Origin of the sequence: Streptomyces sp. NPDC050564 (genome assembly GCF_044457265.1) — a bacterium.
Classification (GTDB): Bacteria; Actinomycetota; Actinomycetes; order Streptomycetales; family Streptomycetaceae; genus Streptomyces.
Genome location: NZ_JBITGS010000013.1, coordinates 55,582 through 112,686 on the forward strand (window position 1 = coordinate 55,582; position 57,105 = coordinate 112,686).

Below are 57,105 nucleotides of genomic sequence, written 5' to 3' on the forward strand. Positions count from 1 at the left end.
GCACGGTGCCACCTCCGCGACGCCCGACCTGCCCGCCGCGACAATCTGGGGGCTGCTGCGCTCCGCACAGGCGGAGTACCCCGGGCGCCTCACGCTCGTGGACGTGGACGGCCGACCCGATTCCCTACGGCTACTGCCTGCGGCCGTCGCCACAGATGAACCCCAACTCTCCATCCATGAGGGCCTGTTGAGTGTGCCCCGGCTGGCGCCCACGTCCGGGCCGGTGGCCGTCGGTTCCCTCGGCCGAGGAACCGTCCTGATCACCGGCGGCACCGGATCCCTGGGCGCACTGCTGGCCCGGCATCTGGTCACCCGTCACGGGGTCCGGCGCCTCGTGCTCATCGGTCGGCGTGGACCTCAGGCGCCGAGCGCGCAAGCGATGCGGGCCGAGCTGGAGCAAGCGGGCGCGCAGGTGGAGCTGGTGGCCTGCGACACCGCCGAGCGGAGCCAACTGGCCGCCGTCATCAAAGAATTCGGGCCCGACCTCAGCGCCGTGGTGCACACGGCCGGCGTCCTGGACGACGGCGTACTGGAGGCGATGACGCCCGATCGGCTGGTGACGGTGCTGCGACCGAAGGCTGACGCGGCATGGCATCTGCACGAGCTGACGAAGGAACTGCCCCTGTCGCACTTCGTGCTGTTCTCGTCGGCCGCCGGTCTGCTCGGCAACCCCGGCCAGGCCAATTACGCGGCGGCGAACTCCTTCCTGGACGCGCTCGCCCACCACCGCACCGCACTCGGGCTGCCCGCGCTGTCGCTGGCCTGGGGGCCGTGGGCGGACGAGGACGGGATGGCGGCCCGCACCGGCCGAGTCCACGGTGGCGCGGTGCGGGCGGTCTCCCCCGAGCAGGCTCTGGCGCTCTTCGACACCGCGCTGGGCAGCGGCGAGCCGGTCCTTGCCCCGCTGCCGCTGGACCGCTCGCCGGGGGCACTGGCCGCCGGGGCACCGGTGCCGCCACCATTGCGTGGGCTGCTGCGTCCCACCCGGCCGACGGCCTCGCCCGGGGCGTCGGCCGAGGGCGACGAGCCGGACGGCACCGCCGGGGTCTGGCGGGACCGGCTGGCGTCCCTGCCGGTGCCCGAGCGGGCGCCCGCCCTGCTGGAGCTGATCCGCTCCGAGGTCGCCGCGATCCTCGGCCACACCGACGCGAGCGCCGTCGACCGCGGCTTCCCCGAACTGGGCCTCGACTCACTGATGAGCGTGCTGCTGCGCAACCGGCTGAGCCTGTTGGCGGGCATACCGCTGGCGGCCACCGTCGCGTACGACTGGCCGAGCGCGGAGGCGCTCGCGGATCACGTGTACGGGGAGTTGAGCGAGGAGTTGTCCGAAGGGGTGGCTTCCGCGCCCAGGGAGAGTGATCGGGATCGGGTGCGCGCGCATCCAGTGCGGACCGGCGCGCCCGCTCAAGCGCAGTCCGTCGGCACCACTCCGTCGGAGACTGCCCGCACTACTCCGGCGGAGACCGTCCCCACCACTCCGTCAGAGACTGTCCGCACCACTCCGGCGGAGACCTTCCTGCCCGCTCAGGCCGAGACCGTCCTGCCCGCTCAAGCGCCGACCGTCCCGTCCACGTCGGCCTTGACCGCCAGTCCGGCGTCCTCGGCGCATGTGGCGTCCACTCAGGCCCGGAGTACTGCGGCCGCGTCCGCGCAAACCACCGGTCCGGCGGCCTCCACGACCGCCCCCTCCACACCAGCACCAACCGACCCGACCACCCCCACCCGGACCGCCAGTCCTGCGCCCTCGGCCAACGTCCTGGCTGCTCCCCTGCACTTCGCCCAGCCCGCTCCGGTGCGGTCTCCGTCGCCGGGCTCATCAAGTCCGCGCGGCCCCCGCGCAGGCCAGTCCCTGCCGGCCCTGTACCGCCGGGTCTGCGAGACGGGCGACGTCGTCTCGGCGATGCACTTGCTGGTGACGGCATCGCTCGGCGCGCCCTCCTTCGGCCCCGAAGACAGCGACCGGCACGCGGTGTCACCGTTGCGGCTGGCCACCGGCGCACGCGGCCCGGCGCTCGTCTGTGTGCCGGGCTTCGCCACGCACCTCGGCCGGCCCTGGCACGTGGGGCTCGCCCCCTGCTTCCACGGCGAGCGGGACGTCTTCGAGCTGCGGCACCCCGGGGTCGACCACGGGGACGCCGTGCCGCGGGATCTGGAGACGCTGACCGGGCTGCATGCCACGACAGTGCGGCGCCACCTCGGCGACCGTCCGTACGTCGTCGTGGGCCACTCCATGGGCGGTTCGGCCGCGCACGCAGTGACCACTCGTTTGGCGGCCGAGGGCGCTCCCCCGGCCGGGCTCGTCCTCGTGGACGCCTACCGCATCACCCCGGCCCGGGAGGCCGAACCGTCGCTGCTGGCCCTGCCCGCCCGGATCCCGCTGGCGGTGGGCGAGCGGTTCGACACCGCGGTGGACGACCTGACGCTGCTGTCGCTGGGCACGTACACCCGGATGTTCCGCGGCTGGCAGCCGGAACCGACCGAGGTTCCCACCCTGCTGGTGCGCGCCACGCAACCGCTGCCGCACATGCCGGAGCACTGGCCGTCGTGGTCGTCCTGGCCTGGACTCCATGACACGGTGGACGTGCCCGGCAGTCATCTGAGCGTGCTCGACGAACACGCCCAGACGACGGGCGAGGCAATCCGCGCATGGATCGAAGCGCTCGGCCGCCCGAAGGCCGACTGACGGCGGCCGACACACAGCAGACACGGCAGACCACGGCCACTGTGGGCAGGTCGCAAGGCGAGGGCCACGCGATGCAGCCGACCGTTCCCCTCCACCCCCACCAACCCGGTCACGCCATCGGGTGATGCGGAAAAGCGGGCGTCCGACTCCCCGGGGCAAAATGGGAGATGTGGGCGTCCGGCGTGTGTCAGTGGACCGCCTCGTGGAGCAGTCGTCGGGCCGCGGGCTGGTGGCGATTCCGCTCGCGCTGATCGTTGTGATCACCGTGGTGGACATCCGCTCCCCGACCGATGTCCACCTGGGGCCGTTGCTGGTCATCGCACCCGCGCTCACGGCCTCCTTCGCCGGGCCGCGGCTGACCGCTGCGGTGGGGGCTCTGGCGGTGGCTGCCCAGGTGTTCATCGCGATGCTCCACGGCGGGCTGATGACAACCAACCACATCGCGCAGATCATCGCTCTGTGTGTGCTCTCCTCACTGGTGGTTTTCGTCTGCCATGTGCAGGAGCGACGTGCTCGGGAGCTGAGCCGCGCGAGATCCGTCGCCGAGACGGCGCAGCGGGTCCTGCTGCGGCCGCCACCGCGCCGGATCGGACCTTTGCGCGTGGCCTGGCTGTATCTCGCCGCCGAGGACGAGACCCAGATCGGAGGCGACCTGTTCGCGATCGCCCGCGCCGCAGACGCCTCCACCCGGGTGATCATCGGAGACGTCCGCGGCAAGGGCCTGGCCTCCATCGGTGAGGCATCGGTGGTGCTGGGCGCCTTCCGAGAGGGTGCCCATAGGTACGCCACGTTGCGCGAGCTCACGGCGGCCCTGGAGGTCAGCGTGTGCCGCGATCTGGAGGACGTGGCCGACACCAAGGAGGACCCCGGCGAACACTTCATCACCGCGCTCGTCATCGACATCCCCGACGACGGCTCACAAGCCGAGTTGGTCAACTGCGGCCATCCACCGCCCCTGCTGCTGCACAATCACCAGGTCACCGCCCTGCAGGCCCGACACCCCATGCCCCCGCTGGGCATGTGCGCACTGCCCGCCGCCAGCCACCGCCCGGACTCGTTCACCTTCGAAACCGGCGACATCCTCCTGCTCTACACCGATGGTGTCATCGAAGCCCGCTCACCGGCAGGTGCCTTCTACCCTCTCGCCGAGCGGGTCGCCTCCTTCCCCACCTCCAGCCCCGACACGCTGCTGCACCACATCCACGACGACCTGCTCGCCCACGTCGGCGACCGACCCGCCGACGACGCCGCCCTCCTGATCATCGAGCGCACGGCCTCCCACCACCTCCATTTCACCCGCACCGTCGACGGCCACCACCGGCTCCACAGGAGACCCTCGCAGCCCACAGAACACTGATCCCCTACTCACCTCCCCACCCACAGAACGCGCACAGGGGAAGGTCCTCCGGTTACCGGAGGACCTTCCCCTGTGCGACCTTCGACCGGTCTATTCGACGGTGGCCCAGTTGAGCGTGCGCTCCACCGCCTTCTTCCAGCCGGCGTAGCCCTCCGCGCGCTGGTCCTCCGACCACTCGGGCTCCCAGCGCTTGGACTCCTGCCAGTGGGTGCGCAGTTCGTCGGTGTCCTGCCAGAAGCCGGTGGCCAGGCCCGCCGCGTAGGCGGCGCCGAGCGCGGTGGTCTCGGCCACGACCGGACGGCTGACCGGAACGCCGAGGACGTCGGCCTGAATCTGCATGCACAGGTCGTTCGCGGTCACGCCACCGTCGACCTTGAGCACGTCGAGGTGGACGCCGGAGTCCTGTTCCATGGCCTCGACGACGTCACGACTCTGATAGCAGATGGCTTCCAGGGTCGCCCGGGCCAGGTGGCCGTTGTCGTTGTACCGGGCGAGGCCGACGATCGCGCCGCGGGCGTCGGAGCGCCAGTACGGCGCGAACAGGCCGGAGAACGCGGGGACGAAGTACACGCCGCCGTTGTCCTCGACGGTGCGGGCCAGGGTCTCGCTGTCGGCCGCGTTCTTGATGATCTTCATCTGGTCGCGCAGCCACTGCACCGCGGAGCCGGTGACCGCGATGGAACCCTCCAGGGCGTAGATCGCCGGACTGTCACCGAACTGGTAGGCCACGGTGGTGAGCAGGCCGTTCTGCGAACGGACCAGCTCCGTGCCGGTGTTGAGCACCAGGAAGTTGCCGGTGCCGTAGGTGTTCTTGGCTTCGCCGGGCGCGTAGCAGACCTGTCCGACCGTGGCCGCCTGCTGGTCGCCGAGCACCCCGGCGATGGGGATGGCGGCCTGCAGTGGCCGGGTGGTGCGCGTCACCCCGTACGCCTCCGGGTGGGACGAGGGGTTGATGGTGGGCAGCATCCGCCGTGGGATGTTGAAGAAGCCCAGCAACTCGTCGTCCCAGTCGAGGGTTTCCAGGTCCATCAGCATGGTGCGGCTGGCGTTGGTCACATCGGTGGCGTGGATGCCGCCGTGCGGGCCGCCGGTCAGGTTCCACAGGACCCAGCAGTCCGTGTTGCCGAAGAGGGCGTGTCCCTGCTCCGCCGCCTCGCGGACGCCGTCGACGTTCTCCAGAATCCACTGGATCTTGCCGCCGGAGAAGTACGTCGCCGGCGGCAGCCCCGCCTTGCGGCGGATGACGTCGCCCTGGCCCGAGCGTTCCAGGGCCGCGGCGATGGAGTCGGTGCGCGTGTCCTGCCAGACGATGGCGTTGTAGTAGGGACGACCGTTGCGCGGATCCCAGACAACGGTGGTCTCACGCTGATTGGTGATGCCGATCGCCGCCAGGTCTTCCGGCGACAGGTTCCCGTGCCGCAGAGCGTTCTGCATCACGGAGTTGGTGCGCTCCCAGATCTCTACCGGGTCGTGCTCGACCCACCCGGAGCGCGGAAGGATCTGGGCATGCTCCAGCTGGTGCTTCGCCACCTCGTTGCCGGCGTGATCGAAGATCATGAAACGAGTGCTGGTGGTCCCCTGGTCCACCGCGCCCACGAAGTCCGCCATGGCGTGTCGCCTCTCTGGTGGGGGTCAGTCCTCGGGGGTGGGGACACGTCCGGGGGGCTCAGGCTCGGCCGTGGGCAGGAACCGACCGATGAAGATCTTGTACACGCCGGCGCCGAGCACACCGCCGATCAGCGGACCGACGATCGGCACCCAGTAATAGAGGTTCCCGTACTGATCTCGCCATGCTCCGCCGTACCCCGTGATGAAACTGGCCAGCCGGGGACCGAAGTCACGTGCCGGGTTGATCGCGTAGCCCGCAAGGGTGCCCCATGCCATGCCGATCCCCACAACGACCAGGCCGATGATGAACGGGGCCATGTTGGCGCCGGGAGGCGTGTTGAGCAGGTCCGTGATCGCCAGGATCAGGAGCAGCAGAATCGCCGTGCCGATGACCTGGTCGCGAAACGCGCCCCACTCGTGGACCGGCAGGTTCGTATTGCCGTTGGCGGGGAGCGTCGAGAACACGAACTGCGTCTTGAGGGTGTGTCCGGGGTCTGCCTTCGCCAGCGCCTCGGTGTAGTTCCAGCGCACGATGAGAGCCGCCACGAAGGCGCCGGCCGTCTGGGCCAGCACGTACGGCACGACCTTTTTCCAGGGGAACCCCTTGAACGTGGCCAGGGCGACGGTCACCGCGGGATTGAGATGCGCACCGCTCAGCCGGGCTGCGACGTAGACGCCCATGGTGACACCGATGCCCCACGCCCAGGCGATGCTGTCGTGGTTACCGAGGCCACCGGGTGGCGTTGTGAGCGCTCCACCTGCGACTACTTGGGCCACCACGCCCACGCCGAAGAGGATGAGAATCATGGTGCCGAGGAATTCGGCCGACACCTCGCCGATCAGCCCCAGCCTTTTGAGTCGCTCAGCCATGGAAGCCCGCTTTCCCGCCGGCTCAGGACCGGCCGTTGAGTGCCCGAGTCCTCCGGACATCAGCATAGGACGATCTAGAAACAACCGCACAAGAAACGAAATATCACTCTTTAGTGCGGTTGTATTCGACTAGAGCGGTTGCAGTCGACGAGCCGCAGGCGGAGGTCCCCCCGCCCGTGCGTACCTCGCATGCCGCCACAGCGTCGTTCCCGACTGGCCGGCCCGGCAGCGCCGCGGGCGTCAGACATCGGTGGGCAGGCCACTCACTTCCGCGATGCCGCGCAGCTCCTCATCCTGGCGGTGCCGTTCACCGATGAAATCGGCGATCTCCTGGCACCGGGCGGGATCGGCCGCGGTACCGGAATCCGTGACGACCCTGACGGGCCCGGTCTCCTCGGTCTCGATTTCGACGATCTGGTTGTCCATGCGCCCCGTGACGGCGACCGCGACGACGAGCGACGCCTCGTCGCGTACCTCCTGCGAGACGCTGTCCGCCTCCGCGCCTTCCAGACTCAGCTCGATCGGCCCCGCGCGCTGCTCCTGGATCGCTTGGAGTACGGGGTCGACCATGCGGCGCAGCAACGCGAAGTCCGCAGGGGCCATACGGAGGCGGAGCCGGTCGAGGTACAGGTCCACGGGCCGGCCTTCCGGCGAAAGCTCTGATTCGCTCATGGGATTCGACTTCCCCGATGTGGGCGACGTGATCGCATCTCTATCCAGAATGATGGGATTCCTTGCCCGCCGCCGCTCAGGGATCCCGGTAGGACTACGGGGGCGGACGCCGAAGGATCAAGGAGACGGACCCCGGCCCGGTAATCCATGGGAACCAATCCGCCAGGGCCCGCCAAGGACTAGGGGACAAACTCTCCCATAATCACCTGAGAGCGGAGATCCGTGATCTCTGCTGACCTCGACTCCAGACCCTCGAGCCGCACTGACCATACTGGGACACGCACGCCGCCGCCCTCAGATGCAAAGTGATCCATGTCGAAGTCCCGCACAGTCCGCACGACGGCCCCCGAAACCCTCTGGCTGACCGGCGGCCGCCACGCCGGGCCGGCCCCGCAAGAGGCCCTGCGGGAGCACCTGCGCAAGCTCAAGGCCGACGAGACGATCCACGACTTCCTGGAGACGGAGAACTCCACGGAAGCCGACGGCCACGTCTTCGAGGCCCGGTGGCTCGTCGACGATGCCGTCACGGTGCGGGCCCGGCTCGCCACCGACGGGCGCGACCACGTGGACGCAGAGCGGCGCTGGACTCTGGCGGCCGAGGCGGAGCGACCCTGGGACCCCGCATGGCCCTCCCCCGTGACCATGTTCTGGCCCGAGGAGAGCGAGATCCCCTGGGCCCACGACATCGTCGGCGGCCTCCGTCTGCAGGACATCAACCCGCTGCCACAGGACGACAAGGCCCTGCGGCGGCTGCTCAAGGACGCCGCGCGAAACAGCTGGAGCATCAACGTCGTCGTCCACGAGGCGATGACTCCCGACCAACGCGGTCGCCTGCCGCTGGCGCGCCTGCTACCGCCCGGGCTGCGGCACCGCGTCGTGGAACACCGGGCCGCGCCTGAGCAACTCCAGGCCGTCAACTGGGCGCTGTACGACCTGGGCGTCCGCGTACCCCGGGGCGGCGCCGTGATTCTGCCCGGCACTCCTGCCCGCCCGGGGTACGAGGAGCAGGACTTCACCGTGCGCAGCGTGTTCCTCGACGGCTCGGAGCCGAGGGAACTCCTGGACAAGGTCGAACGATACGCCGCGCTGCCCTGGCCTCTGCCGGAAGCAGCGGAAGCAGCGGAAGCAGCGTTCACCGCTCTCCGGCAGAACTGGCATCTGCTGACCCTCGAGGAAGAACTCGCCCACGCACGCGCGCTCGTGAGTGCCTACGCCGAAGCACTCGACGCCATGACCGAGTCGCGCGACCGGTACCGCGAGGCGGCCGACCTCGCCCACGCCGCGTTGGCCGAGATCAAGGAATTCCAGGGCACGGATTCCCCCGCACGCGAGGAGTCCCCTCAGCACGACGGGCACTCGCTGCACCCACTGACGAAGACGTTTCAGCGGGTCGCGGACAGCCTGAGACCACGGTCGAAGTGATCCCGAGGCTCAGCCGATTGGGCACATGGCACTCGGCCGGGGCAGGAACTGGTCGGCGCGGTCGCCACCCACGCAGGCCGGCCTCGGAACCGTGATGCTGCCGGGCCGGCCCCGCCCGGGTTCGGGCGGGGCCGGCCTTTGGCATCAGGTCGTCCTCGGGGCTACCCGGACGCCGTCCCGTGAGATGCCCTGGACGGTGCCGGAGCGTAGCCGGTGGGGCGGGTCGTGAAGACTCCCCGGCCCTGGGTCCGGCTGCGCAACCGCGTCGCGTAGCCGAACAGTTCGGCCAGCGGCACGGTGGCCGTGATCACCGTCGTGCCCGCTCGCGCGAGCGAGCCGGAGACCCGGCCGCGCCGTGCCGCCAGGTCGCCGAGCACTGCGCCCACGGCGTCGTCGGGCACCGTGACGGTGACTTCGACGACCGGTTCCAGGAGCCCCATCGCACCGGCGCGCAGTGCCGCTCGGAGCCCCAGTCGGCCAGCCGTGCGGAACGCCATCTCCGAAGAGTCCTTCGGATGGGTCGCCCCATCGGTCAGCGTGACGCGCAGCCCGGTCACCGGGTGACCGCCGAGCGGTCCCTCGGCGAGCGCGTCCCGGCAACCGGCCTCCACCGCGCGGACGTACTCCTGCGGTACCCGGCCACCGACAACGCTCGAGCGGAACTCGAAGCCCATCGCGCTCCCCTCGACGCCGCTCGGGTCGGCCTCCAGCGGCTCCACATCGAGAACGACATGGGCGAACTGACCGGCGCCCCCGTCCTGCTTGACGTGCCGGTACACCAGCCCCGACACCCCTCGCGTCACCGTCTCCCGGTAGGCCACCCTCGGCCGACCGACGGCGACCTCCAGCCCCTGGGCACGACGGATCTTCTCGACCGCCACTTCCAAGTGCAGCTCGCCCATGCCCGACAGCACGGTCTGACCGGTCTCGGGATCCGTCCGGACCGTCAGCGAAGGATCCTCCTCTCGCAGACGTGCCAATGCCGACACCAGGCGGTCGGTATCGATGCTGCGGCGGGCCTCGACGGCCACGGAGACGACCGGATCGGCGACGACCGGCGGTTCGAGCAGCAAGGGAGCCTCGGGTGCGCACAGGGTCGCCCCGGCACGAGCGGACTTCGGGCCCACCAGCGCGACGATGTCACCGGCCACCGCCCGGTCCAGCTCCGCGTACCGGTCGGCCTGGACCCGCAGAATCCGGCTGATGCGCTCCGTGCGCCGCGCGCCCACGTCCCACACCGCCTCTCCCTTGTCGATCGTTCCCGAGTACACCCGTACATACGTCAGCCGCCCGGTGGCGGTCGCGTTCACCTTGAACACCAGACCGGCGAACGGTGCCTCTGCGTCGGCGAGCCGTTCCTGCGCCGCGCCGCTCCCGGTGCCGCGCACGGCGGGTACGTCGAGCGGCGAGGGCAGGTAGGCCACGACAGCCTCCAGCAGCGGCTCGATCCCGCGGTTGCGGTAGGCCGAGCCGCACAGCACCACCACGCCCTCACCGGTACGGGTCAGGTCGCGCAGCGCGGAGGTCAGCGTCGCCGCGGAGACCGCGGAGCGGGCGCAGAACTCCTCCAGCGCGACCGGGTGGAGTTCCGCCACCGCCTCCTCCAGCAGCCCGCGCCGCCGGTGCGCTTCTTCCCGCAAGGCTTCCGGCACCGGGCCCTCCTCGACCGTGTCGCTGCCGTCCACCCAGACCAACGACCGCATACGCAGCAGATCCACCACCCCGGTGAAGCCGTCCTCGGTGCCGATCGGCAACTGGACGACCAGCGGGGCCGGGTGCAGCCGCTCCCGGATCGACTCGACCGCGGTGTCGAGGTCGGCACCGGCGCGGTCCAGCTTGTTGACGAAGGCGATCCTCGGCACCCCGTGCCGGTCGGCCCGCCGCCACACCGACTCGCTCTGCGGCTCTACGCCGGCCACCGCGTCGAACACCGCGATCGCACCGTCGAGGACCCGCAGCGAGCGCTCCACCTCGTCGGAGAAGTCGACATGGCCCGGCGTGTCGATCAGGTTGATCCGGTGGCCGTCCCAGGCGCAGCTCACAGCCGCGGCGAAAATGGTGATCCCACGATCGCGCTCCTGGGAGTCGAAGTCGGTGACGGTGGTGCCGTCGTGGACCTCACCACGCTTGTGCGTGGTCCCGCTGAGGTACAGGATCCGCTCGGTGACGGTGGTCTTGCCGGCGTCGACGTGGGCGAGGATGCCCAGGTTGCGGACGGCGGTCAGCGAACTGGTGAGGTGACGGTGCAGGTCGGTACGCACGGCCCATGGCCTTTCGGGTGATACGGAACGGGCAGCGCAATTCCCGGACGAAAGACCTGTGTTCAGGCAGCGGGGCGGCCTCTTGAGCAGCGCACGGCATCGCGACGCGCGCATACGGCCGAGTCGATGCCGAGCAGGCAGAGGTCAGGATTTCGTCACGGGCATCCGGTTCCGGCCGCGCAGCCGGCACCGGGCGTACGAAGACACGAGGATCACCTCGTAGCGCGACGGGGGAACGACGACAGCGGTGCGGTAACGCACGGCCCGGCTCCCCTCACTCGTGATGGCGCGCGCTGCGATGTCGTTGCGCCGCGCGGTTCGTGCCGAGTGTAGGGAATCCCGCGCGGGCGGGGCATCGCATTTTCCTCCCGGGCCCCGGCTGCGGCGTCGTTCCTCCTTGCCCACGCGGACACGCCCCAGCAAGCAGTGATCCCACGGCAGTTGAAGCAGCAGTACGCGGGTGACGTGAGGCAACCCGTCGGGCTCGGCTGCCGTCCTCGTGGGACGGGGAGTGCTCCGGGATGACTCCGGGGCGCACGGGGAGCATGCCGACCGAAGGAGAAGAACCTTGATCCGAGTCCGGCGAATAGGGATCGCCGCGGCTGCGTTGTTAGCAGTGGTCGCAGGATCGCCAGGATTAGCCCATGCCCGACCGGTGACAGCCGGACCGGCGCCGTCCGCACCGGTCGCGGATTCCGGCGGAGAACTTCCGGCGGGCTGGCGGATCACCGGAGAGGGGGCCGCGAGACAACTCCTCTGGCGTGCGGACGATCCGGTGCCCGTGAGCGACTCCGGCGTCGAGTTCTACGCCGGCGACCGTTTCCTGGGCCGGCCGGTCGGCGGGCACGACGGCCGTACGTTCCGACTCGCGCTGCACGGCGCCCGGCTCGGGGAGTTGTCCGACCTTCGGGCCCTGACCGGTCAACGCCGTCTCGACGCGGCAGCAGCCGACGAGGACCGGCCGAACCGACGCCCCGGGGTCACGGCCCAGCCGCCAACTCCGCTTCCGGCCAACGCGGTTGACCCCGGAAAGCCGGGCTCGTATCGGACCATCAGCGGCGAGTACACGCTCAACTCGGTGCGACTGCCCGGGTTCTCCGCACCCGTGGAGATGCGCGCGGTCGTGGTCGCGCCCACCAACGCCTCGGGCCACCGCCCGCTGGCGCTGTTCCTGCACGGCCGTCACGCCACCTGCTTCACGGGCCACGGCGACGACGTGACCGGCGAGTGGCCCTGCGCCACGGGTTCAAAATCGATACCCAGTTACCGAGGCTATCTGCGCGACCAGAAACTGCTGGCCTCGCAGGGATATGTGACCGTGTCCATCTCCGCCAACGGCATCAACGGCCAGGACTACGCCGCGGAGGACGGCGGCGCACAGGCTCGGTCGTCGTTGGTGCGGCAGCACCTGGCCCGCTGGGCGGACTGGGCAGCGCACCCCGCCTCGGCGCCCCGGATCGTACGGGCCTCGGCTCCGGCCGACCTCTCGCGCGTCCTGCTCGTCGGCCACTCACGAGGCGGCGAAGGTGTGAACCGGGCCGCCATGGACAGCCTGTACGCCCCGCCCGCCGACCAGGACGGCTACCGAGGCCCGGTCCGCTGGCACATCCGCGGCACCGTCCTCATCGGCCCGACCGTCTTCGGGCAGAACCCGACTCCCGACGTACCGTCGATGACGATCCTGCCCGGCTGCGACGGCGACGTGTCCGATCTGCAGGGCGAGATGTACGTGGACGGCACACGCGGTGTCAGCCGCGGCGCCGCCCTGCACAGCGCCGTGTACGTGATCGGCGCCAACCACAACTTCTTCAACAGCGAGTGGACTCCGGGGCAGGCCCAGGCGCCGGCGGAGGACGACTTCTGGGCCGGGGACCAGCCGGACCGGGTGTGCTCGCCGGGCACCGCGACCCGGCTCACGGCCCACCAGCAACAGGCCGCCGGTGCGACGTACATCGCCGCCGCGGCGCGGCTGTTCGTCGCGGGCGACGACCGGGTACGCCCGCTGCTGGACGGCTCGAACCGGCGCGCGCCCTCGGCCGACCCCGCGCGGGTGCTCACCCACGCGGTCGGCGCACACCGGACGCCGGCGTTCCTGCCGGACGACTCGGTCGCCGTGGACGGCGGCCGGCTGTGCGCGGAGGTGGACACCGACGCGGCCGCGGCCTGCCTGAGCTCCGACGCGCGAGGCGTCTCGCCGCACTTCGCCCAGTGGGAGACCTCGAAGGAGCCGGGCCGGCGCGCCGTCGCGCTGCGCTGGACGGCTCCCGGCTCCGCGGCGCGCGTACGGCCGACGCGGGCCGTCTCCGTCGACGGCGCCGAGGCCCTGGCACTGCGCATCATCGTGCCGCCGAACAGCAAGAACACGCAGCTCGACGTGACCCTCGCCGACGCTTCCGGCCGCCGGGCCACCCTGGGGCGCGTCCACCTCGACGGTCTGCCCGGAACCGACCGCACCGCCTCCTTCTGGGGTCAGGAGGTCCGCGTCCCGCTGGCCGCCGCCGCCCGCGCCGGACTCGACCTGCACCGAGTGGCGACCCTGGAACTGACCCCACGCAGCCGTTCCGGACAGGCCTGGCTGATGGACGCCTGGGGCTGGCGCCCCGGCATGGCGCCGGTCCGACCCGCCGTGCTGCCCCGTGTCGACATCGGCCGGCTGACGGTCAAGGAGGGCGACTCCGGCGTCCGGACCTACCACGTGCCGGTGCGGGTCTCCGGGCACGGCAGCGGCACCGTCCGCCTCTTCGTCGCCGATCCGGCAACGGACCAGGCCACAGTGCGTGAGGTGACGGTGCGGCCCGGGAGTCAGAGCATCGACGTGCCGGTCAAGGTGCGAGGCAATACCCGTTTCGGATACGACATCTCGCACGACGTCTTCGTGAAGGCGGTCCACGGCGCGGTGGTCGGCGCCCATCGTGGCGGCGTCACGGTGCGGAACGACGATCCGATGCCCACCATCGAGGTGACGCCGGTCGCCGACCAGGTCACCGAAGGCCAGAGCCTGACCTGGCGGGTGTCCCTCTCCGCCGTGGCAGACACGGACATCGAGGCCTACTTCAGCGTCCTGCCGGTCACCGGCGGCGCCGAACTGTCCACCACGGATGTCGACCCCCAGTGGCTGCTGGAGAACTCCGGCGAGTCGCCGCAGCCGTCGCGGCCTCTTTCCACGGTGCGGGGACTCTCCCTCTACGCCACCGTCCCCGCCGGCCGGTCGAACGCCCAGGTGACCATCCCCACCGTCACGGACGCCCTGACCGAGCCGGAGGAGGCGGTGCGTCTCCAGGAGACCGTCTACGACGAATCGGGTGAGCCGCACGACGGTCCGGTCATCACCGGAAAGGTCCGCGACGCTTCGTAACTCCGCCCGCCCCTGCGCCGACCGGTCCCGTGTGAAGGACCCGGTCGGCGCCCTACCGGGCAATGTCGTCGATCGAGGAGCAGCCGCTGGGTGTCGTACCGTCGTCGTTGACTACGCTCAGCACGGACCTGCCTTCCCGGCCGGCGCTGCGAACACCGCTCCTGCTCGGTGACCTGTCGATCAGTCACCCGGGAACGGGAGCGTCGGGGACTGATCGCCGGGCGGCCCGAGTCGGCATGCGGTGGCCGTGCGGTTGCTGTTTGCTGTTTGCTGTTTGATGGGATGGATCGCGCACTTCTTCCGAAGGACGATTCATGGTGGACAGGCACCAACCAGGTTCAGGAACTCCTGGGGCCGCTCGATCTTGCGAACGGTCCGCCCGGCGTAGCGGATCCCGAACTCCAGCGCGTCGCGCTGCCCGGGCGTCAGCAACTCCCCCACACTCCTTGCCAGTTCCTCGTCATCGCGTAGCGTCCGGCGGCACGCGGCTCATGAGGCGACGGTATCGCCACCGGATCACACCGCCGTACGGTCGCCGCCCGGCCGCCGGAAGACCATCCCGGTTCGACGCCCGCTGATCGCCTGCGACAATTCAACCAGCGCTGCTGTTCGGCCGAACGTGCCGCGGACGACGGAGGAGCCTGTGCCACTGCCCTCGAACCCCTTGCGGAAGCTGGGATTCCTGACCATCGGGCTGTTCGACCAGAACAACCCCGGCCGCGGCCATGAATCGACACTCGAGATCATCGAATTGGGTGAACGGCTGGGGTTCGACAGCGCGTGGGTGCGCCACCGTCATCTCCAGTACGGCATCTCGTCGCCGGTCGCCGTCCTGGCGGCGGCCTCCCAGCGCACCAGCCGTATCGAACTGGGCACCGCGGTCATCCCGGTCGGATGGGAGAACCCGCTGCGGCTCGCCGAAGACCTGGCCACCGTCGACGTGCTGTCCTCGGGCCGCCTCAATCCGGGTGTCAGCGTCGGCCCGCCGATGCACTACGAGCAGGTCAAGCACGCCCTGTATCCCGACACCGCCGACGCCGAGGACTTCGGATACGACCGCGTGGCACGGCTGCTGGACTTCGTACGCGGCAAAGCGGCCACCGATTTCAGCGGGATCGAGGGCTTCGAGGTGTTCTCCGACCGCGTCCAGCCGCACTCCCCCGGACTGGGCCGCCGTATGTGGTACGGAGGCGGAAGCCTGCGGTCCGCGCAGTGGGCCGGAGAGCACGGCATGAACTTCCTGACCAGCAGCGTCGTGAAGGCGGAGCAGTCCGAGGACTTCGCCGATGTCCAGCTCTCCCACGTACGGACCTTCCGTGCCCACCATCCCGACGGCGAGCGCGCCCGTGTCTCCCAGGGACTCGTCGTGATCCCCACGGACAGCGCCACGCCCGAGCAACGGGCGAAGTACGAGGAGTACGCCCGCAATCGGCTGCCGCGTACCGCCACGCCTCAGGGCCCGGGGCGCCTGATGTTCGCGCCCGATCTCGTCGGAACCTCGGACCTGATCGCCGAACAGCTCTACTCCCACGTGGCGTTCCGGGAAATCGACGAGGTCGCGTTCGCGTTGCCCTTCACCTTCGACCACGCAGACTACGTCCAGATCCTCACCGACATCGCCACCCGGCTCGGCCCGGCACTCGGCTGGCTACCGGCCGCCTGATCGCCCGTGTCGCTCAAGGCCGCCAGCGGGGCGCTTCATCGTCGGGCGTGTCCGGGCTCGCGAAATGGAAGGGGACCAGGAGATGCGCGGCCAGAGCCCTGCCCGCTCTGTCGGCCGCGGCCGCTGACGGGTGGAGCGGGCCGGGACCCTCGTCACCCAAGTACCTGACAGCCGTGCTCCGGTAGATGGTCGCCAGCGGTTGTTCCCCCGCGGAGTCAGCGGTGACGGCCACGAGGGCGACGAACCAGTCGTGGACGGTGTCGCCGTCCCACAGGGCCTCGATCGCCACGACGCGGCCGGGGGCGCCGGCAGCACGGGCGGCCAGGGAGTCCACATCGAGCGGGCTGTCGGGGGTGCGGGCGATCCTGTCGCCGTGGTGGAGGTACCGGTCGTGGACGACGCGTTGGGCGTCGATCAGCCCCAGACCGCGGGAGCGGCCGGCTTCGAAGACGACGCGGACCGCCTGAAGATGGGCGTCCTGGAGGACATAACCGTCGGCCTGTTCCCGGATGCCGGCCGGCAGCAGTTCCCACCACTCGCCCGTGGTGATGTCAGTCATCCGCAGTGCCCTGTCTCGTGTCGCCGTGCGGCGGCGTCGTGCCGCGTCGGTTGTGGAAGGTGCGCCGCAGGTCGTCGACCCAGGCGTCCGGGGTTTCCCAGGGAATGAAGTGGCCGCCGCTGTCGTGGGCGGTGAGGTTGACGTGGTTGTACCAGTCGGCGCGGTCACTGGCGAGCCAGTTCTGCAGTCGCTGTTCGGTGTTGGTGACGCCGGGTGGGTTCTCGTAGCCGACGAAGGTGATGCCGGTGGGTGCCTCGACAACCGGGCGTCGGTCGTGCGAGGGGGTCCAGGGATAGCGGTTGGCGTTGGCGTAGTAGCGCATCGAGGTTCCGATGGCGTTGTTCACCCAGAAGATCGTCGCGTGGGTGAGGAGGTCGTCCTTGGAGAAGACGCTCTCCACGTCGCCGTGATGGTCGCTCCACTTCGCCCAGCGTTCCAGGATCCAGGCGAGCAGCCCGACCGGTGAGTCGGAGAGCCCGTGGGCGAGGGTGCTCGGGGCGAGGACGTGGGCGGCCAGGTGGACGGCGAAGCGCCGCTCGAAGGCGACCAGTTGCCGGTGTACGGGCTCGGGCAGGCCCTCGGGAATCGGTTGCCCACCGCTGAGGTCCCAGGCCCGGTCGCCGTTGAACAGGGTGAGCTTCAGGCCGGAGCCGATGTGGATGCCGTGCAGTTCGTCGGCGTACTTGTGACCGAGCTGGCCCGTGACGAGGGCGCCGACATCGCACCCGCCGGCGGCGTACTTCTCGTAGCCGAGCGTGCCGGTCATCAGGGTGTGCCAGAGGTCGGCGACCTTCCAGAAGTTCATGTCGGGGTGGTCCGGCAGCGGGGTGGAGAAGCCGAAGCCGGGCAGGGACGGGACGATGACTTCGAAGGCGTCGGCCGGGTCGCCGCCGAACGCGACAGGGTCGGCGAGCGGGTCGACGACCTTGGACCAGTGCCAGAACGTCCACGGCCAGCCGTGCGTGAGGATGAGCGGCGTGGGGTCGGGGCCGACGCCCGGCCTGCGCATGAAGTGGACCGGAACGCCCTGGACGGTCACCTTGTAGTGCTCGTAGGCGTTGATCGCGGCTTCGGCCTTGCGCCAGTCGTAGTGATGGAGCCAGTGGTCGGCGAGCTCCTGGAGGTAGCGACGGCTGACGCCGTAGTGCCAGTCGTCGTTACCTGCGTCGTCGGGCCATCGCGTGAGCCGCAGCCGCACCTTGAGGTCGTCGAGCACCGCGTCGGGGACGTGGAGGGGCGCCGGTTCCAGCGGGAAGCGCGCTGTGGCTGCCATGCGGTTCCTTCCGAGACAGGGAGAAGCGGCGGCGCCGGCGATCAGCGCTCGGTGTCCCTGAGCGCGGCCATGCGTGCCAGCGCGGGCAGGGCGGCGCCGATCGCGTGGCGTTCCTCGGGGGTCAGGGCTTCGAGCAGCTGCGAGAACCGCCGGACGCGGTCCTGCTGCCGGCTCCTCCCCGTCGGAGACGGCGTGGCGGTCAGTCCTTGAGACGATCGATCTGGCGGATCTTGTTGGTCGCGTCCAGGGCGGCGACCTTGTAGGACTCGGCGAGCGTCGGGTAGTTGAACACGGCGTCGACCAGGTAGTCGACCGTGCCGCCGCAGCCGATGACGGACTGGCCGATGTGGATGAGTTCGGTGGCACCGGTGCCGAAGCAGTGGACGCCGAGCAGCTTGCGGTCCTCAGGGGAGACCAGCAGCTTGAGCATGCCGTGCGAGTCGCCGATGATCTGGCCCCTGGCCAGTTCGCGGTAGCGGGAGATGCCGACCTCGAACGGCACGCAGTCTTCGGTGAGTTGGTCTTCGGTCCGCCCGATGAAGCTGATCTCCGGGATGGTGTAGATGCCGATCGGCTGCAGGTCGTGCATCCGGTTCACCGGCTCGCCGCAGGCGTGGTACGCCGCCGTACGCCCCTGCTCCATCGACGTCGCCGCCAGTGCGGGGAAGCCGATGACGTCGCCGACGGCGTAGATGTGCGGCACCTCGGTGCGGTAGTGCTCGTCGACCGTGATACGTCCACGCCGGTCGGCGGACAGGCCCGCCTTGTCCAGGTCGAGTTCGTCGGTGAGACCCTGTCGGCCCGCCGAGTACATCACGGCGTCCGCGGGGATCTTCTTGCCGCTCTCCAGGATGGTGAGGGTGCCTCGGGGGTGCCGTTCGACCGCGGCCACGGTCTCCCCGAACCGGAAGGTGACGGCCAGATCCCGCAGGTGGTACTTCAGCGACTCGATCACTTCGACGTCACAGAAGTCGAGCATCCCGGGCCGCTTCTCGACCACCGTGATCTTGCTGCCGAGAGCGGCGAACATGGAGGCGTACTCCATGCCGATCACACCGGCCCCGACGATGACCATGGAACGCGGCACCTGCTCCAGGTTCAGTACGTTGTCCGAGTCCATGATCGTCCGTCCGTCGAACTCGACGGTCGTGGGCCTGGCCGGCCGGGTGCCGGTGGCGATGACGATGTGCTCGGCGCTCAACTGCCGTTCGTCGCCGTTCACTTCGCGCAGGGCGATGGTGTGAGCATCCACGAAGCGACCGGTGCCCGCGAAGAGAGAGACGTGATTGCGCGACAACTGACTGCGGATGACATCGACCTCACGGCTGACCACGTGCTCGGTGCGCGCGGTCAGATCGGCGACGGTGATGTCGTCCTTGAGGCGGTAACTCTGGCCGTACAGATCCCGTTGGGTGAGACCGGTGAGATACAGGACCGCCTCACGCAGGGTCTTGGAAGGGATGGTGCCGGTGTGGATGGAGACCCCACCGACCATGTCGGGGCGGTCGATGACGGCGACCCGACGGCCGAGCTTGGCCGCAGCAATGGCGGCTTTCTGGCCGCCCGGGCCGGATCCGATGACGAGCATGTCGAAGTCGGGCACCCTCCGGAGTCTGTCAGCCCGAGGCCTTCCCTCGAAAGGGTGAACCGGGGATCTTTCGCGATGCGTGGAAGCAGCTCCCGTTCCAAGACGTCGGCCCGGGGGTCTCGTTGAGGGGCATCGATCGAGCCGCGGTGTCCGACCCTGGTCGCCTGCCGTACGGGGTGGCGGTGGCATCATCGGGTGGGAGCGGCGTATCGCACGTACTCGTGGCGGGGAGCGGCGTATCGCACGCGGTCGCCAGGTTCGATGCGAACTCGGCGACAGCCAACGGTCGTTCGCCGAGCGCGGTCAGATCTCCCGGAGGCTTTGATGCAGATTGCTTCGTTGCCGTACGTCGATGAGCACGCGACGGTCATCGCGGCGGGGGCCGACGATGTCTGGCGCACTCTGGGCGAAACGCTCGATCGATCCTTCTCACGCCCTGGCGCCGCCGGCTACGCGAGGCTGGTGGGTTCCGCCCCCTGCGCGGCGTCCGGGCCGAGGCCGCTCGCCGAGGGCTCGACGATTCCCGGTTTTCGGGTGGTGGCCGCGGTCCCGGGGCGAGAGCTGGTCCTCAAGGGGAGCCATCGTTTCTCGTCCTACGCCCTGATCTTCCGCCTCGAACAGGTCGGTCCGGGCCGATCTCGGTTGCGGGCGGAGACCCGGGCCGCCTTTCCCGGCCTGGCCGGCGGCCTCTATCGACGTCTCGTGATCGGGACGGGCGGGCATCTGGTGGGCATGCGGCGCCTGCTCTCAGCGATTCGCCGGCTGTCCGAGTGATGCCCGGGCGACGGTCGCGGGCCTCGGCTGAGGCATCGGAACGGCCCTTGGCTGCAGGATCCGAAGCAACGGTTCCTGAAACGGAATCCGAGCGGTGGGCGAGCTGCCCGGGAATCGTGTACGGCTGTCGCCCGTGTGGGCTACATTCGGGAATCCTCGACACCGGCGGCTCTGGGTGAAGCCACGTTGAGGAGAATTCCGGAGCGGCGAATGCACCAGTCCGAACTTTCTCCACCGGCCACCGCACTGATGCAGGGGGGACTCGCCGACAGTCTCTTCGACGCGGCTCGCCACACACCTGACCTTCCGCAGATCGCGCGCCGCCCCGCCGCCTCCACGATGGCTTGGACGCCGGTGACCGCCGCCGAGCTGTGGGGCGAGGTGGTCGATCTGGCGCGCGGGCTGGTCACGTCCGGCATCCGCCCCGGTGACAGGGTGGCCATCATGGCGCGTACCCGCTACGAGTGGACGGTGCTCTGCTATGCGCTGTGGTCGGTGGGCGCCGAGATCGTTCCGATCTATCCGACCTCCTCGCACGAGCAGGTCGCGTGGATTCTGAAGGACGCGCACTGTGTCGCCGTGGTGGTCGAGGACGAACAGGGTGTCATGACGGTCGGCTCCGCGTGTGCCGCGCTTCCGTTCCTGCGCCACGTCTGGCAGTTGGACACCGGGGCGCTGGCGCACCTCGTCGAGCGGGGCCGGGCGATTCCGGCGACGACGGTGGACTCGCTCCGCCGGATCGTGCTGCCCGACTCGACCGCGGTCATCGCCTACACGTCCGGCACGACGGGATCGCCCAGGGGCTGCGCCCTGACGCATCGCAGCCTGGCGAGCCCCTGCGACACGCTGATCGCAGGCTGGCGACACATGGCGGCTCCGCCGGGAGAACAGCCGGCCATCCTCGCGTTTCTCCCTTTCTCCCATGTGTACGGCCTGATGATCCAAGGGCTCTGTCTGCGGGGCGGCATCCTGATGGGGCACGAACCCGACCTGCGCGACGACGCGCTCTCGGCGGCCCTGTTGTCCTTCCGGCCGACCTACCTGTACGCCGTTCCGTTCGTCTTCGAGAAGATCTACAAGAACTTCCTGCGGGCGGCCCAGCAGACGGGCCGTGGCACGCTGTTCGAGCGCGCCGCCCGCACCGCGCAGGATTTCGCCCTGGCCGAAGAACGTCACCGGCTGGGCAGGGGCCCGGGTCCCGGCTTCGATCTGCGGCTGCAGCATTCCCTCTACGAGAAGACGGTGTACAAGAAGCTGCGAGCCGCACTGGGCGGACGGGTGTGCGGCGCCGTGTCGGGCGGCTCACCGCTGAATCGTGAACTCGCCCTCTTCTACGCCGGAATCGGAATCCTCGTGCACGACGGATACGGGCTCACGGAGACCAGCGGAGGCGTCACCGCGCAGCCTGTGGGACGCGAGAAGTTCGGAACGGTCGGACGCGCGTTGCCGGGTACGGACATCCATGTGGCCGACGACGGGGAGATTTTCGTGTCGGGGCCTTCGGTGTTCCAGGGATACATCAACGACGCACCCGCCACTCAGGCGTCGTTCCTGGACGGCTGGCTGGCCACGGGCGACATCGGGCGCCTGGACTCCGAGGGATATCTGACCATCACCGGCCGCAAGAAGGACATCATCATCACGAGCGGCGGAAAGAGTGTGGCTCCCGCGGCTCTTGAGGAACGTCTGCGTGTCCACCCCCTCATCCACCAAGCAGTGGTGGTGGGTGACGATCGCCCGTGTGTAGGGGCCCTCATCACGCTGGATCCCGAATTCGTCGCGCACTGGCGCGCGTCCCGGACCAAGGGTGAAACCCCGGTCCGGGACGCGCGCGAGGAGAACGAATTGCGGGAGGAGGTCAGACGCGCGGTCGGCGCGGCCAACAGCACTGTGTCCCGCTCGGAATCCATCCGGGTGTTCCGGGTGCTCCCGGAGCCCTTCGATCTGGCCAATGGACTGCTGACGCCCTCGATGAAGTTGCGCCGGGACGCCATCGTCCGGCGGTTCGCCGCCGAGATCGAGGCGATGTATCAGACGTCGTCGCGGGTCCCGCGGGAGTACTCGAGCAGTGAGCCCTCCATCTGGGAGGACTCGGACAACGTATTCCGGTGAACCGGTCGTGTGCCGCCACGGCGCGGGACGTACGTGCCTCCCAGGAGGGACCTCAGAGGTGTGACGCGGCTCCTGGCTTCCGGCTGCTTGATGGTGGTGTTCATGCGTACACCTTGCGCGGAACGAGCCGGGGCAACCAGATCCCTGCCGTGAGCAGGACCGCTGGTCCTGGTACCGGCGCCACCACGGTCGGCGGGAATACGCCGGTCCCGGGTCAGTCGGCCTCGGCGGCAGGAGAGACGTGAGCCGTGGTGCAGGGTAGCCGCAGGGTGAAGACCGAGCCGGCATCGGGTTCGCTGGTCACCGTGACGGTCCCGCCGTGGGCGGCGACCAGTTGGCGGACGATGGGAAGGCCCAGGCCACTGCCGCCGGTACGTCGGCTGCGGGACTTCTCGGCCCGCCAGAACCGGTCGAAGACGCTGGGCAGGTCCTCCGGGGCGATACCGGTACCGGTGTCGGCCACTTCGAAGACCACCTGACCGTCCCGGCCACGGACGGAGAGGGTGATCGTGCCGTCGGCCGGGGTGTGGCGTATCGCGTTGGACACCAGATTGCCGAGCGCCTGCCGCATCCGCACCGGGTCCGCGTCGAGCCACGGCGTGCCGTACGCCGAGGTGAGCAGGCGGATGCCGGCCGCCTCAGCCCCCACACGGTGTGCCGCGGCGACCTGTTCGAGCAGTTCGTCGGCGCGGACCTCCTCGCGGTGCAGCCTGAGGGCGCCCGCGTCGGCGGCCGCGAGGTCCTGGAGGTCGTCGATGACACGCTGGAGGACCACCGCCTCCTCGTGCAGGGAGGCGAGCAGTTCCGGGTCGGGGTCGACGATGCCGTCGCGGGTCACTTCCAGCCAGCCGCGGATGTTGGTGAGCGGGGTGCGCAGTTCATGTGTGCGATGTCGCTGACCATCGCCTTGCGCTGCGCCTCCATCCGTTCGCGGCGCTCCGTCAGCTCGTTGAACGCCACGGCCAGGATGCCGGTCTCGTCCTGCGTGGTGACGGGAACCCGGACGTGCTGCTCCAGCGGCTGCTGGGCAGCCTGCGTCAGCGCGCGCAGCGGGCGTACGAGCCGGGTGGCGACCAGCGCGGTCACGGCCACGGTGAGGGCGAGGACGAGACCGGCGACGCCCACGACCTTGGCCTTGTTGGCCGTCGACATGTCGAAGCGCGGGACGGCGCTGTCCCCCGTGCCGAGGAACAGCTCGGCGGCAGGGGCGATATACGGGGTGAGCTGTTCCCGGCGTGCGCTGTCGACGCATGCGTTCGTCGTCGCTGTCGTGGCACCCCGCTCAGCGCTCGGCGTCTTTCCCCGCAGCAGCCGGGGCTTCATGATCACGGCCGTGGTGTCGACCGAGATGCCGGTGGGCGAGGGGAGGTGGATGTCATGGCGGATCAGGCACGCGTCGACGCGCTCGGTCAAGGCCGCCAGGGCCTTCTCCTCCGTCGGGGTGGCGGCATAGAGCCGCCCGTCGGCGCACTCCTCCGGCGCGTCGCCCGACTCGGTGCTCCCGTCCGCGTTCGTGAGGACGGAACGGCCGCTGGGCGTCCGCGTGATGCCCATGTCGATTCCGTGGCGCGCGAAGCACTTCTGGCGCACCACGGCCAGCTTGGCCACCCTCAGGCGCTCGGTGGCCGTCAGCCGGTAGGGGCCCACCGCACGCGGGTCGATTCCGCTGAGCTGTGCTCCGGGCTCCGTGAAGGTGTCGGTGTGCAGCGGGTCGACCGTGGCGGCGGCCCGCGGTGGCAGCGCGGACTTCCGGGCCGCGGAGTCCGCGATCGTCGTGCGGTCGGAGGTCGTCAGCGCGATGCGCCGACCGGTCTCGGCCGAGAGTGTGCGTACGGTCCTGTTGACGCCGGACCAGTCGCGATGGGTGGCCGCGTATCCGCTGAGCTGCCGGAGGATGTCCATGTCGTCGGCGAGCACTTGGCCCTGCTCCTCCCGGATGGCCCGAGTCGTGGTCTGCACGGCGAGCCAGGCGGTCGCCGCCACGGAACACAGCGCGATGAGCACGGAGGTGATCAGCAGCCGTACCAGGAGGCGCTTGCGCAGGGGGATGCGGCGGCTCACGGCCGGTCACCCTTGAGCTTGTATCCCACGCCGAAGACCGTCACAAGGCGAACCGGTCTGCGCGGGTCCGCCTCGATCTTCTTGCGCAGGTTCATGATGTGCACGTCGATGGCCCGCTCGGTCGACGCCCGGTCGGTCCCCCGGGTCCGGTGCAGCAACTGCCGACGGGAGAACACCCGTTCGGGCTCGGTGACCATGGCCAGCAGGATCTCGTACTCCGCGGGCGTGCAGTCCACGGGCGAGCCGTCGCATGTCACCTCGTGTCGGGCCGGGTCCACCGCGATGCCGGCGGCTCGTACGACCGGATCGTCGCGCTGTTCGGAGACAGGACGTCCGCTTCGCCGCAGCACGGTACGGATGCGGGCCATCAGCTCACGCGGGCTGTACGGCTTGGTCATGTAGTCGTCCGCGCCGAGCTCCAGGCCGAGCAGAATGTCGTCCTCGGTGGAGCGGGCGGTGAGCATGAGGACGGGGATGTCGTCGCTCTGCCGCAGCATCCGGCACACGCCGAAGCCGTCGACGACCGGGAGCATCAGGTCCAGGACGACCAGGTCCGGCCGGTGGCGGCGGGCCTCGGCGAGTGCGGCCCCGCCGTCATGGACCACGGTGGCGGTGTGTCCCTCCTTCAGCAGTGAGCGGCGTATCAGCTCCGCCTGCTTCTCGTCGTCCTCCGCGACCAGCACATATGCGCACACGCGGCCGATGCTAAGCGCCCGGGGCCGACAGCACTGCGGGTGAGAGGTGCTTGCCACACGCTGACACCTTCCTCACATCTGCCTGCGACGCTCGCGGGCAGTACCGCTGCGCGTCGACCCGTGGTCGCGGGCAGTACCGCTGCGCGCCGAGACGTGCACGCGCGCCTCACCGCCGCCGGCCCGTGCGCGCGCCTCACCGCGGTGTGCCCGCACCTGCCCGCGGGCGCCCGCGCACCCACCACCAAAGGGCCACGGAGCACACCGCCGCGAACGCGCACCAGGTCGAGACGAACTCCAGCTCCCACAGCGCCCAGCAGATCAGCGCCCCCACGGCGACCAGGGCACCGAGCAGCAGCAGTCCGCGATCGCCGGAGAGCAACAGCGCGCCGACAGTGGCCAGGAGGTAGCCCGCGATGAGCCATTCCGCGTGGGACAGGTCGACGACGTAGCCCATGGTGTGGCCGCGGATCTCGGCCCTGACGGGACGTGCGACGAGGGCGTACACGAGTGCCGTCGCGGTCGCGAGGCCGGCCACGAGAGGCAGCGCCAATCGGCGCCGGGCGTGCCGTGGCGCCGCACACACCACGCCCACCGGTACCCACACCGCCAGCAGCGGAAGGGCGATCACGGTCCAGGCGACCGTCGCGGGGCCACTGCCTCCGCCCGAATCCCAGACCACGGACTCGACGATCTGGTGGGCTCCGAGCAGCAACGGCAGTGCGGCCAGCGGGAGATCCCCCGCCCTGCGTACCTGCGCCACACAGGCCACCCCGACAGCGGCGATACCGGCACCGGCTGCCAGATCGGCCGTCGCACTCCAACACATCGCGCCACCGTGGGTCCGCCGTCACGAGATCCCGCCTTACGTGCACAACGCTACGGCGCCGCGATGCGATGCCCGTCGTGGACACGGAAGCCTCCCGGACGCCGTTCATTGCGTTCCCCACACGCAATGGGTCATGCGGACGATCCCCCTGGCATGCTGCCCTCATGCCGACTCCGATGCGCCCGAGCCCGTCCGCTGCCGCACACGGCTCCCTCGCCCCGGTCGACGGCCTGTGCGTACGGGCGCGTCGGGTGAGCCAGCAGGTGCGTGGGGCGGGGCGGGTGCTGCGCGACGTGTCGTTCGACGTCGCCCCGGGGCGGCTCACTGTGATCGCGGGGAGCAGCGGGGCGGGCAAGACGATTCTGTTGCAGACGCTTGCGGGGCTGCGCGCGCCTTCCGAGGGTGAGGTGCTGCACGACGGAGTTCAACCTGGGCTGCCCGGGCCGGAGTTCGGGTTCGTGCCGCAGGAGGACATCATCCACCGTGAGCTTCCGCTGCGCCGGACGCTGGTGTACGCGGCGGGCCTGCGCATGCCTCCGGGCACTGCGGCCGAGACCGTCACCGTGCGTGTGGACCGGGTCCTGGACATCCTCGGCCTGTCCCGTCGGGCCGCGACTCCCGTGCACGCGCTGAGCGGCGGTGAGCGCAAACGGGCCTCCATAGCGGTCGAGTTGCTCACCCGGCCGCGCGTGCTGTTCCTCGACGAGCCGACCTCCGGGCTCGACCCGGTCACCGGGGCAGCCCTGCTGGGGACCCTGCGCGCGCTGGCCGAGGACGGTACGACCGTCGTGCTCACCACCCATGTCCTCGCGGATCTGCTCCGCTGCGACCAGGTCGTGTTCCTCGCCCCCGGCGGTGAGGTCGCGTTCGTGGGTGAACCGGACGCCCTGTGCGGGGCGTTCGGGGCCGACTCGGTCGAGGAGGTGTACCAGGCGGTGTCCGAGGACGTACGCGTCCCGCAGGCCGCCGTTGAGGAGGTATGCCCGGCGGAGCCCTCGCCAACTCCCCGGTCGAGGCCGCGTGTCGGGGCCGTACGCCAGTGGGCGCTGCTGACCCGTCGGGGTGCGGCGCTGCTGCTGCACAACCGGCTCTCGGTCGCGGTCCTGGCCGGTTCGCCGGTGATGATCGTGGCGATGTTCGCGGTGCTGTTCCGCGCCAACGCGTTCGACCGTGCGGCGCCGGACCCCGGATCGACCGCGATGATCATGTTCTGGATCGCGTTCGGCGCGTTCTTCTTCGGGCTGACGTACGGGCTGCTGCAGATCTGTGCCGAGCTTCCCGTGTTGCGTCGCGAATGGCTGGCGGGGCTGCGGATCGGGCCGTACGTCGCCTCGAAACTGACCACCATGCTCCCGGTGCTCGCGGTCGCGGACGCGCTGTTGCTGGTCGTTCTGCGGGCTCTGGACCGGCTGCCCTCGGCGGGGTGGGGTGCCTACGGCTCGCTGTTCGTGTCGAGCGTGCTGGCCTCTGCGGCCGCACTGACGCTGGGGCTGCTGGCGTCGGCGGCCGTGTCCGAGCCCGGCCAGGCGACGCTCATGCTGCCGCTGCTCTGCTTCCCGCAGGTGTTGTTCTCGGGGGCCTTCGTACCGGTGCCCCGGATGACGGGCGCGGGACAGGCCATCAGCTGGGCGATGACCAACCGCTGGGCGTTCGAGGCGCTGGGCGGCGGGGTCGGCCTGGAGGCGCTGTGGCGCGGGGGTGGCTCGCCGCTGGGTCCGCCGCTGCTGGACTCGTACGGGGACTCGTTCGGTCATCCGGCGAGTCGTGGCTGGGTGATCCTGGCGGCCTTCGCGCTGGTCTTCATGGCGGTCACATGGGTGGTCCTGGTGCGCAAGTGCCGGGAGGCGGCGGTGCGGAGCCGGGACGGGCGGTGAGTGCTCGCCCGGGAGCCGCGGGGCCACGTCTGGGAAGCATCCTGCCGAAGCGTCGTGGCAGTCCTCGCCGAAAAGGCCCCTACCGCTGTGGCCGCAGGCCTTGAAAGTCCCCGCCGAAGGGTCTGCGAAGTCTCCGCCATTGGACGCCTCTTGGATCCTGCCTCAGCAGCCCACTCGCGCGGCCAGCCCCGCCACCTCTGGCACCCGGTCCCGATAGGTCTGCGCCACGAACGTCAGGAACGTCTCGATGTCCCTGGCTTGCGACGACAGGCCCAGCGAGACGCGCACGGCGCCCGCCGACGGAAGCCGGAGCAGCTCCAAGTAGTCCTCCAGGGAGCCGAGTTGCCTGCGCGCGGCCGAGCGCAGTCGGCTCAGCGGCAGGGCGAACGCCGCTTCCCCGGCGCCTGGGTTGCAGAAGCAGCCGGTGCGCAGGGAGATGCCGCGGGCGGCGCTGTCGCGCGTGACGATCCGCTCGTCGACGATCCGGCCGTCCGCTCCGAGCAGGTTCAGCGCGACCGTGCCGCCGCGGGCCGCCCCGCCGCCGCCCTCGGGGCCGTACACCCGGGCCATCGGGGTGCCGTCGCTGTGCCGCAATGTCCGCAGGCCCGCCAGCAGTTGGCCGGTCAGACCGGTGACATGGGCGTGCACGCGGTCCATGCCGATGCGGTCGATCCACTCCAGCCCGGCGGTCACGTCCGGTATGGACAGGAAGTTCACCGTGCCGTCCTCGAAGGCCGCCTCGTCCTCGGCGAGGACGTGCCACTGGGCCTGGGCACTGACCGCGTAGATCGTGCCGCCCGAGAACCAGGGACGGCGCAGCTTCGCAAGTGCCTCCCGACGGGCGATCAGGCTGCCGACGCCGGTGGGGTGGCCGAAGACCTTGTACCAGCTGACCACGGTGAAGTCCGGGTGAAACCGGTCCAGGTCCAGGGTGTTGGTCGGTACGAAGGCGGCGGCATCCAGCAGTACGTCGTAGCCGTGCTCCTGGGCCTCGGCGATCCACTCCAACGGGTGCTGGACACCGGTGAAGTTGCTCTGCGCCGGGTACGCCAGGAGTCCGCGCGAGCGCGCGTCGGCATCATGACCTTGTCCATGCGAGCGAGCGCCGTCCACACGCGCACGCAGCAGTGCGCGCATGCGTGGGCCATTCACACGCCCTTCTATCGCTCCGCGCGAGCGTAGGCCGTCGCGCCGCCGCAGCAGGCCGGGCCCCTTGTCGCGCCCCGACAGTGCGGCCCGCAGTCGCCGCTCGTCGATCTGCAGGCCTGGCCCGTCCACCGGCACGTACGCCGTCGCGGCTCCCCGGGCCCGCGCGTACTCGCGCAGCCCGTTCACCGAGTTGTGGTTGTCCAGCGACATCACCAGTCTGCTGCCGCGCGCGAACGGATAGGCCTCGCCGACCAGGCGCAGGGCGCCCGTCGCGTTGGGGGTGAAGATCACGGCGTACTCGGCGGGGTCGGCGTTGAAGTGCCGCAGGACCGCACGGCGGGCCTCGGCGAGCAGGCGTCCCGAGGCGCTGGAGGCCGGGCTCTCGGAGTGCGGGTTGCCGAATAATCCGCCGGTGATCCGCTCGGCGCTCCCCGTGACGAGCGAGCGCGGGGGCAGCCCGGAACCCGTGTGGTCGAGGTAGGTGTGCCCGCCCTCGTCGAGGTAGCCGAACTCGCGCGCCCGCAACTCGGCGAAGCCGCCCGCCCCGCCCGTGCCGGAGGTGTCTCCGGCATCGCCTATGTGGCCCGTGGTCTGTGTCTTTCCCATAGTTCCCCCTCCGCCCGGCCGGTCCCGTCCGGTACTCGGCGGACCGGCTTCCGATCGGCCCTCATCATCCGCCCGCGCGGGCGGAGTGACACGGCTTCCCAACAATCGCTGAAGCCTCAACAAGGCCCTGTCTCAGGCGGGCCCCTCCCCTGTGCCGCGCCGCCGATGAGTGATTGGGTGGGCGCGGCCACGCCAATCGAACCGCAGGAGAGCGTCACAGCCATGAGCAGCCCCTTCATGTACGAGTACAAGGTCGTCACCTTCCGGGAGTCGCTGATCGGCGACGCGCTGGACAGCGACAAGCTGGAGAAGGTCCTGAACAAGCACGCCGAGGACGGGTGGGCCCTGAAGGCGATCACCTCTGCCGACGTCAAGGGCCGCATAGGCCCCGGCGCCGTCGAGGGGCTGCTCCTGACCCTGGAGCGGCCGCGCCGATAGCCCGCGTGTGGTGCGCGGTGCCCCGAGTCGAGGGATGCTGTAGCTGATGGGACAGCGGATCCGCAGGTGCTACTGATGCCGTCGGAGGCCTCCCGGTCCGGGAGGCCCCTGACGGCTGGGTTGGTCCCGGAGGCCTGCCGAAGGCCTCGCACCCGCCCGCGAACGTTGTCGGCCAGTGATGTCAGGACGGTACGGCATGAAGAGCGACGGAACGCTTCGCAGTGAGGTCGTCACCAGTCACTCGGTGTTCGGCGCACCGTGCTGGGTCAGTCTGTCCACACGCGACCTGAAGGTCGCGGAGGCGTTCTACCACGCCGTGCTGGGCTGGACCTGGCACTCGGGCCGCAAGATGGGCGACCAGTATCGGATCGCGCGCGTGAACGGAGTCCCCGTCGCGGGCGTCTCCGAGGTGGACTTCGTCGCGAAGATGGCCGTCGCGTGGACCCCGTACTTCGCCGTGGCCAGCGCGGACGAGACAGTGTCCCGCAGCCAGGAACGCGGCGGTACGACCGCGGTGGGGCCGATCTCGCTCCCGCCCGGGCGGGTGGCGCTGCTGGCCGACCGGGACGGAGCGGTCTTCGGTATCTGGGAGGGCGAACTCGTGGCCGGCTGGGAAACGTGGCGGCGCGCCGCACCGGCCTTCATCCGACTGCACACGCGCGACGCCTTCGACGCCGCGTTGTTCTACGGAGAGGTCCTGGGCTGGGCGACCTCGGAGTCGGGATGCTGCGCAGTCGACTACGAGGAGAACGAGGTCGTGCTACGCAGCCGGGGAGACGTCGTGGCGCGGATCCACTCGGGCGCGCTGGAGGCGGCGCCCGACCCCACCATCAGGCCGCACTGGCAGATTCACTTCGCGGTCCCCGACGTGGACGCCTGCGCCCGGGCCGCGCGGGCGAACGGCGGGACGGCTCACCAACAGGGGGTCGGCTCGACCGAGGCGGTGCTCAGTGACCCCGACGGAGCGCGCTTCACCGTGACCTCCAAGATCGGCGCTTAGGTCGGACCCCGGCCACCAGCGCGTCCCCCCGTGCCATGCACCCGTAGCGGACGTCGTGGCCCCGGCCGGTGCGACACCAGCGGCCCGCCTCGCGCAGTGCCCCGCACATGGGCCGAGAGCCTGGTGGTCGACCGGCGCCGTGGTCCAGGCGGGAGTGCGCCCGAAGGGGCGGGGACGCGGTGCCGACGTGGCCGGTGCACCCGCCGCCGGATGAAGTCGGCTCGCCCACGACGCGACGGAAACCGCGGATCGGGCTCCAATAGAGGGTGACGGGATACAACCGGTACGACAGGCGCCGCCGAACCCCGCGGTCCCCGCGCGGCGCGATGGAGGTCCGCGATGCCCACTGCTCTCCGGCTCCTGCCCGCCCTCTCCCCCGACCACCGCGAACACCTGATGAGCGTGGCCCGCGAGGTCTCGTTCCCCGCGGACGGAAGGATCTTCGAGGCAGGAGGGGTCGCGGACCGTTTCTGGGTGATTCGCTCCGGGACCGTCTCGCTCTACCAGCAGGTCATCGCGAACAGACGAATCTCCGTCGCGACCCTGGGACCCGGTGATCTGCTCGGCTGGTCATGGTTGTTCCGGCCCCACACCTGGGACTTCGGCGCCGAGGCCTTCAGCCCCGTACGCGCCTATGAGTTCGACGCCGCTCAGGTGCGGACTCTCTTCGACGCGGATCCGACGCTCGAGCTGTCCATGACCCGGACAATCGGCGCCATCCTGGCCCATCGGCTCGAAACGACACGCGCGGCGCTGATCGAGCACTACGCGCGCCACGGCGGTGGCGGGTGACGACAGGTCCCCTCGGCTTGCGCACGCGCAAGCCGGGCTGGGATAGGAATCTCGTATGGACGACACCCTGGATGCCCTGGATTCCTTCGAACTCCTGCCCGGCGCGGCCCACTCGCCCGTGATCCTGCATGTCCCGCACTCCTCGCGGCGGATGCCCGCGCCGGTGCGCGAGGGCATCCTTCTCGACGACGCGGCGCTGGAGTGCGAGTTGGACCACATCACGGACGCGCACACCGCGGAGCTCGCCGCGGCCGTGGCCGAGGAGGCCGGGGTCACGCCGTGGCGGTTCGTCAACCGGCTGTCACGGCTGGTGGTCGACCCCGAGCGGTTCCCCGACGAACGCGAGGAGATGCTGGCCGTGGGGATGGGCGCGGTCTACACACGGACCACGCACCGGGCACGCCTCCGGCCCGCGGAGGCCGACCCGCATCCGCTGATCGACCGTTACTTCCACCCGTACGCACGGGCGATGACGGCGGCGGTCACCGACCGGCTGGCCGCGACCGGGCGGGCCGTGATCGTCGACGTCCACTCCTATCCGACGGCTCGGCTGCCCTACGAGCTGCACGGCGACGGGCCGCGGCCGCCGATCTGCGTGGGGACCGACTCCTTTCACACGCCGCCCGAGCTGGTCGCCCTCGCGGAGAAGGCGTTCGCGGGCGTGGGGGCTGTGGGGATCGACAGCCCGTTCTCCGGGGCGTACGTCCCGCTGCGGTACTACGAGAGGGAGCCGCAGGTGACCGCCCTGATGGTGGAGATCCGCAGGGACACGTACATGACCGAACCGGGCGGTCCGGCGGGCCCGGGGTTCTCGCGCCTCGTCTCGGCGCTGACGGCTCTGGTCGATGCCGTGGACAGCTAGCCGGGCAACACGGACACCCCTAGTCCCCCAGCAGGCAACGTTCGCCCCGTCGCGACGCCCGGCAAACGTTGCCTGCCCGGGGCACTAGGATCCGGATAAGCAAACGCTTAGCCATGGGTTCAGGGAGGCACGGGATCATGCCGGTCGTCGACGCGTGGATGCAGCACCCCACTCTCCGCCACTCCAACCACGAGATGTTCGAGTCGCTGCGCCGCTGGACGGGCATGGAACTGCTGGCGGAACCCCTGCCGGTCAAGGCCACGGTGGCCGCGCTGGCTGCCGCCGACGTGGAGATCGGCCTTTCCGCGGCCTGGTACGCGCCGCAGGGGCCGCTCATCAGCAACGACGAGGTCGCCGAGTTCGTCGAACGGTCCGACGGGCGACTGCGCGGCGTCGCCGGCGTCGATCTGAGCAAGCCGGTCGCGGCCGTGCGGGAGCTGCGGCGGGCCGTCGACGAGCTGGGCTTCGTGGCGCTGAGGATCGTGCCGTGGCTGTGGCAGCTGCCGCCCACCGACCGGCTCTACTACCCGCTGTACGCCGCTTGCGTCGAACTCGGTGTCCCCTTCTGCACCCAGGTCGGGCACACCGGACCGCTGCGCCCCTCCGAGACCGGCCGGCCCATCCCGTACATCGACCAGGTCGCGCTCGACTTCCCCGAACTGACCATCGTCTGTGGGCACATCGGCTACCCGTGGACCACCGAGATGATCGCCGTGGCCGACAAGCACGCGAACGTCTTCATCGACACCAGCGCCTACACCGCGCGCCGCTACCCGCCCGAGCTGGTGGAGTACCTGCGCGGCAGGGGCCGGCGGAAGGTTCTCTTCGGCACCAACTACCCCATGGTCACGCCGACTCGGGCGCTGGAACACCTCGCCGACCTGCGCCTGGACGAGGAGAGCACCGAGTTGTTCCTGTCGGGCAACGCCCGCCGCGTCTTCCACCTCGGGGATCATTCGTAGATGCTTGAGCCGGATGTCGGTCGACCCCGAGGTCCGGACAGCGCTTCGACCCCGAGGTGAGGGCAGCCCAGCCATGGCTTTGCAGATCAGCGCCACCAATCCGGAGCACCCCGCGCTCCTGCTCGAACTGCCCTGGCAGCTGCCCTTGGAGGAGTGGCCCGAGCACCACCTGGTGCCGCTGCCGCGCGGCATCTCTCGGCATGTGGTGCGCTACGCGCGCGCCGGGGACGAGGTGGTGGCCGTCAAGGAGCTCGCCGAGCGGCCCGCCGTGCGCGAGTACGAGCTGCTGCGCAGCCTGGACCGGCTCGGCATCCCCGCGGTCGATCCGCTCGCCGTGGTGACGGGGCGCACCGACGCAAAGGGCGCGCCGCTGGAGCCCGTGCTGATCACCCGGCACCTGGGCGGCTCGATGCCGTACCGCTCGATGTTCGAGACGACGATGCGGCCGGCCACCATGCACCGGCTGATGGACGCGCTGGCCGTGCTGCTGGTGCGGCTGCATCTGGCGGGGTTCGCGTGGGGCGACTGCTCACTGTCCAACACGCTGTTCCGGCGTGACGCCGGGGCGTACGCGGCGTACCTGGTGGACGCCGAGACCGGGGATCTCCACCCCCAACTCAGCAACGGACAGCGCGAGTACGACCTCGATCTCGCCCGGGTCAACATCAGCGGCGAGCTGCTGGACCTGGAGGCGGCCGGAGCCCTGCACCCCTCGGTGGACCCGATCGAGTTCGGCATGGAGATCTGCGCGCGCTACCGGGGGCTTTGGGAGGAGCTGACCCGTACTTCGGTGTATCCGGCGGGCAAGTACCACTACATCGACCGCCGCATACGCCGCCTGAACGACCTCGGTTTCGACGTCGCCGAGATGCAGATAGCGCACTCCCCCAACGGCGACACGGTCACCTTCGTGCCCAAGGTCGTCGACGCGGGCCACCATCAGCGCCAGTTGCTGCGGCTGACGGGGCTCGACACCGAGGAGAACCAGGCGCGTCGGCTCCTGAACGACCTGGAGAGCTGGATGGCCACCCAGGACGACTACGCGCCCGGCGACCCCCTCGCCGCCCGCCCCGAGGTATTGGCCCACCGCTGGGTGCGGGACGTGTTCCGGCCGACCGTCCGCGCCGTGCCGCCCGACCTGCGCGGCTCCATGGACCCGGCCGAGCTGTACCACGAGCTCCTCGAACACCGTTGGTTCCTGTCCGAGCACGCACAGCACGACATCGGCCTGGACACGGCTGTCGAGGACTACGTCGCGAACATCCTTCCCAAGGTCCGCGACGCCCTGCCGCCACGGGCGGACGCCCCCACGCCGACCGCGTGAGTGCCCGGTTCCTGAGCAAAGGTGGCCGATCGTACATACGATTGATGCCTGTACCGGTCGAACGACTCGCCACGGCGTCCGCGCGGCCGGGACGACACTGACCTGCTCGGGGTGGGAGACACATGGCACAGGCCGCCAATCCGGCGCGGACCGTCATTCTGACCGTCGATGACGATCCCGGGGTGTCGCGCGCCGTGGCCCGCGACCTGAGGCGCCGCTACGGCGAGGCGCACCGGATCGTGCGTGCCGAGTCCGGGGACGCCGCGATGGACGCGCTGCGGGAGCTCAAGCTGCGCGGGGACCAGGTGGCGGTGATCCTCGCCGACTACCGGATGCCTCAGATGAACGGCATCGAGTTCCTGGAGCAGGCGCTCGACGTGTATCCGGGCGCACGGCGCGTACTGCTCACCGCCTACGCGGACACGAACGCGGCGATCGACGCCATCAATGTGATCGATCTGGATCACTACCTGCTCAAGCCGTGGGATCCGCCGGAGGAGAAGCTCTATCCGGTCGTGGACGATCTGCTGGACGCGTGGCGGGCCAGCGACTACCGGCCCGTGGCGACCTGCAAGGTGGTAGGGCACCGGTGGTCGGCGCGCACGTCGGGCGTACGGGAGTTCCTGGCCCGGAACCAGGTGCCCTACCGCTGGTACTCGTCCGACACCCCGGAGGGTCAGCGGCTGCTGTCGGCCGCCGGGCAGGACGGGGAGCGGCTGCCGCTCGTGATCACACCGGACGGTACGCCGCTGGTGGAGCCCGAGGATCCGGATCTGGCGGCCCATGTGGGGCTGGCCACGACGCCGACGGAGGAGTTCTACGACCTCGTCGTCATCGGCGGCGGTCCGGCGGGGCTCGGCGCGGCTGTGTACGGCGCCTCCGAAGGGCTGCGGACCGTGCTCGTGGAGCGGTCGGCGACCGGTGGGCAGGCGGGACAGAGCTCGCGGATCGAGAACTACCTCGGCTTCCCCGACGGCGTGTCCGGGGCGCAGCTCACCGACCGTGCACGACGGCAGGCCTCGAAGTTCGGCGCCGAGATCCTCACCACGCGTGAGGTGACCGGGCTCGAGGTCACCGGGGCATCGCGCACCATCCGCTTCTCCGACGGCTCCGCGATCGCCGCGCACTCGGTGATCCTGGCGACCGGCGTGTCCTACCGTCAGCTGGCGGCTCCGGGGCTGGACGATCTGATCGGGTGCGGGGTCTTCTACGGTTCCGCACTGACCGAGGCGGCCGCCTGCCAGGGCCACGACGTGTACATCGTGGGCGGGGCGAACTCGGCCGGGCAGGCCGCCATGTACCTGGCGCGGGGCGCGAAGTCGGTGACCATCCTCGTACGCGGCTCCTCGCTGTCCGCGTCGATGTCGCACTACCTGATCCGGCAGATCGAGGATGCGCCCAACATCACGGTGCGCACCGGCACGGTCGTCGAGGCCGCGCACGGCTCGGACCATCTGGAGCAGCTCACCCTGCGCGATGTGGTGAGCGGGCACACCGAACTCGTCGACGCGCAGTGGATGTTCGTGTTCATCGGCGCGGCGCCGCTCACCGACTGGCTGGAGGGAACCGTGCTCAGGGACGCGCGCGGATTCATCATGGCCGGCCCGGACATGACGCCCGACGGGCAGCCGCCCGTGGGCTGGGAGCTGGACCGGCCGCCGTACCACCTGGAGACCAACGTGCCCGGCGTATTCGTGGCCGGGGACGCGCGCGCCGAGTCCGCGAAACGGGTCGCGTCCGCGGTCGGAGAGGGAGCCATGGCCGTCATGCTCGTCCACCGTTATCTGGAGCAGTCATGAGCGGTCAGCCGCAGCTGTGCAGCCCTGCGGAGCTCAGCACACTGTTCCTGTTCGAGAAGCTCGACGCCGACCAGCTCGGCCGCCTCTGCCAGGAAGGCCGGGTGGAACTGTTCGAGCCAGGCTACGTGTACCAGGAGGGCGAGCCTGCCACCTGCTTCTTCGTGCTCCTCGAAGGCACGATCGTGATGTCACGCCGAGTCGGCGCCGACGACGTGGAGATCAGCCGCACCTCCCAGCGCGGGGTGTACGCGGGGGCCATGCAGGCCTATCTGGCCCAACCGGACCAGGCCAGCTACAAGGGCTCCGCACGGGTCACCGAACCCTCACGCTTCTTCGTCCTGCCCGCCGAGACGTTCTCCGCGATCCTGCGGGACTGGTTCCCCATGGCCGTCCACCTGCTGGAGGGGCTGTTCTTCGGCAGCCAGAACACCCAGCGGGCGATCGGCCAGCGCGAGCGGCTGCTGGCGCTCGGCTCGCTGTCGGCCGGGCTGACCCATGAGCTCAACAACCCGGCCGCGGCGGCGGTCCGGGCCACGTCCGCGCTGCGTGAGCGGGTCGCCAAGATGCGGCAGAAACTCGGCGCGATCGCGCACGGCCCGTACCAGCGCGACACGCTCGAAACGCTCGTCGAGATCCAGGAGCGCACCGCCGAACAAGTCGCCAAGGCGACGCCGCTCAGCCCGCTCGAAGCCTCCGACCGGGAGGACGCCCTCGCCGACTGGCTCGACGACCACGACATCGCGGGCGGCTGGCAGCTGGCACCGACGTTCGTACAGGCGGGGCTCGACACGGACTGGCTGGACCAGGTCGCGGCGGCCGTGGACGAGGAGACGCTCCAGGGCGCGGTCCACTGGCTGAACTACACCGTGGAGACCGAGCTCCTCATGAACGAGATCGAGGACTCCACATCCCGTATCTCGCACCTCGTGGACGCGGCCAAGCAGTACTCACAGCTCGACCGCGCGCCCTACCAGGTCGCCGACGTGCACGAACTGCTGGACAGCACACTGATGATGCTCTCGGGGAAGATGGGCTCGGGCATCAAGGTCGTCAAGGAGTACGACCGTGCGCTGCCGCGGATCCCCGCCTATCCGGGCGAGTTGAACCAGGTGTGGACCAATCTCATCGACAACGCCGTCTCGGCGATGGACGGCGAGGGCACACTGACGGTGCGCACCGGCCTCGACAGGGACCAGTTGCTCGTCGAGTTCCGTGACACAGGACCCGGGGTGCCCGCGGAGATCCGCGACCGCATCTTCGACCCGTTCTTCACCACCAAGCCGGTGGGTGAGGGCACCGGGCTCGGTCTGGACATCTCCTGGCGGATCGTCGCCAACAAGCACCACGGAAGCATCCATGTGGAGTCCGTGCCCGGCAACACCCGCTTCCAGGTACGACTTCCCCTGACCGCCACGGACACCTCCGAGGAGCCGTCATGACCACGCCCACCGGAATCGATCCCGCCGTTCCGCCCAGCGGCACCGGCTGCACCGAGTGCGACGCCGTCGGCGGATGGTGGTTCCATCTGAGGCGCTGCGCCCAGTGCGGTCACATCGGATGTTGCGACGACTCTCCCGCGAAGCACGCCACCGCGCACGCGCAGAGCACGGGGCATCCGATCATCCGCAGCTTCGAGCCCGGCGAGAACTGGTTCTGGAACTACGAGACCTCCGAGGTGTACGAGTCGGGGCCCGACCTCGCTCCCCCGGTCAGCCACCCGGCCGACCAGCCCACACCCGGCCCCGCCGGCCGGGTCCCCGCGAACTGGGCCGAGACACTGCGCTGACGGCAACTACACGTCCGAGCGGTGCTGGGCACGCTCCGTGCACCAAGAGCGGAGCTCTCAGCGCACCGACCTGCCGTACATCTCGCCGAGCGGTTCGGCGAGCAGTTCGACGCGGGCACCGTCGGGGTCCCGGAAGTACATCGACGTGCCGCCCTCCTGCACGTACTCGACTCCGGCGGCGTCCAGCCGCTTGCGCAGCCGCTGCCAGGTGATGGGGTCGACCGAGATGGCCAGGTGGTGCAGTCCGCCGAGTACCTCCGCGTACGGGCCGAGGTCGAGGCCGGGGAAGTCGAAGAAGGCCAGGAGGTTGCCATTGCCGAGGTCGAAGAAGAAGTGGGTGGAGCCCTTGTAGTCGCGGTTCTCGATCATCTCGGTGAGAGGGAACCCCAGGACCTCCTGGTAGAACCGCACGGTCCGCTCCACGTCCGAGGAGAGCAGCGCGACATGATGCACCCCGCGGGCGGAACTCGCGGGCCTCTCCTCGGTCAGATACGCGTCCCGGATCCGCTGATGCTCCGCCTCGATCGCTGCCAGGTCCACCGCATCCATCAGGAGCTCCTCAGGTAGGGAGTAGCCACTCTTGGTGCCAAGTTCAACCACTTTGAAGTCACTCTAGACCTCCCCCGATCCCGGGTCCGGCCGGTTGACGCGTCGCGCCCGCACTCGGATGCCGTACGCGATCTCCGTGACGGCGAGCACGGTGGGCCGGAGTCCGGCGGCCGGCGTCGGCGCGGCGCCGGAGCGGAAGGGCGACACGATCAGCACGATTCCGCCGAGGCAGGTGGGATGCCGAGCACGGCCCGCCGGCCGCGGGTCGGCAGGTTCCCGCGGAGAGCCCTCTGCCGCAGGTCGGCTGGTTTTCCGCAGAGAGCCCCGCCGCCGAGCCCAGGCCAGGATGTGTACGCCCGGAGCAAGCATGACTACCCCCACGGCTGCCGCGGCCCGGCATAGCGCCCGCCCACGCCCCCGACGAAGGGCGAGGATACCCGGGCACGTGACCTCCTCGCTGGACTCGTCCGGAGCGGTTTGCGGCCGTCCGGATGCGGAGCGCGGCGCTCAGGACGATGCTGGATACATGTCCGGACGGGCTCCTTTGGTAGTGCATCCCACTTTCGGCACCGGCGGCCGCGAGGTGACCGCGCGGGGCGAGAACCTCGGCGTGGCGTTCTCGGACGAGGATCTGATCGAGTTCCTCGGCCGGGCGGGCCTGCCCGACGCGGAAGACCTCCTGGACGATCCCGCGTGGGTGAAGTGGCGTGGGGGCCAGGCACACTTCTACGGGGCCACGTAGTAGGCGGACTTCGCCCGGAAACGGCATCGGTCCGCCGCTCGCAGAGCCCGGTGGCGATGGATTGCGCCCCCGGTCAGGGTGGTGCCATTGATTGCGCCTCCGGTCGGGGCGGTGACCGGCGATGACGTATGCCCCTCGTGGTGCCGGCTTCGCGGCCTCCCAGGGCACCCCGGCATCACTGCGGACGCGCCTGGAGCGGGTTTGGCCGCAGGTGCAGCAGACTCTCGTGGAACTGGCACCCCAGCCCCCTCGCCGACTCGCCACCGGAGACGACCCCTCCGGAAAGGTTCACGTCCCCGAGCTCACGATCGGCGCGATCCGGCTCCTCGTGGGCCGGATCGTGCACGGGTGAGTCGGTTCCGCCATTGCTCCGAACGGGGGGCGCGCTCACCCGACCCGGTGGGCGGCGGCAAGGATGCGTATCACCGGCGGGCACGCGAACGTTGCTCCGACATGGACAGTACTCACACAGCACTGCGCCGCGTTCCGACCCGCGCACGCGTTGGCAGCCCGTATGCCGAACTGACCAACGACTACCTGAGCAATGCGCCGATCTACGCTCAGCTTGTTGCGGAGTGGCGGGCCGAGGGCCGCGTGATTCCTGAGCGTCGCGATGTGCGCGCGGTGCTCTGGGCCACCTTCGCCGCACCGGCTCCGCAGACGGAGGCGGAGGAAGCCGAACCCGTGCCCGCGGTTCCCGTGCCCCGCGGTCTCCCCTGCTGGGTGAGGGTCACTCCTCGCTGACGGGCGCCAGAATGGCGAGCGTACCGTTGGCCTGACGCAGCGCCAGCTCCAGAGGGAGGGCCGGATGCAGGGCACCGGTCCCGTCCGGCGGGATGATCCACTCCAGAGGTCCCGCGGACCGGTACGGCGGCGGTACCGCGATCCAGGAGCCCTTGCCGAGGTGGCGGAGTCCGGACCCCACCCAGCGGCTGGCGGGGTCGGGCGGCAGGAAGAAGCCGACGCGACGGGCCGCGGAGTCCACCAGCGTGGGCCCCGGCACCTGAAGCGGGTTGGACCACAGTATGTCCAGGGCGAGCAGCCCCAGTTGTTCGGGAACGCTCAGCACGTCCCAGAAGCGCCCGGCCTCCAGGAGCGCGCCGCCACTGCCCTGGTCCCACTCCCGTTTGCACGCCCGCGGGTCCTTGGCCGCTGCGGCGAGCCACTCCACACTTTGCATCCACATCGCGTTCGTCATGGCCCACCCCGGGGATATTTCACTCCGCTCGGCACGCGCGGAGAAAGGCGCAGCCAGCGGGGACTGCGACTGTCCATCAGCCCCGCGGCATATGAATGTTGGTAGATATTTCTACGTGGCGGAAGGGGTGGCGCGGTCTGGCGTTTCCCGTCGGCCGGCTACGGCAGGTGCGACGGTGCGTGAAGTTTCTGCAGTGAGCCGCCGTGCAGCGGGGTGGTGTGCCACCGCGCCGTGAATGTGCGGTCCCGGAGCGAGCAGGTCACCGTCATCCGGTGCGGGGTCTCCAGGAACAGCACGTCGACGCGAAGGGTCTCCGGGTCGGTCCATCCCCCGCTCACGGCTGTGGGGATCGCGCCGGAGTCGACGGTCCAGTCGGCGGTACCCAGCATCAACTCGATGCGCCCGTCGCCCTCGGCCAGCGACACGCGCCAGCCCTTGTTCGCCGCCGCGACCGCGACTCCCGTCAACGTCCGCTGGTCCGTGCAGGCACCGCCCGCCGGGACGAACTCGGCGCCCGCCCAGGCATCGCTGCGCGCGGGAGGGTCGGGATGCGCCTCGACCGGCGGCAGGGCGAGTCGCGCGAGACGGCTCCGCAGCGTGTCGTCCTTCTCGCCCGGAAGCGGTGCGGTGCCGAACGCGGGCAGCAGGTGGCGCCACGCCAGGTTCAGCAGGTCCTGCGTCCGGTCGGTCGCCGCGGTCGTCGCGATCACCACGTCGTACTCGGGCAGGACGAGACAGAACTGTCCGTACGCTCCGTCGCCGCGGTACCCGTGCCGGGACCTCCAGAACTGGAATCCGTACCCCTGCTGCCAGTCCGACAGCGCTCCTTCGACCGTGCCGTCCGCGGTGGAGATGTGCGCGCGGGTGGCCTCCGTGATCCACGATGACGGGAGCAGCCGCCGCCCCTCCCAGACACCGTCCCGCAGGTACAGCTGGCCGAGCCGGGCGATCGCGTCGGTCGCGGCGTACAGGCCGCTGAAGCCGAGGTCGCGGCCGGGCGGGCCCTGCCGCCAGGCGGTCTCCCCGATGCCCAGGGGATCGAACAGCCGGGGCCGCAGATACGCCGTCAACGACTGGCCGGTCACACGCTGGACGATCGCGGCGAGCGTGTACGTGGCGGACTGGTTGTAGGCGAACACGGTGCCGGGGTCGCGGTCCGGCGGTATCAGCAGGAAGCCGCGCACGGTCTCCTTCCGGTCGAGCCGGAACGCCTGGTCGTAGGTCTCGGCGAGGTGACCGCTCGCCATCGACGCGATATGCCGTACGAGCATGGCACGGCTGCGCGGGTCGGTGATGTCGGCATCGAACTCGGGGAAGTAGGAGATCACGGGGTCGTCGAGGCGCAACAGTCCTTCCGCGGCGGCGAATCCCGCGGCCGTGGACGTGAAGCTCTTGCTCAGCGAGTAGACCAGTTGACGGCGCTCGGGTGTGTACGGCGCCCACCAGCCGGTGGCCACGACGTGACCGTGGCGCAGGATCATCAGGCTGTGCGGTTCGATGTCCGGGGCGGCCTCGACGGCATCGAGGAACGCGTGAATGCCGGACGCGTCGACGCCCTGCTCGCCGGGCGTGCTGACAGGCAGGGGACGAGCACTCATACGGGTGGCCTCCGGGCGGCTCGGGACAGTGACTGTGGCGCGGCAGACGGAAACCGTGTGCATGCGTACGCCATCTTTCCCGTCAGGGCGCTTGTGTGTCCATGCGTTGCGCGCGGGCTTGGAGTGGTTGTGCACGTGGCGCGGGAACGGGCATGCGCCGTCCGCCGAGCCGTGCCTCGGGCCCCGCTGGGGCGCCACCACGTGCGCGGATGTCCGGTGTTGACAGCTCACCGTCATAATGATCGAGTGATTTCCCCCTCCCTCACATCCGTACAGCGCGTTCCCGTCGCCATCGTCGGCGCGGGACCGGCCGGTCTCACCCTCGGCAACATCCTGCGCGCCGCGTCCGTCGACTGCGTGGTCCTGGAGAACGAGAGCCGGGAGTTCATCGAACAGCGGCCCCGGGCGGGCTTCATCGAGGAGTGGGCGGTGCGCGCCCTGCGGCAACGGGGGCTGGCCGACCGGCTCGTGGAGCGGGCCCAGCCGCACAGCGAGTGCGAGTTCCGGATGGACGGCGAACGTCACCGGTTCCGGTACGCCGAGCTGACCGGGGACCGCCATTTCGTCTATCCGCAGCCGCTGTTGGTGACCGACCTGGTGCGCGAGTACGCCGACGTGCGCGGTGGCGACATCCGGTTCGGCGTACGGGATGTAGCCCTGCACGACATCGACGGCGACCGGCCCTCGGTGCTGTACACGGACTCGGCCACGGGTGTGCGCCGGCGCCTCGAGTGCGAGATTGTCGCGGGCTGCGACGGCGCGCGCGGAGTGACCCGCACCTACGTACCGCCGGAGCGCGGCTCCCTGGCCCGCTACGACTACGGAGTGGGCTGGCTGGCGCTGCTCGCCGAGGCACCGCCGTCGTCCGACTGTGTCGTCTTCGGTGTGAACTCCCGTGGATTCGCTGCTCACATGGCCCGCAGCCCCGAGGTCACCCGCTATTACCTGGAGGTGAGGCCCGGCGACGATCCGGAGAACTGGCCGCACGACAGGGTGTGGTCTGAGCTTCACGCTCGGTTGTCGGTGACGGGTGCCCCACCGCTCACCGAGGGACGGCTGATCGAGAAGCGGGTGCTCGACATGCACAGCTATGTCGTGGAGCCGATGACGTACGGACGGCTGTTCCTGGCGGGCGACTCCGCCCACCTCGTGGCGCCGATCGCGGCGAAGGGCATGAACCTGGCGCTGTACGACGCCCTGCTCCTGGCGGACGCGCTCGTCACCTACTTCGGGACGGGCGACGGCAGCGGGCTGCGTGACTACTCGGCGGCCTGTCTGCGGCGCGTATGGGAGTACCAGGAATTCTCGCAGTGGTTCGCGGAGTTGCTGCACGGGCCGTCGTCGGGCGATCCCTTCCGGGCGGGTTCCGCGGGTGCGCGGCTGCGGCGGCTGCTGGGTTCGCCCGCCGCGGCGGCCACGTTCGCGGACTCCTACATCGGCAAGGACCCCGTGCGGTGAGCCGCCGTCACGCGCCGTCGGCCTGAACTCTTCGCACGCGTGGGCGACCGTCGGGGAGTTGAGGAAAAACAGGTCTTTGGAACCCCTCGCCGTTGAACACTCAATGTCACACCCTCCGTACTTCCGGGAAAGGTGAGAGCCCGGCGCGCAGCGAGGGATGACGATGGTCAAGGTGCAAGACCCCACGGGCGAGTTGGTCGCCGGAAGATACCGACTGCTCGAGGTCGTCCACCGGGAAGAGGGCCGCGTCGGCTGGCACGCTCAGGACGTCGGCTTCGAGCGGCCGGTCGACCTGACCCGGTCGCGGCTCCCGGAGCATCGGCGCGAGGAGGCGGAGCACCGTACCGCCGCGCGGATCCTGCGCGCGTCCGAGCGCCTGGGGCTGGTCTGTCCCGGCCGGGTGGCCACGGTCGTCGACGTGATCGAGGAGCACGACTTCGTCTGGACGGTCACGGAGCGGTCCCCGGGCGTCCCACTGACCGAACTCCTCGGGCGCGGCCCGGTGAACTACATCCGCGCGGCCCGCATCGGGCTCGGCCTCCTCGATGTCCTCGCGGCCGCCCACAACGCGGGGGTGACGCACGGCGATCTGAGCCCCGGTCAGGTGCACGTGCACGAGGGGGGTGCGGTCACGGTGAGCGGTTTCGGGCTCATGGGGTCCACCGTCTCGCCGCGCGTCACCGCGCCGTCGTACGCCTCCCCGGAGCAGGCCCGTGGCGAGGGCACCGGACCGGCGGCGGACCTGTGGGCGCTGGGCGCGATGATGTACGCGATGGTCGAGGGCCGGCCACCCATCCGCGACCGTGGGCGCCTCGACGCCACGCTGCGCGCCGTGGTCCGGCTGCCGATCCGGGCCCCGCTCAGCGCGGGACCGCTCGCACCGGCCATTCAGGGTCTGCTGCGCCGTGATCACTTGGAGCGGGTGCCCGAGCCCGTCGTTCGCGAGGCCCTGACACGCATCCTCAAGGAGGACCTCGACGAAGCGACGGCCACGGCGCCCCTGCCGCTCTACCTGGATCCGGACACCGTCGCCAAGCACGCGGGACGGGCCCGGGGCGGACTGCCGGTCAGTGGGCCGGTCCTGCTCGGCGGGGCGCTGGCCGTCACCGTCATCTGCTTCGCCGTGCTCACCGCGGCGGGCGGCCTGCCCGACGGGGACACGTCCGCATCCGGCGCGGGTCCCGCACGGACGGCCGTGGGCAGCCCCTCCGTCGCCCCCGCCACCCTCCCCGAGCAGACCCCGTCGGCTTCCCCCACGCCCTCCCCCTCCTTGACCGGCGGCGAGAAGGCGCCGTCCGGCTTCTCGCGCTATCAGGCACCCGAGGGCTTCTCCATCGACCTCCCCAAGGGCTGGGAACGCCTTCGGACCACGAGTTCCGCGGACCAGTCCTACCGGGTCACCTTCGGCGCGGGTGGCGACCCGCGCACGCTGGCCGTCACCTACAGCACACGGCTGGGCCCGGATCCCGTCGCCGTCTGGAGCGCGCTGGAGCCCTCCCTGCGCGCCGATTCCACCGGCTACGAGCGGGTGGGCGGCATCCGTGCCGTGGACTATCGCGGCCGCAAGGGTGCCGACATGGAGTGGTACTCCGTGACCGACGGGGTTCGCGAGCGTACCTTCGGCCGGGGCTTCCTGATCGGCGATCACCGGGGCTTCTCACTGCGCTGGACCACCCCGGCGGGCGACTGGGACGCCTCCGCGAACCGGAAGGCGCTGGACGTCTTCCTCCAGTCCTTTCAGCCGAGTTCGAAGTGATCAGGAATACGCTCCGGCCGGCCGGCTTCGGAGTGTTCCCCGATCCCCCCTTGAGCCGGCCTCAGAGTCACCGACACCGTGCGTACGAGGGTGTCGAAGTCCGTGAACCAGTCGCCGTCGAGCACGGTCAGGTCGGCGAGCTTCCCTGGCTCCACAGTGCCCAGGTCACGGTCGACTCCGAACAGACGGGCCGGCAGCACGGTCACACCGGCGCGGGCCCCGGCCGTCGCCGGAGCCGTGCCGGGCGGTGGCGGCCCCGGCGACACCTGCCGCGGCGAGCAGTTGACGGCGAGAGAGGGAAAGGGCGGTACTGCTTCCATGCGTTCCATGACAGAGCACGCTTACGGCCCTCAAAGCCCGTCAGCAACAGCGCCCTTCGCGCCGAACGGGTCCAGCCGCCTGCCGGTCCCGGGACTGTGGTGAGGAGTGTCAGTGCCCCTCGGGGATACGGTGCGCGGGTCTTCGCTGCGACAGCCACTCGGCGACCGCGTCGGCGATGGGCTGCCCGGTCTCCAGTTCGATGAAACCGAACTGGCCGCCCTGGTTGCCCTCCAGGAACCACCAGACGCCGTCCTCGTCCTCGGCGAAGTCGAAGGCGGCGTAAGCGAGTCCGGTGAAGACGAGGTACTCGTGGACCGAGCGGGCGATGCGCCCCGGCACGGCGATGGCCTCCCATGCGTGTCCGGTGTCTCCGAACCGCCCGTCGACCTGTCCGGGCACGGCGGCCTTCCTGGCGGCGAACATGCGCGTGCCGATGCTGGTCAGCCGGATGTCGGCGCGCTTGGGGATGTACTGCTGCAGGAGCGCGGGGCCGGCCGCGACGCCGGAGAAGTCCGCGTCGGGTCCGATGAGCGTGGTCGGCAGGGCCACCGGTGGCTCGCCGGGAGGGGGCCCCGAGGCCGACTTCACCACCACGTCCCGGTACTCCTCGACGAACTCCTGCGCCACGCGCGGAGCGGTCGTGATGATGGTGGGCGGCACCGCGAAGCCGCTGCTGTGGGCGACCCGCAGCTGCCAGGGCTTGTGCCGGGCCTGCTCGGCGCGGCGCGGATGGTTCATCCAGCGGGTCGAGGCGGAGTAGAGCATGCCGAACAGCGCCTGCCGGGTCTCGGCGGTGAGCCAGGGCGAGGGCTCCGCGGCATGGGCGGCCGGCTCGCCCGGCCGGCGCACCCACACGGACCGCAGGCCACCCATGCTGAGCACATGGCCGTTGACCGACAGATAGCCGTCGAAGTCACCGTGGGCGTAGTCGGCGGACAACACCGCTTTGCCCGGCAGGTCGGCGGGGTCGAGGCGCACCATGGGCACGCCCCGCTCGTGCAGTTGAGCCACCACCATGTCGGCGGTGACGTCCTGCTCGGCCGTGAGAATGAGGACCGTCATGCGCGCGGGCGGCCGTCAGTCGTCGAAGTGCGTCTGGGAGCCGGCCGTGGACGTCGTGGTACCGGTGGCCATCAGGAGCGCGCGGTCGCTGACGGCCGGTCGGCCGTCGGGCAGCACGTTCAACTGCAGCGCCACATCGAAGTGGTACGGGGTTACTGCGGCCGACTGCCCCGTGGGCATGGCGTAGTTGAGAGTGAACGGTCGCATGAAAAATCCTCCCCGGTTTCACGATGCTGTACGTCCACCCGTACGTGTCATGGCCGTAAGGAATTCATCACTTTCAGCCACATCGGGGTGAAGGTCATCACATCGCGTCGTTTCAAGCTTGCCTGTTGCCGTATTGCTCGTGTGTCTGCTTTGTCCCGGCCAAAAGCTTCGGCCAAGGCTTCATCCTCAGTGACCTCAACGCCGCACCATCCCGGGAGAGTTCCCGGTGACTTCGACTTGCTCTCCTCGCTGCAGCAAGGAGATTCCTTCCGCGTTGACGGACGCGGGCTCGGCGGTCATGGTTGCGAAACGGTCGGCCCGGTACAGGCGGTGGAGGGACGCGGCACACACCACGCCCAGGACGAGCAGCGCGAGCCACGGCAGTGCGGACAGGCCGGCCGCCCGGGCGGCGTCGAGGGCCGCTCCGGTGAGCAGGTTGCCCAGCGTGATGCCGATGCCGCAGATGGTGTTGTAGAGCCCGTAGTGGGTGGCGACAAGGCGGTTACCGGAGAGGCGGACGATCGTGTCCATCTCGAAGGGGTACGCGATCATCGTGCCCAGCGCGAGGAGCAGTGCCGCCAGCGTCGGCAGGAGGGCGGCGAGCAGCCGGCGCCCGACCTGCGCGTCGGGCACGGGCATGATCGTGCCCGCGAGCAGCGGTACGAAGGCGAGCCCCATGCCCAGCAACCCCCAGGCCAGGGCCTGACCCGGCGCCAGCCGTGCCGTGCACCACTCGGTCACCCGAGTCTGTCCGAAGAGGGTGGCCAGTCCCGAGGCGGCGAAGAGCAGCGCGACGGCCGCCGTTCCGAACTCCCCTTCGCCGCCCAGGCGTCGCACCTCCAGCGGCAGCGCGAGATAGACCTGGAAGGACAGGACGTAGGAGCCGATCATGGTCGTGGCGAAGAGGAGGAACGGGCGGTTGCGCACGACGCCTCGCCACTGCACGAGCACGCTCGTGCGATCACCGGCCTCCGCGTCCCCGGCATGGCCCGCCGTGCGGGCGGGGAGAGCACGGATCTGCACTGCGCTCAGCAACGCGAAGATCGCTGCCGAGACCAGGCAGGTGAACCGGAAGTCGACGCCGGTCAGCAGCATCCCGACCAGTGGGCCGAGCAGAATGCCCGCCTGGTAGAAGACGTTGAAGAGGGCGAAGGCCTCGACGCGGCGCTCGCCCGCATCGGCGGCGAGGTAGGCGCGCACAGCCGGGTTGAACAGAGCCCCCGCGAAGCCGGTGGCCGCCGAGGCCGCGAGCAGCGCCGGGATCGAGTCGACCAGGCCGAGCGCGGCGAAGCCGACCGTACGCAGCAGACATCCGGCGACGATCAGGGGTTTGTAGCCGAAACGGTCGGCGAGAGTACCGCCGACGAGAAACATGCCCTGCTGGCTGAAGTTCCGTACGCCCAGGACGAGTCCGACCAGCCAGCCGGCCAGGCCGAGAGTGCCGGACAGATGCTGGGCGAGATACGGCATCAGCATGTAGAAGCCGAGGTTGATGGTGAACTGGTTCGCCAGGAGCAGTTGGACGCTCCGGTCGTACGAGCGGGCCCGCGCGAGTGTCGTCTTCACTTCCCGCCGCCTTTCGTGCCGACCGTCTCGACCGTCGCGGAGAGCGGGTCGAGGACCGCGGTGCAGCGCGTCCAGCGGGTGACTTCCTTCTCGTCCGGGCGGCCCACGACCTCGGGTTCGGGCGCCGGAGGCACCCCCAACAGCCCGTGCTCGGTACAGAATCGGTCGTCGTAGATGGTCTCCAGATAGCGCTGGGGCCCGTCCGGGAAGATCGCCACGACGCGGGTGTTCCGAGTCGCGGTACGGGCGAGCCAGCCGGCGACCAGCGCGACCGCGCCGACACTCCAGCCGCCGGTGGCGTAGTGCGAGGCGGCCAGCTGCCTGCACGCCCAGACCGATTCGGCCGGGGCCACCCAATGCACCTCTGCGAAGTCCTCGTACGCGACGTTGCGCGGATAGATGCTCGATCCGAGTCCCCGCATGAGTCGAGGCCGGTCGGGCTGGCCGAAGATGGTCGAGCCGATGGTGTCGACGCCCACCAGACGCATCCCCGGACAGAGCCGTCGCAGCACGCGCGAGACGCCCGCGGAGTGGCCTCCCGTACCGACACTGCAGACGAGTACGTCGATGTGACCCAGCTGCGAGGCGAGTTCGAGAGCCAGCGGGGTGTACGCGGCGACGTTGTCGGGGTTGTTGTACTGATCCGGGGACCACGCTCCCCGATGCTCCGCCAGCAGCCCGGCGACCCGGTCACGGCGGGCCTGTTGCCAGCCGCCCGTGGGGTGCGGCCGCGGCACCAAGTCGACGGTGACCCCGTAGGCGACGAGGAGCCTGGTCATCGAAGGTTCGAGGCCCGGGTCCGTGACAAGCGTGACGGGATGCCCGTACACCATTCCGGCCAGGGCGAGGCCGAGGCCCAATGTGCCGCTGGTCGACTCGATGATCGGGCAGCCCGGCCGCAACTCGCCGCGGGTGCGGGCCCGTTCGACCATGTGGAGTCCGGGACGGTCCTTGATGCCACCGGGGTTGAAGCCCTCCAGCTTCGCCCAGAAGCCGCGGTCGGGCGCGGTGAAGGGCCGGGACACGTGCAGGACAGGGGTGTTGCCGACGAGGCTCGGGAGGCTGGAGCCGGCGGGGGTCAAGTCACTCGTGGTGAGGGAATGCATGTGTTTCGCTCTCGATCAGGGTGGACGGACAGCGATCAGTGGGGTGGTGGTGAACGATCGTCGACCATCCCCGCGCCGTGCCGGAGAGCGCGATGCGCAGGAGGGCAGACGCCATGAGCCGGCCGCCGGAGACGGCACCGACCACGGCCTTGAGCCGAGTCGGTGCATCCGATCAGGGGTCGACCGATTCGAGAGGCGCTGACCTAGATACGAAGAACCGCCGAGTCCGCCGCGTGCGCTATCGGGGCCACGGCGTCACGCGCTGCGGCGTGACGGGCCAGCACTGGGCGAAGCGCCTCGTTGTCGTGGCTCGCCGCATGCAGCGGAGACAGGCAGGGCACTCCAGCATCCGGGCTCTGTGGAGGCTGCCCGAGCGCGCAGTCCTCGACGGCGTGCTGGTGCCCGTGCCCGTCCCGGTGCCCGGTCGAATTCCGGCCCGCCGACGGGACCGACGTTGCACTCGCCATGTTCTCGTTCTCGGTGGCGGGCTCACAATGGCCGCCGGTGACCCACACGCCTTCACCCACGGAAAGGTGACTCAGCGTGGACTCAGGGCTGACGGCGTGCCCGTACAGCAGACCGAGAAGGAGCAGGCCCAGCCCCAGGACGCGCCAGAGAGCCGCTGATGAGCGACTCCACTGCATGCCGTAAGGCGACCGAACCGTGATCACGCGGTGATCCTAACTCCGTGTCGGAAGCCTTGGCTTTTCGAATGAAAAGAACACCGAGTGAACCAGCCGCCTGCCGACACCGCCGCCACCCGATCGGCCCAACCTCGTGCAATGGCCGGACACTTCACCGCGTTCGTCGGCGCGTCGGACGATGGCGTCGGCGTCGGTCACGTCCAGGACGCGGCCCTGCCACTGGCTGCGCTTGCCCGGCGCCTGCGCCACCTCACGGGTGGCGTCCGTGACCCGCTGGTGGCCGCGGCCAGTCAGCAGTACCAGGTCGTCCGGGCCACCGGCCGTTCGGCGAAGGCACGACCGAGCCCCGGCTGGGCGCCCGTCACAAGGGCGACGCGAGAAGCGTTCATGCCTGCCACCCCTAGAACACCGGTGCCATGAGTCCAACGACATCGGGGCACCGCTACTATGCGTGATCGTCATGGACTTCACTGATGTGTCACTGACCGCGCTGCGCGTCTTCCGCGCCGTGGCCGAGCAGGGAACCTTCACGGCGGCCGCCGCGTCGCTGGGCTATACCCAGTCGGCGGTGTCCCGGCAGATCGCCTCGATCGAGCGTGCGGCAGCCGCGGAGCTGCTGGAGCGGCGGCGCGACGGAGTACGGCTCACGGCGGCCGGCCGCGTCGTCATGCGCCGCGCGACGATCGTGCTCGACGAGATCGACGCCACCGCGCGCGAGCTGTCCGGCCTGCCCGGGCAGGCCGGAACCGTCCGCCTGGGATGGTTCCCCAGCGCCGGCGCCGTCCTGCTGCCCAGGGCCCTGGCCGCGCTGCGCCGCACCGACCCCGCCATCCAGGTCGTCAGCCGGGAAGGCAGCACGCCGGCGCTGGTACGCGCACTGCGGGCCGGCAGTCTGGACCTGGCCGTGCTGGCGTCGGCACCGCCGTTTCGCCCACCGGACGCCGAATCGCCCCCGCTGGCACTGCACACGCTCACCGAACGTGCGCTGTGCCTTGCGGTGCCGTCCACCCATCCGCTCGCCCGTGGCGACTTCATTGACGTGGTCGACCTGCGTGGACAGCGCTGGATCGCCGGTTCCTCCTCGGGGGAAGACGGACTGATGGGGGTGTGGCCGGGCCTCGACGAGCGGCCCGAGATCGCCCACACGGCCCGCGACTGGCTGGCCAAGCTCCACCTCGTCGCCACTGGCTGTGGTTTGACCACCGTGCCCGCCTCGCTCGCCCCCGCCGTCCCACCGGGCGTACGCATCCTGCCGGTCCGCGGCGGGCCCCAGGAGCAGCGGCGCCTGCTGCTGGCCCGACTCCCCCACCCCCCGACCGAACCGGTCACCCGCGTGGCAGCCGCCCTGCGTGCCGTGGCCCTCGACGCCGACACGGTGGCCTGACCTCCGCCGCCCTCGTCACCACGAACGCCGTCGCCGTGGAACGGCCGCATCAGGGGCTGTTCAGGCATCGCTTCGACGAACACGGCGCAGACGCGGCACCGACGAGGGCACCGCTGCCTCCACCGTGCTCGGCCGGACGGGTCCTGGTCTCGCCGGGCGACCCAGGCCGGCTGGACGGGTCGTTGAGGTCGACGGTCACGCCGGCCCACTTGCCGTCCGCGCCGTGGTGGACCCTGGTCAACTTCTGTGATCTGCGCGCGCTGAGTGGTAGCTCACGGCCAGAGCGGCGCTCGGGACGTTGCCAGAAAGCGCCGAAAGTGATCGTCAACCCACGCACTGTGGCCGACAGTTCGGGGCCGCTTCAGAAGTCGTGCTCCGGCTGGAGGAGTCGCTGTGCCCCTCGCCGCTCGATGAAGATGCCTCTCCCAGCCGTGCAGCCGCGCGGCGGCTGCGGAGAACTTCTCGCTCTCGGCCCGCCTGCGCTCCTCCTCCACACGGGCCTGCGCTGCGAATCGCGCGACCCGCTCGCCGTGGAGGAGGGGACGCAAGGCCTCGCACTCCTGGGCACGGTTCTGGTCGGCCGGCCGTGGCGCCATCGTTTCCACACCGTGAGGGCTCGTCGGCCGTCGGCAGTGACCAGAGTGGTGCGGCGCTCCCCGGCACCAACCGAGGCCCGCTCCGGGGCCGGCCGGGGGGTGACCGCGGCATGCTGCATTGGCATCACCGACGTCACCGGGTCGGGGGACTGTGCCGCCGGCTGCCGGGCCGGACATCCCGGATAAGTGTGATCATCACGCCAAGGTGACATGGCGACTCCAAGCCGTCACCACACCTGGCAGGAGGACCAATTCGATGAACATCACTCTGAAGCGTCTGCTCGGCGTTACCGCGGCGGTGGCCACGGGCGCGGCGGCCCTGCTTGGCGCCGGCGCCGGCACAGCCGTCGCCGCCGACACTGCGCACTGCGACCGCGCCGAACAGGACATGTGGAGCGGCGATCCCAGCCGCAACGTGACCGGCTACCGCTGCAGCATCCCGACGGACAGGAGCCGCTGGTACACCGTCGAGATCGACACCCTCGTACAGACCCACTACGACGGCGACACTGTGGAGGGAGGGGTCGACCGGACCGAGACCCTGCACAACAGAACCATCAGGTGCCTGGGCTATACCTCCGACGACGACACGGTGAACTGGTTCGGATGCCCAGCCGCCTGACACACCCGCCGAAGGCTCCCGTGCCGACGCCCCTGCCCCTCGGCCTGGCCCGACCTTCCCGCACGCCGTCGTCCGCACTCGCCGGCAGTCACTTCGACGACTCGCGTGCGTGTGCGGCTGCGACTGGCGGCGAGACAGGGGACGACGGACGCGGCGGCCTCGGCCAATCGTGCGGTTGTGGTGCGGCACCCGCCGACCGATCTGGACGACAAGGAACCCCCGAAGAGGACCCCACCGGCACGTAGCGGCACGCCTGTGGCACGGCGCCCGAAACGCCGAAGGGCCGGCCTGGGAGGAAACCCCTCCTGAGCAGGCCCTTCCCTCTGTACCCCCTGGCAGGAATCGAACCTGCGACACCGGCTGTAGGAGTTCGATTCGGGTGCTCGCGTGGAGGCCGGTTCCCTGTATCGGACGACGTTTACGACTGCCCAAGGTTGCTGGTGTCCGCTGTCGTTGATGTCAGCGTTGGATGTCAGAGACCTAGCTCTAGCCGGATCGGTCAACGGCGGTCATACAGGCCACTCTGAGGCCCCTGGAAGGCGCTGCCGACCGGGAGCGGTTACTCATCCGCCTTGTAAGAGCGGTGCGCCGAACACGGAGCGCCGGGGCGGCGCGCCGCGGGGCATCCGCCGCCCCGCGGCGACCGGAAGCAGGCGCCAGTACGTGGGCACCCGCCGACGTCAGTCGGCCTCGGCGCGGTGGGCGGCCATCTGGTCGACCAGACTCTGCGGGGCGTCCGGACTGAAGCAGATGTCGAGGTTGGCCGCGGACCCGATGGCCGCCTCCTCGGCGCGCGGGAAGAGAGCTTCCTCGTAGGCGGTCAGGGCCTTTTCGATGTCGTCGGGGTGGGTGGCGATCGCGGTCGCGAGCTCGGCGGCGTCGAGCATGGCGAGGTTGGCTCCCTCGCCCGCGAACGGGGACATCAGGTGGGCGGCATCGCCGAGCAGGGTGACGCCGGGAGTGCGGTCCCAGCGGTGGTCCACGGGCAGGGCGTGGATCGGCCGGGGGACGAGCGCGCCGTCCGCGTCGGCGAGGAGGGACCGCAGCCGCTCGTCCCAGCCGTCGAAGTACTCCATAAGGCTCTGCTTGGCCGCTTCGGTGTCGGCGAAGTCGATGGCACCGGAGGTGGACCAGTCGGCCGGCACCCTGAGAGCGACGTAGACGTGCAGCGAGCCGTCGGGATCGCGGTGGCCGAGGAAGCCCTTCTCCTCGGCGAGCGCGAACAGCATGCCTCCGCCGACGACGGCGGCGCTTTCCGGGTGCCGGGTGTCGGCGTCGAGGAGGAGCACCTCGACGAAGGAGATGCCCGAGTAGAGGGGGGTGGCGTCCGAGAGCAGGGGCCGCACCTTCGACCAGGCGCCGTCGGCCCCGATCAGCAGATCGGCGGTGAACGTCTCCCCGTCGGCGAGCGTCACCTCGTGGCGACCGTCGTCGAGCGTCCGTGTGCCGGTGACTTTGGCACCCCAGCGGACGGCGCCCTCGGGCAGTGAGCCGAGCAGGATGTCGCGCAGGGCGCCCCTGGTGACCTCGGGGCGCTCACCGGCCTCGCCGTCGTCCTCCATGCGGACGATGGCGTCCTTGCCGAGGATGCGCATGGCCTCGCCGCCGGCGTGGACGATCGCGCGGAACTCCTCGTAGAGTCCGGCGGCCCGCAGCGCGGCCTGGCCGGAGTCCTCGTGCATGTCCAGCATGCCGCCCTGCGTGCGGGCGGTCGGTGAGGCGTCGAGGTCGAAGACGGCGGCGGCGATGCCGTTCAGGTGCAGTACGCGTGCGAGCGTGAGGCCGCCGAGACCGGCGCCGATCACGGCTATGGGGTGGTGGTGAGGGGTCGACATGGCAGGTTCTCCAGGTGAGTTGATATCGGTCGACGGTCGAGGAGCGTGGGCACCGACGACAGTCGGGTGTGGATGACCGTCACGGCGTGTCGGGTGTGTCACGCCAGTCGCCACTCGCCCGGGCCGGGCTCAGGTTCACGGCACCGAGGCGTTCGTCGAGCACCGCCGCGTGCAGCTGGGCGGTGTTGCGCATGTAGACGTGGAGCGAGGCCGGACCGGTGTCCAGCTGCTGCGCCAGTCGGCGCATGGTGACGCGTCGCAGGCCTTCCGCCCGCAAGATCGCGACCGCCGTCTCGATGATGCCGTCCCTGGTCAGAGTCCCTTTCGCCGGACGTTCGCGACGGCTGGGGCGGGGAGTGGAGGGTGCTGTCACTCCTCCAAGGTAACGAACATGTTCGTCACGAACAAGTATGGCACGAACATGTTCGCCCTCTCGCACAGGTGCCTGAGTGAGTAGTCGTACTCATGTCCTGGCCCATCCGCTCCAGCACGATGGAGCCACCTGGACCAAGGAGCCCACTCATGCCCGAGCCCGTCCTCGCCTCGCCCACCCGTCAGTCGGTGCCCGAGGAGCGTGTACCGCGGCGGACGTTGCCGACCGCGCTCGTCGTGGTCGTCGTCGCGGGCATGGCACTCTCCGCCTGGCACCCGCACGACCCGACGACGTGGCTGCTGGAGACCGTGTGGGTGCTGGTCGGGCTGCCACTGGTCGTCCTGACCCGGCGGCGGTTCCCGCTCACGAATCTGCTGTGCTGTCTGCTCGCGGCGCACGCGCTGGTGCTCGCCGTGGGCGGCCACTACACCTATGCGCAGGTGCCGTTGGGCGACTGGGTGCGGGACGGGCTCGGACTCGACCGCAATCCCTACGACCGGTTCGGGCACCTCATGCAGGGCTTCGTGCCCGCCGTGCTGGTGCGGGAACTGCTCAGCCGCACCTCACCACTGCGCGGCAGTCGCTGGCTGGCGCCGCTGACCGTGTGCGCCTGTCTCGCGTTCAGCGCGGTCTTCGAGATGTTCGAGTGGGCGGCCGCGGTGATCGGCGGACACGCGGCCGATGACTTCCTGGCCACCCAGGGCGATGTGTGGGACACCCAGTGGGACATGTTCTGCGCACTGATCGGGGCCACCGTCTCGGTGCTGCTGCTGAGCCGCCTGCACGACCGGCAGCTCAGCGCTCTCACGACGTCGGGCAGGCGGTAGCGACGGACCGGGCGGCCGCACCATCGGTGCGACCGCCCGGCCGTATGCACGTCGCCGACTCCTACCAGCGGCTCTCCACCTGCTCCTTGATCCGCCGCTCGTACAGATCCTCGATCGCGTCCAGCGTCTTCTGCGACAGCTCCGGCAGCTTCGCGGCCGCCGCGTTGGCGTGGGCCTGCTCGGGTGAACGGGCGCCCGGGATCACCGAGGTCACACCGGACTGCTGAATGGCCCAACGCAGCGCCAGCTGGGCCGGGGTGTACCCCTCCGGGGCGAGGGCGGAGAACTCGGCCGCCGCCTCCACACCCGTGGCGAAGTCGACACCGGAGAAGGTCTCGCCCTGATCGAAGGACTCGCCGTGGCGGTTGTACGTCCGGTGGTCGTTGGCCGCGAAGACCGTGTCCTTGGTGTACTTGCCGGAGAGCAGGCCGGAGGCCAGCGGTACCCGGGCGATGATGCCGACGCCCGCCTCCTGGGCCGCCGGGAGCACCTGCCGCAGAGGCTTCATGCGGAAGGCGTTGAGGATGATCTGGACGCTCGCCACGTTCGGGCGGGCGATCGCCGTCAGTGCCTCGTCGCACGTTTCGACGCTGACTCCGTACGCGGCGATCCGCTCCTCCTCGACCAGGGTGTCGAGGGCGTCGTACACCTCGTCGGAGGAGTAGACGGGTGTCGGCGGGCAGTGCAGCTGCACCAGGTCGAGGCGGTCCACGCCGAGGTTGCGCCGGGAACGGTCGTTCCAGGCACGGAAGTTGTCGAGGACGTAGTTCTCCGGGATCTGCTCGACGCGGCGCCCCATCTTGGTCGCGACCAGCACATGCAGGTCCGGCCTGCTGCGCAGGAAGGTGGCGATGGTCTCCTCGCTCCGCCCGTCGCCGTACACGTCGGCC

The 57,105-nt window shown here is 70.2% G+C and carries 47 protein-coding genes and 3 pseudogenes (2 of these 50 cut by a window edge); 25 read left to right on the top strand and 25 right to left on the bottom strand.

What is annotated here, in order from left to right:
* Both ACIBK0_RS21540 and ACIBK0_RS21545 read left to right on the top strand, forming a co-directional pair.
* Positions 1-2,683, top strand: partial view of an SDR family NAD(P)-dependent oxidoreductase gene (locus tag ACIBK0_RS21540; protein WP_399082075.1) — the 3' end only. 5,729 nt of this gene lie to the left of the window's left edge; only the last 2,683 of its 8,412 coding nucleotides appear in the window; the start codon falls outside the window, past its left edge; it ends in the stop codon at positions 2,681-2,683.
* A 160-nt stretch (positions 2,684-2,843) separates the two neighbouring features.
* Positions 2,844-4,040: a PP2C family protein-serine/threonine phosphatase gene (locus tag ACIBK0_RS21545; protein ID WP_399082078.1), complete on the top strand. Its 1,197-nt coding sequence runs from the start codon at positions 2,844-2,846 to the stop codon at positions 4,038-4,040.
* Between the two features lie 90 nt (positions 4,041-4,130).
* On the opposite strand, the gene glpK is transcribed toward ACIBK0_RS21545, so the two are convergent.
* From glpK to ACIBK0_RS21560, 3 genes are all read right to left on the bottom strand, one after another.
* Positions 4,131-5,648 carry a glycerol kinase GlpK gene (gene glpK / locus ACIBK0_RS21550; RefSeq protein WP_399082081.1) on the bottom strand — a complete coding sequence of 506 codons (1,518 nt, stop codon included), beginning with the start codon at positions 5,646-5,648 and terminating at the stop codon, positions 4,131-4,133.
* Between the two features lie 24 nt (positions 5,649-5,672).
* Positions 5,673-6,518, bottom strand: a complete 846-nt coding sequence (locus tag ACIBK0_RS21555) for an MIP/aquaporin family protein (protein WP_399082084.1) — start codon at positions 6,516-6,518, stop codon at positions 5,673-5,675.
* Between the two features lie 240 nt (positions 6,519-6,758).
* Entirely contained in the window at positions 6,759-7,190 is a 432-nt protein-coding gene (locus tag ACIBK0_RS21560; RefSeq protein ID WP_399082086.1) for a hypothetical protein, read from the bottom strand.
* Positions 7,191-7,502: 312 nt separating this feature from the next.
* Here ACIBK0_RS21560 and ACIBK0_RS21565 point away from each other — a divergent pair, with 312 nt between their 5' ends.
* Positions 7,503-8,612, top strand: a complete 1,110-nt coding sequence (locus tag ACIBK0_RS21565; RefSeq protein ID WP_399082089.1) for a hypothetical protein — start codon at positions 7,503-7,505, stop codon at positions 8,610-8,612.
* Positions 8,613-8,773: 161 nt separating this feature from the next.
* Here ACIBK0_RS21565 and fusA read toward each other — a convergent pair whose 3' ends face one another.
* The gene (fusA, locus tag ACIBK0_RS21570) at positions 8,774-10,873 is read right to left on the bottom strand and encodes an elongation factor G (RefSeq protein ID WP_399082092.1); all 2,100 of its coding nucleotides are present in this window, start codon (positions 10,871-10,873) and stop codon (positions 8,774-8,776) included.
* A 568-nt stretch (positions 10,874-11,441) separates the two neighbouring features.
* On the opposite strand from fusA, the gene ACIBK0_RS21575 reads away from it, so the two are divergent.
* A complete protein-coding gene (locus tag ACIBK0_RS21575; RefSeq protein WP_399082095.1) occupies positions 11,442-14,228 on the top strand; it encodes an alpha/beta hydrolase family protein in 2,787 nt (928 codons plus the stop codon).
* Positions 14,229-14,540: 312 nt separating this feature from the next.
* Here the strand turns inward: ACIBK0_RS21575 and ACIBK0_RS21580 are convergent, their stop codons facing one another.
* Positions 14,541-14,669 (bottom strand): hypothetical protein, encoded by a 129-nt coding sequence (locus tag ACIBK0_RS21580; protein WP_399082098.1) that lies wholly within the window; start codon positions 14,667-14,669, stop codon positions 14,541-14,543.
* Between the two features lie 202 nt (positions 14,670-14,871).
* Here ACIBK0_RS21580 and ACIBK0_RS21585 point away from each other — a divergent pair, with 202 nt between their 5' ends.
* Positions 14,872-15,891 carry an LLM class flavin-dependent oxidoreductase gene (locus ACIBK0_RS21585; protein WP_399082101.1) on the top strand — a complete coding sequence of 340 codons (1,020 nt, stop codon included), beginning with the start codon at positions 14,872-14,874 and terminating at the stop codon, positions 15,889-15,891.
* Positions 15,892-15,904: 13 nt separating this feature from the next.
* On the opposite strand, the gene ACIBK0_RS21590 is transcribed toward ACIBK0_RS21585, so the two are convergent.
* The 3 genes from ACIBK0_RS21590 to sthA form a co-directional block, all read right to left on the bottom strand.
* On the bottom strand, positions 15,905-16,450 hold the full coding sequence (locus ACIBK0_RS21590) for a hypothetical protein (RefSeq protein WP_399082104.1): 546 nt from the start codon (positions 16,448-16,450) through the stop codon (positions 15,905-15,907).
* Positions 16,443-17,723 carry an epoxide hydrolase family protein gene (locus tag ACIBK0_RS21595; RefSeq protein ID WP_399082107.1) on the bottom strand — a complete coding sequence of 427 codons (1,281 nt, stop codon included), beginning with the start codon at positions 17,721-17,723 and terminating at the stop codon, positions 16,443-16,445. The genes ACIBK0_RS21590 and ACIBK0_RS21595 overlap by 8 nt, the downstream gene beginning before the upstream one ends.
* 199 nt (positions 17,724-17,922) lie before the next feature.
* Complete coding sequence (gene sthA, locus ACIBK0_RS21600) at positions 17,923-19,326, bottom strand: Si-specific NAD(P)(+) transhydrogenase (RefSeq protein ID WP_399082110.1); 1,404 nt, start codon at positions 19,324-19,326, stop codon at positions 17,923-17,925.
* Positions 19,327-19,635: 309 nt separating this feature from the next.
* Between sthA and ACIBK0_RS21605 the strand changes: the two genes are divergently transcribed.
* Together ACIBK0_RS21605 and ACIBK0_RS21610 are read left to right on the top strand one after the other, a co-directional pair.
* Complete coding sequence (locus ACIBK0_RS21605) at positions 19,636-20,085, top strand: hypothetical protein (RefSeq protein WP_399082113.1); 450 nt, start codon at positions 19,636-19,638, stop codon at positions 20,083-20,085.
* A 210-nt stretch (positions 20,086-20,295) separates the two neighbouring features.
* A complete protein-coding gene (locus ACIBK0_RS21610; protein WP_399082116.1) occupies positions 20,296-22,197 on the top strand; it encodes an AMP-dependent synthetase/ligase in 1,902 nt (633 codons plus the stop codon).
* A 214-nt stretch (positions 22,198-22,411) separates the two neighbouring features.
* Here the strand turns inward: ACIBK0_RS21610 and ACIBK0_RS21615 are convergent.
* From ACIBK0_RS21615 to ACIBK0_RS21625, 3 genes and pseudogenes are all read right to left on the bottom strand, one after another.
* Positions 22,412-24,258: pseudogene (locus ACIBK0_RS21615) on the bottom strand (sensor histidine kinase).
* Entirely contained in the window at positions 24,255-24,953 is a 699-nt protein-coding gene (locus ACIBK0_RS21620) for a response regulator transcription factor (RefSeq protein ID WP_399082119.1), read from the bottom strand. Before ACIBK0_RS21620 ends, ACIBK0_RS21615 begins: the two are co-directional and overlap by 4 nt.
* A gap of 193 nt (positions 24,954-25,146) precedes the next feature.
* Positions 25,147-25,779: a DUF6629 family protein gene (locus tag ACIBK0_RS21625; RefSeq protein WP_399082122.1), complete on the bottom strand. Its 633-nt coding sequence runs from the start codon at positions 25,777-25,779 to the stop codon at positions 25,147-25,149.
* Positions 25,780-25,943: 164 nt separating this feature from the next.
* Here ACIBK0_RS21625 and ACIBK0_RS21630 point away from each other — a divergent pair, with 164 nt between their 5' ends.
* A complete protein-coding gene (locus ACIBK0_RS21630; RefSeq protein ID WP_399082125.1) occupies positions 25,944-27,653 on the top strand; it encodes an ATP-binding cassette domain-containing protein in 1,710 nt (569 codons plus the stop codon).
* Positions 27,654-27,815: 162 nt separating this feature from the next.
* Here the strand turns inward: ACIBK0_RS21630 and ACIBK0_RS21635 are convergent, their stop codons facing one another.
* A complete protein-coding gene (locus ACIBK0_RS21635; RefSeq protein WP_399082128.1) occupies positions 27,816-29,408 on the bottom strand; it encodes an aminotransferase class V-fold PLP-dependent enzyme in 1,593 nt (530 codons plus the stop codon).
* Positions 29,409-29,630: 222 nt separating this feature from the next.
* Here ACIBK0_RS21635 and ACIBK0_RS21640 point away from each other — a divergent pair, with 222 nt between their 5' ends.
* From ACIBK0_RS21640 to ACIBK0_RS21680, 9 genes are all read left to right on the top strand, one after another.
* On the top strand, positions 29,631-29,846 hold the full coding sequence (locus ACIBK0_RS21640; protein WP_399082131.1) for a DUF4177 domain-containing protein: 216 nt from the start codon (positions 29,631-29,633) through the stop codon (positions 29,844-29,846).
* Positions 29,847-30,042: 196 nt separating this feature from the next.
* Positions 30,043-30,846 carry a VOC family protein gene (locus ACIBK0_RS21645; RefSeq protein WP_399082134.1) on the top strand — a complete coding sequence of 268 codons (804 nt, stop codon included), beginning with the start codon at positions 30,043-30,045 and terminating at the stop codon, positions 30,844-30,846.
* A 339-nt stretch (positions 30,847-31,185) separates the two neighbouring features.
* Entirely contained in the window at positions 31,186-31,638 is a 453-nt protein-coding gene (locus ACIBK0_RS21650) for a cyclic nucleotide-binding domain-containing protein (RefSeq protein ID WP_399082137.1), read from the top strand.
* Positions 31,639-31,693: 55 nt separating this feature from the next.
* On the top strand, positions 31,694-32,500 hold the full coding sequence (locus tag ACIBK0_RS21655) for an N-formylglutamate amidohydrolase (RefSeq protein ID WP_399082140.1): 807 nt from the start codon (positions 31,694-31,696) through the stop codon (positions 32,498-32,500).
* A gap of 137 nt (positions 32,501-32,637) precedes the next feature.
* The gene (locus ACIBK0_RS21660; protein ID WP_399082143.1) at positions 32,638-33,462 is read left to right on the top strand and encodes an amidohydrolase family protein; all 825 of its coding nucleotides are present in this window, start codon (positions 32,638-32,640) and stop codon (positions 33,460-33,462) included.
* A 73-nt stretch (positions 33,463-33,535) separates the two neighbouring features.
* Positions 33,536-34,786 (top strand): DUF4032 domain-containing protein, encoded by a 1,251-nt coding sequence (locus tag ACIBK0_RS21665; protein ID WP_399082146.1) that lies wholly within the window; start codon positions 33,536-33,538, stop codon positions 34,784-34,786.
* Positions 34,787-34,908: 122 nt separating this feature from the next.
* Positions 34,909-36,585 carry an FAD-dependent oxidoreductase gene (locus tag ACIBK0_RS21670; RefSeq protein ID WP_399082149.1) on the top strand — a complete coding sequence of 559 codons (1,677 nt, stop codon included), beginning with the start codon at positions 34,909-34,911 and terminating at the stop codon, positions 36,583-36,585.
* The gene (locus ACIBK0_RS21675) at positions 36,582-38,024 is read left to right on the top strand and encodes an ATP-binding protein (RefSeq protein WP_399082152.1); all 1,443 of its coding nucleotides are present in this window, start codon (positions 36,582-36,584) and stop codon (positions 38,022-38,024) included. Before ACIBK0_RS21670 ends, ACIBK0_RS21675 begins: the two co-directional genes overlap by 4 nt.
* Positions 38,021-38,371: a UBP-type zinc finger domain-containing protein gene (locus ACIBK0_RS21680; RefSeq protein WP_399082155.1), complete on the top strand. Its 351-nt coding sequence runs from the start codon at positions 38,021-38,023 to the stop codon at positions 38,369-38,371. The genes ACIBK0_RS21675 and ACIBK0_RS21680 overlap by 4 nt, the downstream gene beginning before the upstream one ends.
* A gap of 57 nt (positions 38,372-38,428) precedes the next feature.
* Here the strand turns inward: ACIBK0_RS21680 and ACIBK0_RS21685 are convergent, their stop codons facing one another.
* A complete protein-coding gene (locus ACIBK0_RS21685; RefSeq protein WP_399082158.1) occupies positions 38,429-38,920 on the bottom strand; it encodes a VOC family protein in 492 nt (163 codons plus the stop codon).
* A gap of 63 nt (positions 38,921-38,983) precedes the next feature.
* Positions 38,984-39,127, bottom strand: coding sequence for a hypothetical protein (locus ACIBK0_RS21690; protein ID WP_399082162.1), 144 nt, complete (start codon positions 39,125-39,127; stop codon positions 38,984-38,986).
* A gap of 319 nt (positions 39,128-39,446) precedes the next feature.
* On the opposite strand from ACIBK0_RS21690, the gene ACIBK0_RS21695 reads away from it, so the two are divergent.
* The 3 genes from ACIBK0_RS21695 (at position 39,447) to ACIBK0_RS21705 (ending at position 40,406) form a co-directional block, all read left to right on the top strand.
* Positions 39,447-39,662 carry a hypothetical protein gene (locus ACIBK0_RS21695; protein WP_399082165.1) on the top strand — a complete coding sequence of 72 codons (216 nt, stop codon included), beginning with the start codon at positions 39,447-39,449 and terminating at the stop codon, positions 39,660-39,662.
* Between the two features lie 121 nt (positions 39,663-39,783).
* Positions 39,784-40,014 (top strand): hypothetical protein, encoded by a 231-nt coding sequence (locus ACIBK0_RS21700; RefSeq protein ID WP_399082168.1) that lies wholly within the window; start codon positions 39,784-39,786, stop codon positions 40,012-40,014.
* Between the two features lie 101 nt (positions 40,015-40,115).
* Positions 40,116-40,406: a hypothetical protein gene (locus ACIBK0_RS21705; protein ID WP_399082171.1), complete on the top strand. Its 291-nt coding sequence runs from the start codon at positions 40,116-40,118 to the stop codon at positions 40,404-40,406.
* Here ACIBK0_RS21705 and ACIBK0_RS21710 read toward each other — a convergent pair.
* Positions 40,393-40,860, bottom strand: coding sequence for a hypothetical protein (locus ACIBK0_RS21710; RefSeq protein ID WP_399082174.1), 468 nt, complete (start codon positions 40,858-40,860; stop codon positions 40,393-40,395). The two genes, ACIBK0_RS21705 and ACIBK0_RS21710, sit on opposite strands and share 14 nt — an antisense overlap.
* A 158-nt stretch (positions 40,861-41,018) precedes the next feature.
* A complete protein-coding gene (locus ACIBK0_RS21715) occupies positions 41,019-42,458 on the bottom strand; it encodes a serine hydrolase domain-containing protein (RefSeq protein ID WP_399082177.1) in 1,440 nt (479 codons plus the stop codon).
* A gap of 246 nt (positions 42,459-42,704) precedes the next feature.
* On the opposite strand from ACIBK0_RS21715, the gene ACIBK0_RS21720 reads away from it, so the two are divergent.
* Positions 42,705-43,916, top strand: a complete 1,212-nt coding sequence (locus ACIBK0_RS21720) for a 4-hydroxybenzoate 3-monooxygenase (RefSeq protein ID WP_399082180.1) — start codon at positions 42,705-42,707, stop codon at positions 43,914-43,916.
* Between the two features lie 163 nt (positions 43,917-44,079).
* Complete coding sequence (locus ACIBK0_RS21725; RefSeq protein ID WP_399082183.1) at positions 44,080-45,672, top strand: serine/threonine protein kinase; 1,593 nt, start codon at positions 44,080-44,082, stop codon at positions 45,670-45,672.
* Here the strand turns inward: ACIBK0_RS21725 and ACIBK0_RS21730 are convergent.
* The 6 genes and pseudogenes from ACIBK0_RS21730 to ACIBK0_RS21755 all read right to left on the bottom strand — a co-directional run.
* The gene (locus ACIBK0_RS21730; protein WP_399082187.1) at positions 45,654-45,992 is read right to left on the bottom strand and encodes an amidohydrolase family protein; all 339 of its coding nucleotides are present in this window, start codon (positions 45,990-45,992) and stop codon (positions 45,654-45,656) included. The two genes, ACIBK0_RS21725 and ACIBK0_RS21730, sit on opposite strands and share 19 nt — an antisense overlap.
* Before the next feature lie 109 nt (positions 45,993-46,101).
* Positions 46,102-47,055: an ATP-grasp ribosomal peptide maturase gene (gene tgmB, locus ACIBK0_RS21735; protein ID WP_399082190.1), complete on the bottom strand. Its 954-nt coding sequence runs from the start codon at positions 47,053-47,055 to the stop codon at positions 46,102-46,104.
* Positions 47,056-47,070: 15 nt separating this feature from the next.
* Positions 47,071-47,262 carry a putative ATP-grasp-modified RiPP gene (gene tgmA, locus ACIBK0_RS21740; RefSeq protein WP_369251632.1) on the bottom strand — a complete coding sequence of 64 codons (192 nt, stop codon included), beginning with the start codon at positions 47,260-47,262 and terminating at the stop codon, positions 47,071-47,073.
* 195 nt (positions 47,263-47,457) lie between these two features.
* A complete protein-coding gene (locus ACIBK0_RS21745; protein ID WP_399082193.1) occupies positions 47,458-48,828 on the bottom strand; it encodes an MFS transporter in 1,371 nt (456 codons plus the stop codon).
* Positions 48,825-49,934, bottom strand: coding sequence for a PLP-dependent cysteine synthase family protein (locus ACIBK0_RS21750; RefSeq protein WP_399082196.1), 1,110 nt, complete (start codon positions 49,932-49,934; stop codon positions 48,825-48,827). The genes ACIBK0_RS21745 and ACIBK0_RS21750 overlap by 4 nt, the downstream gene beginning before the upstream one ends.
* A gap of 803 nt (positions 49,935-50,737) precedes the next feature.
* Positions 50,738-50,967 (bottom strand): annotated as a pseudogene (locus ACIBK0_RS21755) (carbonyl reductase); the annotation flags it as partial.
* A gap of 71 nt (positions 50,968-51,038) precedes the next feature.
* Between ACIBK0_RS21755 and ACIBK0_RS21760 the strand changes: the two are divergent.
* Both ACIBK0_RS21760 and ACIBK0_RS21765 read left to right on the top strand, forming a co-directional pair.
* Entirely contained in the window at positions 51,039-51,962 is a 924-nt protein-coding gene (locus tag ACIBK0_RS21760; RefSeq protein ID WP_399082200.1) for a LysR family transcriptional regulator, read from the top strand.
* 852 nt (positions 51,963-52,814) lie between these two features.
* Positions 52,815-53,180: a hypothetical protein gene (locus ACIBK0_RS21765; RefSeq protein WP_399082203.1), complete on the top strand. Its 366-nt coding sequence runs from the start codon at positions 52,815-52,817 to the stop codon at positions 53,178-53,180.
* Between the two features lie 680 nt (positions 53,181-53,860).
* On the opposite strand, the gene ACIBK0_RS21770 is transcribed toward ACIBK0_RS21765, so the two are convergent.
* Together ACIBK0_RS21770 and ACIBK0_RS21775 are read right to left on the bottom strand one after the other, a co-directional pair.
* A complete protein-coding gene (locus ACIBK0_RS21770; RefSeq protein WP_399082207.1) occupies positions 53,861-55,015 on the bottom strand; it encodes an FAD-dependent oxidoreductase in 1,155 nt (384 codons plus the stop codon).
* Between the two features lie 97 nt (positions 55,016-55,112).
* Positions 55,113-55,388: pseudogene (locus ACIBK0_RS21775) on the bottom strand (TetR/AcrR family transcriptional regulator); the annotation flags it as partial.
* Between the two features lie 149 nt (positions 55,389-55,537).
* Here ACIBK0_RS21775 and ACIBK0_RS21780 point away from each other — a divergent pair.
* On the top strand, positions 55,538-56,215 hold the full coding sequence (locus tag ACIBK0_RS21780) for a DUF2238 domain-containing protein (RefSeq protein ID WP_399082210.1): 678 nt from the start codon (positions 55,538-55,540) through the stop codon (positions 56,213-56,215).
* Between the two features lie 61 nt (positions 56,216-56,276).
* On the opposite strand, the gene ACIBK0_RS21785 is transcribed toward ACIBK0_RS21780, so the two are convergent.
* On the bottom strand, positions 56,277-57,105 hold the 3' portion of the coding sequence (locus ACIBK0_RS21785) for an aldo/keto reductase (protein ID WP_399082213.1). 155 nt of this gene lie beyond the right edge of the window; the window shows 829 of its 984 coding nt (coding positions 156-984); its start codon lies beyond the right edge, outside the window; the stop codon is at positions 56,277-56,279.

Excerpts from the sequence above, each read along its gene's own strand:
- ACIBK0_RS21545 (WP_399082078.1), top strand. The coding sequence starts at position 2,844 with ATGGGAGATGTGGGCGTCCGGCGTGTGTCAGTGGACCGCCTCGTGGAG.
- glpK (WP_399082081.1), bottom strand. The coding sequence starts at position 5,648 with ATGGCGGACTTCGTGGGCGCGGTGGACCAGGGGACCACCAGCACTCGT.
- ACIBK0_RS21555 (WP_399082084.1), bottom strand. The coding sequence starts at position 6,518 with ATGGCTGAGCGACTCAAAAGGCTGGGGCTGATCGGCGAGGTGTCGGCC.
- ACIBK0_RS21560 (WP_399082086.1), bottom strand. The coding sequence starts at position 7,190 with ATGAGCGAATCAGAGCTTTCGCCGGAAGGCCGGCCCGTGGACCTGTAC.
- ACIBK0_RS21565 (WP_399082089.1), top strand. The coding sequence starts at position 7,503 with ATGTCGAAGTCCCGCACAGTCCGCACGACGGCCCCCGAAACCCTCTGG.
- ACIBK0_RS21590 (WP_399082104.1), bottom strand. The coding sequence starts at position 16,450 with ATGACTGACATCACCACGGGCGAGTGGTGGGAACTGCTGCCGGCCGGC.
- ACIBK0_RS21595 (WP_399082107.1), bottom strand. The coding sequence starts at position 17,723 with ATGGCAGCCACAGCGCGCTTCCCGCTGGAACCGGCGCCCCTCCACGTC.
- ACIBK0_RS21605 (WP_399082113.1), top strand. The coding sequence starts at position 19,636 with ATGCAGATTGCTTCGTTGCCGTACGTCGATGAGCACGCGACGGTCATC.
- ACIBK0_RS21610 (WP_399082116.1), top strand. The coding sequence starts at position 20,296 with ATGCACCAGTCCGAACTTTCTCCACCGGCCACCGCACTGATGCAGGGG.
- ACIBK0_RS21625 (WP_399082122.1), bottom strand. The coding sequence starts at position 25,779 with ATGTGTTGGAGTGCGACGGCCGATCTGGCAGCCGGTGCCGGTATCGCC.
- ACIBK0_RS21630 (WP_399082125.1), top strand. The coding sequence starts at position 25,944 with ATGCCGACTCCGATGCGCCCGAGCCCGTCCGCTGCCGCACACGGCTCC.
- ACIBK0_RS21635 (WP_399082128.1), bottom strand. The coding sequence starts at position 29,408 with ATGGGAAAGACACAGACCACGGGCCACATAGGCGATGCCGGAGACACC.
- ACIBK0_RS21640 (WP_399082131.1), top strand. The coding sequence starts at position 29,631 with ATGAGCAGCCCCTTCATGTACGAGTACAAGGTCGTCACCTTCCGGGAG.
- ACIBK0_RS21645 (WP_399082134.1), top strand. The coding sequence starts at position 30,043 with ATGAAGAGCGACGGAACGCTTCGCAGTGAGGTCGTCACCAGTCACTCG.
- ACIBK0_RS21650 (WP_399082137.1), top strand. The coding sequence starts at position 31,186 with ATGCCCACTGCTCTCCGGCTCCTGCCCGCCCTCTCCCCCGACCACCGC.
- ACIBK0_RS21655 (WP_399082140.1), top strand. The coding sequence starts at position 31,694 with ATGGACGACACCCTGGATGCCCTGGATTCCTTCGAACTCCTGCCCGGC.
- ACIBK0_RS21660 (WP_399082143.1), top strand. The coding sequence starts at position 32,638 with ATGCCGGTCGTCGACGCGTGGATGCAGCACCCCACTCTCCGCCACTCC.
- ACIBK0_RS21665 (WP_399082146.1), top strand. The coding sequence starts at position 33,536 with ATGGCTTTGCAGATCAGCGCCACCAATCCGGAGCACCCCGCGCTCCTG.
- ACIBK0_RS21670 (WP_399082149.1), top strand. The coding sequence starts at position 34,909 with ATGGCACAGGCCGCCAATCCGGCGCGGACCGTCATTCTGACCGTCGAT.
- ACIBK0_RS21675 (WP_399082152.1), top strand. The coding sequence starts at position 36,582 with ATGAGCGGTCAGCCGCAGCTGTGCAGCCCTGCGGAGCTCAGCACACTG.
- ACIBK0_RS21680 (WP_399082155.1), top strand. The coding sequence starts at position 38,021 with ATGACCACGCCCACCGGAATCGATCCCGCCGTTCCGCCCAGCGGCACC.
- ACIBK0_RS21685 (WP_399082158.1), bottom strand. The coding sequence starts at position 38,920 with ATGGATGCGGTGGACCTGGCAGCGATCGAGGCGGAGCATCAGCGGATC.
- ACIBK0_RS21695 (WP_399082165.1), top strand. The coding sequence starts at position 39,447 with ATGTCCGGACGGGCTCCTTTGGTAGTGCATCCCACTTTCGGCACCGGC.
- ACIBK0_RS21700 (WP_399082168.1), top strand. The coding sequence starts at position 39,784 with ATGACGTATGCCCCTCGTGGTGCCGGCTTCGCGGCCTCCCAGGGCACC.
- ACIBK0_RS21705 (WP_399082171.1), top strand. The coding sequence starts at position 40,116 with ATGGACAGTACTCACACAGCACTGCGCCGCGTTCCGACCCGCGCACGC.
- ACIBK0_RS21710 (WP_399082174.1), bottom strand. The coding sequence starts at position 40,860 with ATGACGAACGCGATGTGGATGCAAAGTGTGGAGTGGCTCGCCGCAGCG.
- ACIBK0_RS21715 (WP_399082177.1), bottom strand. The coding sequence starts at position 42,458 with ATGAGTGCTCGTCCCCTGCCTGTCAGCACGCCCGGCGAGCAGGGCGTC.
- ACIBK0_RS21725 (WP_399082183.1), top strand. The coding sequence starts at position 44,080 with ATGGTCAAGGTGCAAGACCCCACGGGCGAGTTGGTCGCCGGAAGATAC.
- ACIBK0_RS21730 (WP_399082187.1), bottom strand. The coding sequence starts at position 45,992 with ATGGAAGCAGTACCGCCCTTTCCCTCTCTCGCCGTCAACTGCTCGCCG.
- tgmB (WP_399082190.1), bottom strand. The coding sequence starts at position 47,055 with ATGACGGTCCTCATTCTCACGGCCGAGCAGGACGTCACCGCCGACATG.
- tgmA (WP_369251632.1), bottom strand. The coding sequence starts at position 47,262 with ATGCGACCGTTCACTCTCAACTACGCCATGCCCACGGGGCAGTCGGCC.
- ACIBK0_RS21750 (WP_399082196.1), bottom strand. The coding sequence starts at position 49,934 with ATGCATTCCCTCACCACGAGTGACTTGACCCCCGCCGGCTCCAGCCTC.
- ACIBK0_RS21760 (WP_399082200.1), top strand. The coding sequence starts at position 51,039 with ATGGACTTCACTGATGTGTCACTGACCGCGCTGCGCGTCTTCCGCGCC.
- ACIBK0_RS21765 (WP_399082203.1), top strand. The coding sequence starts at position 52,815 with ATGAACATCACTCTGAAGCGTCTGCTCGGCGTTACCGCGGCGGTGGCC.
- ACIBK0_RS21770 (WP_399082207.1), bottom strand. The coding sequence starts at position 55,015 with ATGTCGACCCCTCACCACCACCCCATAGCCGTGATCGGCGCCGGTCTC.
- ACIBK0_RS21780 (WP_399082210.1), top strand. The coding sequence starts at position 55,538 with ATGCCCGAGCCCGTCCTCGCCTCGCCCACCCGTCAGTCGGTGCCCGAG.